This window comes from Pseudomonas sp. C6002, assembly GCF_013385805.1.
Lineage (GTDB): Bacteria > Pseudomonadota > Gammaproteobacteria > Pseudomonadales > Pseudomonadaceae > Aquipseudomonas.
Map to the genome: position 1 here is coordinate 1 of NZ_JACAPH010000045.1, position 57671 is coordinate 57671.

Sequence of the window (57671 nt, forward strand, 5' to 3'; positions counted from 1 at the left end):
GAACGCAGGTATTGCGGAGCGGCGGCCCGCGGAGCAGTGCCGTTTGGTGGACTTTGCCGCTTTTGCAAAGTGACTCGCTGTAAGAGCGAAACCATACGCCGCCGTTACCCAAATAACGGATATGTACCCAATCACTGAGCTGGCTTGCAGGCCATGGCATCAGGTTTTTGCAGCCAACTCCCGCAGCACCTTGAGCAATGTGGTCTCACCCTTAACCACGTCCGCCTGCTCAAAGCAGATCCAACCTTCGTTAAACCCATCAATCATGCGCATGCGCGGCATTGGATTCTGCGCGCCTTGCTCACGAAACATCGGCTCCCACGCATCGCGAGGCACCACCTGTGCTGTCACACCACGACCAAGCACTTCGGTCAACGTGCGAGCGATGTCGTTCGGGCTGACCCATTGGCCTTTCAGCTCAACTACCCGACGCCCACTCCAGTGCTGCTGCAACAATTGCGCAGCGAGGCGGCCGACGTCGGCGGTGGCGATCATCGGTACGGTCTTATCCAGCGGTTGCAGGAAGCTGTGGATCACTCCGTGTTCACGGGCCGTGATTACGTCGTAGGCGGTATTTTCCATGAACCAGCCCGGACGCAAAAAGGTCACCGGCACGTTCAACGCGCTCAGCGCCTGTTCCATCAAGGTGCGTTGGGTCAGCAGGTTCAGGTGCTCGGCCTGGGCGCCGATGGTCGACAGGCAAACAACTTTCTGCGGGGCCGCAGCTTCAATGGCCTGAGCGACGGCGGCAATCACCTTGCGCGCCTCGGGAAAACCCGGCTCCGGGTCGAAATCCGAAGGCGGCAGGATGAACACGCCGGTGGCACCCTTGAATGCTTCAGTGAGGGCCGCAGCGTCGTCCATATTGGCGATGGCGACCTCGCAACCAAGGGCGGCCCATACGGCGCCTTTGCTGGCATCGCGAATGACTGCGCGCACGGGTTGACGATCATTGAGCAGAAAACGCGCGAGGGCGCCGCCGACTTTGCCTGTGATTCCGGTGATGACATACATGGTGTTTACGCCTGTTGTTCCAATGTGTGGATCAAGCATAAACACCGCCCTGGATTGACAGAATAGCGATCCCGTCACTGCATCAGTGACTCAGAATCATGAATCACTCAGTGGTGGCAATCGGCGTTTTACCGGGGTTTTCTTGACGATGGCGGTGTTGGTTTCGGCGTAAGCGTTGAGCTTATCCAGCAGTGTGTCGAGTTGGTCCATGGTGCGCACATGCAGGCGTGCGATGAAGCAGTCATCGCCGGTCACCTTGTCGCACTCGGTGAACTCGGGGATCGCCTGGATCTGGCGCTCCACCTCCTGCAGTTTCCCGGGCAAAGGGCGAATGCGCACGATGGCTTGCAGCAGATAGCCAAAATGCTTGGGGTCAATGTCCACGGTGTAGTTCTTCAAGACGCCACGCTCTTCCAGGCGCCGCAGCCGCTCGCCGACGCTGGGGGAGGACAGGCCGGTGATACCCGCCAAGGCCTTGAGGGACAGGCGCGAATCGTCCATCAGCGCGGCGATCAGTTGCTGGTCAATGCTGTCAATCATGGTCGCTCCGAAAGCGATTGCTCAGGTTTGCCTAATAAGAATAGGCGAAATTCAAGGTTCGCCTTATTTAGAATATGGAGTCGCTACAGGCCAGATTGCCATAATTGAGCCTCACTTGAGGAGCTCAATCATGGACAAATCCATACGTCGCGGTTCATGGGAAATGGTCGCCGCCATGCTCATATCCGGCACCATCGGCTGGTTCGTGCTGGTGTCGGGAGTGCCGGTGGTCGAAGTGGTGTTCTGGCGCTGCGTAATCGGCGCGCTGACGTTGCTGGTGGTGTGCTGGCTGCTCGGCTATCTGCGCCTGGACTTGCTGGACTACCGCAAACTCGGGCTGGCGATGCTCAGCGGCGTGGCGATCGTGGGCAATTGGTTGCTGCTGTTCGAGTCCTACGCCAGGGCATCCATTTCCATCAGTACAGCGGTGTATAACGTGCAGCCGTTCATGCTGGTGATGCTGGCGGCAGTGTTCCTGGGCGAGAAAATCACCGTGCAGAAGCTCGCCTGGCTGAGCGTGGCGTTCGTGGGAATGCTGGCGATTGTCACTGCCCATGGCGATCAGTCAAATACCGGGGACGACTATCTGGTGGGCGTGGCATTGGCGCTGGGCGCGGCGCTTTTGTACGCGATTGCCGCCCTGATCATCAAGCGCTTGAAAGAGGTGCCGCCGCATTTGATGGCGTTGATCCAGGTGACCACGGGCGCCTTGCTGCTGGCACCGCTGATGCAGTGGCACAGCCTTTCGGCGTCGATGGATGCCTGGGTCGCATTGCTGACCCTGGGCGTGGTGCATACCGGCTTGATGTACGTGTTGCTGTATGGCGCGATCCAGAAGCTGCCGACGGCAATTACCGGGGCGCTGTCATTTGTCTACCCGATCGCAGCAATCTTCGTCGACTGGATTGCCTTTGGGCATCGGCTGGGCTGGATGCAATGGCTGGGCGTGGCGGCCATTCTGCTGGCGGCGGCGGGATTGCAGCGGGGTTGGTGGTGGCGTTCGAAAACAGTGATGAGCGTCACGCCGTAGCATGACGCTCACCGGCGACTCAATGTGCGCCGCGCGGGATGGTCTTGAGCAGGTCATCCGGGCTGATATAACCCACCACGCTGCCCGGTTGCGGCAGGCCGAGGATGTGGCCCTTGATCTTGCCGATCACGTGCATCTCGCAAGGCTTGCAGTCGAACTTCAGCGTCAGCACTTCGTCGCCGTGGATCAACTGCATCGGCGCAACCTTGGTCTTCACCCCCGTCACACCCTTGGCCTGTTTGGGGCACAGGTTGAACGAGAACCGCAGGCAGTGCTTGGTGATCATCACCGGCACTTCGCCGGTTTCTTCGTGGGCTTCATACGCCGCATCGATCAGTTGCACACCGTGACGGTGATAGAAGTCGCGAGCCTTCTGGTTGTAGACGTTGGCCAGGAACGACAGGTGCGATTCCGGATACACCGGCGGCGGCGTGGTTTCTGCCTTGCGGCCGCCCCGTGGATGAGCCTGGATACGCGCCTCGGTCAGCGCCTCGATCACTTCACGGCGCAGGGCCTTGAGCTGCGAATTCGGGATGAAGAACGCCTGCGGCGCATCCAGCTCGATCGCGGTGGCGTGGTACTGCGTGGTGCCCAGTTGGCCCAGCAGGTCGCGCAGGGTTTCCAGGGCCTGTTCCGGCTTGTTGGCCACGCCAAACGGGCCGGGCAGGGCAACGCTGGCGCTGATGCCTTCTTCGCTGGTGACGGTCAGTTCCAGGCGATCTTCCTGCAGGCGAGCCGCCCATGACACGCCGATCCGGCGTTCGGCGGAAGTCTTGAGCAGCGCCTGTTGCCAGTTATGGTCCAGGTTGCGGTTCAACGGATGGTTCGGCCGCAGTTGGTGCAAGCCGGCCGGCATCTCGTTGGGCTCGACGCGGTAGCGATAGCGCTTCTCGCCGTCCTCTTCGAACTCGCCTTTTGGCTCGGCAATGTTGGCGCGGAAACCCACCACTTCACGCTTGATCAGCACGTTGAGGCCGTCGCCATTGGACAGCGGCTCATGGGTGACCACTTGCAAGTCACGCTTGCCGGCTTTTTCCACCACACCCACCGGCAGGCCGGTAAAGGTTGGGGTGTCGAAGGCGCCGATGTCGACCTTGCGGTCGGTGACGAAGTAGTCGGTGCTGCCACGATGGAAGGTCTTTTCCGGGTCCGGCAGGAAGAAATGCGCGGTGCGGCCGCTGGAAGCGCGGGCCAGGTCCGGGCGGTCTTCAAGAATCTCGTCCAGGCGCTGGCGGTAATAGGCGGTGATGTTCTTCACATAGCCCATGTCCTTGTAGCGGCCTTCGATCTTGAACGAACGCACGCCGGCATCCACCAGGGCGCGCAGGTTGGCGCTCTGGTTGTTGTCTTTCATCGACAACAGGTGCTTTTCAAAGGCAACCACACGGCCCTGGTCATCCTTGAGGGTGTAGGGCAGGCGGCAGGCCTGGGAGCAATCGCCACGGTTGGCGCTGCGGCCATTCTGGGCGTGGGAGATGTTGCACTGGCCGGAGAAGGCCACGCACAAGGCACCGTGGATGAAGAACTCGATAGCGGCATCGGTTTCATCGGCAATCGCACGGATTTCCTGCAGGTTCAGCTCACGGGCCAATACCAACTGCGAAAAACCGGCCTGGTCGAGGAACTTGGCCCGGCCCAGGGTGCGGATGTCGGTCTGGGTGCTGGCATGCAGTTCGATGGGCGGGATATCCAGCTCCATCACCCCCAGGTCCTGGACGATCAGCGCGTCGACGCCGGCATCGTAGAGCTGGTGGATCAGCTTGCGCGCCGGCTCCAGCTCGTTGTCGTGCAGGATCGTGTTGATGGTGGTGAACACCCGCGCGTGGTAGCGCCGGGCGAACTCCACCAACTGCGCGATATCGCTCACGTCGTTGCAGGCGTTATGGCGCGCGCCGAAACTCGGGCCGCCGATGTACACGGCGTCGGCGCCATGCAAGATGGCCTCGCGGGCGATGGCAACATCGCGCGCAGGGCTGAGCAATTCCAGGTGATGCTTGGGCAAGGACATAGTTTTTTTAGTCAGGCTTGTCACGGAGGCGGGCATTGTAGCTGCGAAATGCGCTATCGACATCTATCAAGCCCCAGGTGTGCTCCCAAATTGGAATGCACTCAACGGTGGGAGCCGGGCTTGCCCGCGATGCAGACACCGCGGTGTCAGTGACACCGCGGCGATCCCATCGCAGCCTCGCTGGGGCTCGACAGCTCCCACATCTGATCATCGTTGGTTGATATAGAGCGTTTGGCTCAGCCCTTGGCGGCCATCGCAGTGACTTCAACCCGCATGCCTTCGACGGCCAGGGCGGCAACACCAACCGCCGCACGCACCGGCCAGGGCTTGGCGAAGTAGCGCTTGTAGACTTCATTGAAAGCGGCGCGGTCGGCCATGTCGGTCAGGTAGATGGTCAGGTGCATGACCCGGTCAATCGAACTGCCGGCACGTTCCAGGGCCACCTTGAGGGCTTGCAGGGTGCATTCGCTTTGCAGGGTGATGTCGCCAAGCTCCAGGCTGCCGTCGGCGCGGGTAGGGATTTGCGTGGAGACGAGGATGCCGTTGAAGCCGATAACGTCGGAAGAGATGGAGTCCGGGTCGAGATCGGGGGTGAAGGCGAGGTCGTGGTTGGCCATGGGATTCCCTTGGGTGACATCAGAAAGAAGGCCGATATGGTCCCCGAAAAAAAGGCCCGGGGCAAACCCGGGCCTTTTCGGCGAAGCAGCAAGGTAAAACGAAAGTCCACGATCAACCGTGTTTGTTTAACTAGCCTGTTGTTTCGTGGATAGTTTAATTGCCAATAGTTGCGTGCGCAGGTGCACTGCCGATTAAACTCGATTAATTAAAATTCACTGTGCATATGCGCACGCTGCTGTAGTTTTAACCCTGTCTTAGCCGCTCTGCTTCGACAACATCCTTTGGTTTGCCGCCGCAGTCTCTGCGGCGGATTTTTTATGGGCGCTGATGTATATATATTTAACTTACTTATAAAGTGGCACTTTGATAGTTGGTTGAATCCAACTATCAGTACACCAAGAGAGGCTTGTGCCTGCCCCATTTCGCACAACTGCTGTGCAAGATGAGGGATTAATCCACCGCCGCTGAATGCCTATAGTTCTTTCACCGCCGCAGCGCCCCACGGGGCATGCGAAATCCAGTCGTAGATTGAGGTGATCATAATGAATAGCGAATTCAAGCCTGACGTGGCCGATACCCAACCGCAGCACCTGCTCGATGCCGAATACTTTGAATACAGCAAGGCCGCCAATCCCATCAGCGCCAACCTGATCACGCGCATTCCCTATCACAGCTTCCCGGCCTCGCTGTACGACAGTGGGCCCTCTCGGGTAGTGCCGCTGGACCTCAGCGATGCCTTGGGTTGCGAAGGTCCGGCCACCGGTCCGGGGCTGTGTGCGAACTTCATTCGCCTGAACGCCGGCGATACGCTGGAACTGCACCCCAACGCCACCTCACAGGTGTTTTATGTCATCGCCGGGCAGGGCAGTGTGGTTCAGGGCGCGCACCGCATCGACTGGACCAAAGGCTGCTTCATTGCGCTGCCAGGTCTGCAGCAAGCGCGGTTCAGCGCATCAGAGGATGCGCGCCTGTATTACGTCCACGATGAGCCGCTGTTGCGTTACCTGGGCGTGATCCGCAGTGCCGATCGCTTCGTGCCGACGCTGTATCCCGCGGAGCTGGCCAACGCAAAACTGCGGGAAGCGGCCGATGATGCCCGCGCCCAGGACCGTAGCCGTATCAGCATCCTGCTGGGCAATCGCAACTTCCCGCAGACCCGTACCGTGACCCATGTGCTGTGGGCGATGTACGGCATCCTGCCGCCGGGGTCGATTCAGAAGCCCCACCGACACCAGTCGATTGCGCTGGATTTCATCATTGATTGCCCCAAGGGCTGCTATTCGCTGGTGGGCACCGAACTGGACGCCGATGGGCAGATCCGCAACCCGGTGCGGGTCGACTGGTCGCCGGGCCTGGCGTTCGTCACCCCGCCAGGTTACTGGCATGCCCACTTCAATGAGTCCGACACGGAAGCCTTCCTGATTCCGATCCAGGATGCGGGGCTGCAAACCTATCTGCGGTCGCTGGATATCCGCTTCAGCTGAGACGTTTCCAGTGCGGTGTTTCGCCCAGTTGCTCGACGATAAAGTCGATGAAGCACCGCACTTTGGAAGACACGATGCGCTTGGGTGGATACACGAACCACACCGCCGATTCACGGCCTGCGATGCGGATATCCCACTCAGGCAACCACACCAGCAACTCGCCGGTTTCAATGGGTTTGGCTACCAGCCATTCGGGCAGCAAGGCAAATCCCAGCCCTTGTTGTGCGGCGATCAATTGTGCGTCCAGGTCGTTGATCCGGATGCTGTCTTTATGCACCAGCGGTGACACCTCACGCCCGTTGGCAAATGCACTGTCAGCCGCCCCCAGAATCGCCGGCATGGCAGCCAGGTCGGCAGGGTTGACCGGCGCCGGATACTCCCGGCAAAACGCCGGGCTGGCCACCAGCCGGTAGCGCTCATCGCAGATCTTGCGTGCCTTCAACGTGGAATCCGCCAGGGTGCCAATGCGGATCGCCAGGTCCGCGCCGGCATGAATCAGGTTGACGTGGCTGTCGTCCAGCACCAGTTCCAGCTTGATCTGCGGGTAGCGGGCCAGGAAGGCATTCAAGGTGGGAAGGATATGGTGACGGGCAAAGGCGGGCGGCAGGTTGAGCTTGAGCACGCCCCGTGGTTGTTCGTTCAGCGCGGAGGTGGCCGCCTTGGCTTGTTCCAGCTCGTCCAGCACCCGGCGTGCGTGCGTCAGGAATGTCTGGCCACCCTCGGTCAGGTGCAGCGTACGGGTAGAGCGGTTGAACAAGGCGATGCCGAGGTCCTGTTCAAGGTCCTTTACGTAGCGTGAAACCGTGGAAGCCTTGATGCCAAGCCGGTCGGCGGCACGGGAGAAGTTATTGCCCTCGGCGGCTTCGACAAAGGCGGTTAACGCAGCGAAGTAGTCCAAGGGCGGCCTCGACTTGACGGTGGGTTGCCTGGCGCTACAGCGGCGTCAGCACGTTCATCACGGTGTCCAGCGCCACCCGGGTATCGTCCAGTTGCACCAGGGAGGCATGCCGCGCGCCGAGGGCGTCACGGTTCTTGATCGCGGTGAGGATCGCTTTGTGCCGGGGCAGGCTGAGGCCCTGGATGTCGGGGCGACGGTTGGTGATGTTGATGGACTCGCGAAGTGGCAGCGACAGCATATTGCACATGTAGGCCAGCAAGTCGTTGCGGGTCGCATCGGCAATCGCCCGGTGGAAGTCCAGGTCGGCCTGCAGCAACGTTTCGTGGGTATTGGCGGTTTCCATGCCGAGGTAGGCTTTTTCGATGGTAGCAATGTCGTCGTCGGTGGCGGTGGTCGCAGCCATCGCGGCGATTTCCGGCTCAAGGATCCGGCGCACACCGGCCAGGGTGTTGAAAAACTCGCTGTGGGGTGTCGACTGCATCAGCCAGGTCAGCACGTCCGGGTCCAGCAAGTGCCACTGCACCCGTGGGCGCACCACGGCGCCAACCTTGGGCTTGGAAATCACCAGGCCCTTGGCGCTAAGCACCCGGGTCGCCTCACGCAATACCGAGCGGCTGACCTTGTACTCCTCGCACAAGGTGGCCTCCATGGGCAACCGTTCTTCCGGCTTGAAGCGCCCGGAAACGATGTGCATGCCCAAGTCCTGAACGATTTGGGCGTGCATGCTCTTGCGCGGCTTGGTCGGCTGCTGATCCATAACAGGGAGGCTACTCTGGCGAAATACGCGGCATCATAGCATTGCTCCCGTCCCAATTAGTGGGAATGACGCGGCACTTCGGCGCCACGGCAGCCCACCAGGAAGTCGAAGTCGCAGCCCTGGTCTGCCTGTAATACGTGGTCGATGTATAGCTGCCGGTAACCCCCGACAATCAGTTGCTCGGGCGGCGCAAGGTCGGCCATGCGGGCCGCCAGTTCGGCGTCCGGGATGTCCAGGTGCAGGCGGCCATTGGCGCAATCGAGTTCGATCCAGTCGCCTTCCTTGACCGTCGCCAATGGACCGCCGGCCGCCGCTTCCGGCGCCACGTGCAACACCACGGTGCCGTAGGCCGTGCCGCTCATGCGCGCATCGGAAATCCGCACCATGTCGGTCACGCCCTGGGCCAGCAGTTTGGCCGGCAAGCCCATGTTGCCGACTTCCGCCATGCCCGGATAACCCTTGGGCCCGCAGTTTTTCATCACCAGGATCGAGTTGGCATCCACGTCCAGTTCCGGGTCGTTGATCCGTGCCTTGTACATGTCGAAGTTCTCGAACACCACGGCACGCCCGCGATGCTGCATCAGCTCGGGACTGGCAGCCGAGGGCTTGAGGACTGCACCCAGTGGCGCGAGGTTGCCCCGCAGCACACAAATGCCGCCGTCGGCGCGGATCGGGTTGTCGAGGGTGCGGATCACTTCGTCCTGGCCGTAGATCGGCGCTTCCCGTGTGTTTTCGCCGAGGGACTTGCCGTTGACGGTCAAGGCATTCGGGTGCGGGATCAGGTTGGCCTCACCGAGGCGGCGCAGCACCGCCGGCAGGCCGCCAGCGTAGTAGAACTCCTCCATCAGGAAGCGCCCGGACGGCTGCAGGTCGACGATGGTCGGCATGCCACGGCCCATGCGGGTCCAGTCGTCCAGGTCGAGCTCGACGCCGATGCGCCCGGCGATGGCTTTCAGGTGAATCACCGCGTTGGTCGAGCCGCCGATGGCTGCGTTCACACGAATCGCGTTTTCGAAAGCCTCCTTGGTCAGGATCTTCGACAGCTTCAGGTCTTCACGCACCATCTCCACCGCACGCATGCCGGACATGTGCGCCAGTACATAACGCCGCGCATCCACCGCGGGAATCGCCGCGTTGTGGGGCAGGGAAGTGCCGAGTGCTTCGGCCATGCAGGCCATGGTCGAGGCGGTGCCCATGGTGTTGCAGGTGCCCGCCGAGCGGGACATGCCGCCTTCGGCCGCGAGGAAATCGTCGAGGGTAATGGTGCCCGCCTTGACCTGTTCGCTGAGCTGCCACACCACGGTGCCCGAGCCGATGTCCTGGCCCTTGTGCTTGCCATTGAGCATCGGCCCGCCGGTGACGACGATCGCCGGCACGTCGCAACTGGCGGCGCCCATCAGCAGCGCCGGGGTGGTCTTGTCACAGCCGGTCAGCAGCACCACGCCGTCGATGGGGTTGCCGCGAATGGCTTCCTCCACGTCCATGCTGGCCAGGTTACGGGTGAGCATCGCGGTGGGGCGCAGGTTCGATTCGCCGTTGGAGAACACCGGAAATTCCACTGGAAAGCCACCGGCTTCGATCACGCCGCGTTTCACATGCTCGGCAATCTGGCGGAAGTGCGCGTTGCAGGGCGTCAGCTCCGACCAGGTATTGCAGATCCCGATGATCGGTTTGCCGTGGAACTGATGATCGGCAATCCCCTGGTTTTTCATCCAGCTGCGGTACATGAAGCCGTTTTTATCGGCGGTACCAAACCAGCTGGCGGAGCGCAGGACGGGCTTTTTCTCGGACATGGCTGACTCTCTTATTGTAAGACTATATTGATCCATTCTCGGCTTAACATAGGCGTAAATTCGGGTGTTTGGAAGTGTTGTTGATTAAATAGTATTACTATATAGTCCGATTCAACGAGGCCTGGCCCTGGCGGTTTTCCGCGAGAGGCGACCCGAAACGCTCTATAAAAATAACAATCGGAGACCGCTCACATGAGCCAGGAACAGCGGCTGATACGTCGCATCACGCTGAAACTGATTCCCTTCCTGATCTTGCTGTACCTGATTGCCTACGTGGATCGCTCGGCCGTGGGCTTCGCCAAATTGCACATGGGCGCGGATGTCGGCATCGGCGATGCGGCGTATGGACTGGGAGCAGGGCTGTTCTTTATTGGCTACTTCCTGCTGGAAATCCCCAGCAACCTGATGCTCGACCGTTTCGGCGCGCGGCGCTGGTTCGCACGAATCATGGTGACCTGGGGCGCGATTACCATCGGCATGGCATTCGTCCAGGGTCCCCACAGTTTCTATGTGATGCGCTTTCTGCTGGGCGCCGCCGAAGCCGGGTTCTTCCCGGGTGTCCTCTACTACATCACCCAATGGTTCCCGGTGAGGCACCGCGGCAAGATCCTCGGGCTGTTCATCCTGTCCCAACCCATCGCGATGATGATCACCGGCCCCGTGGCGGGCGGCTTGCTCGGCATGGACGGGATACTCGGCCTGCACGGCTGGCAGTGGTTGTTCATCGTCATTGGCACCCCGGCAATCCTGCTGACCTGGCCGGTGCTGCGCTACCTGCCGGATGGGCCGCAACAGGTGAAATGGATGGACCAGGCGGAGAAGGCCTGGCTCACCGGCGAGCTGGCCAAAGACCTGCAAGCCTACGGCCAGACCCGGCACGGCAACCCGCTGCATGCGCTGAAGGACAAACGCGTGCTGCTGCTGGCGCTGTTCTACCTGCCGGTGACCTTGAGCATTTATGGCCTGGGCCTCTGGCTGCCGACCTTGATCAAGCAGTTTGGCGGCAGCGACCTGACCACCGGGTTTGTGTCGGCAGTGCCCTACATCTTCGGGATCATCGGTTTGCTGATCGTCCCGCGCAGTTCCGATCGCCTGAATGATCGCTACGGTCATCTCGCCGTGCTCTACGTGTTGGGCGCCATCGGCCTGTTCCTCAGCGCCTGGCTGACAGTGCCGCTGTGGCAACTGGCAGCGCTGTGCCTGGTGGCGTTTGCGCTGTTTTCTTGCACGGCGGTGTTCTGGACCTTGCCGGGACGTTTCTTTGCCGGCGCGAGTGCAGCGGCGGGGATCGCCTTGATCAACTCGGTGGGCAACCTCGGCGGCTACATCGGGCCGTTCGTGATCGGCGCCCTCAAGGAGTACACCGGAAACCTTGCGTCGGGCTTGTACTTCCTGGCGTGCGTGATGCTGTTCGGGGTGGTGTTGACCGGGGTGGTCTATCGGTTGCTGGAGCGCAGGCACGTGCTGCCGCCCGACCAGTTCGCCGCCAGCGCCCGTGGCGCCACGCGTACTTAATTGGCAATCAGGAGAACACTCATGGGGTTAGTGCAGTTTGAATTGAACAACGGCGAACGCCGAGTGGGCGTGGTCGACGGCGATCAGGTACGCGAGGTGCGGGCCGCCCGCACGGTACGCGACCTGGCACTCGCCGCCATCGAGGCTGGCGTCACCTTGCAACAGCACATAGACCACCTCGGCCTGGCCGAGAGCCACGACTACGCCAGACTGCTGGCCGCGCAGAAGATCTTGCCACCGCTGGATCACCCGGACCCGGCCCACACGCTGGTCAGCGGTACCGGCCTGACCCACCTGGGCAGTGCGTCGGCGCGGGACAAGATGCACCAGAACGCCAGTGACGAAAGCGCGATGACCGACAGCATGCGCATCTTCAAATGGGGCGTGGAGGGCGGCAAACCGGCTTCTGGCCAGGCCGGTGTGCAGCCGGAATGGTTCTACAAGGGCGACGGCAGCATCGTGGTGCGCCCGGGCCAGCCATTCCCGTGGCCGGCGTTTGCCGAAGACGCCGGCGAAGAGCCGGAAATCGCCGGGCTGTATGTGATTGGTCACGACGGCAAGCCGTATCGCCTGGGCTACGCGGTGGGCAACGAGTTTTCCGACCACGTGATGGAGCGCAAGAATTACCTGTACCTGGCCCACTCCAAGCTGCGCAGTTGCAGCTACGGTCCCGAGTTGCGCCTGGGTGAACTGCCCCGGCACCTGGCGGGCACCAGCCGTATCGTGCGCAATGGCGAGGTGCTGTGGCAGCACGAATTCCTCAGTGGCGAAGCCAACATGTGCCACAGCCTCGAAAACCTTGAATACCACCATTTCAAATACACCCAGTTCCTGCGCCCAGGTGACGTGCATATCCATTTCTTCGGCACCGCCACCTTGTCGTTTGCCGACGGCATTCGTACCCAGCCAGGCGATGTGTTTGAAATCAGCCAGGCCGAATTCGGCGCGCCATTGATCAACGGCATTGCCGTGGCCAACAGCGGCGTGGCACCTGGCGGCATAGGCACCCTTTGAAGGAGACAGGCATGACCCGGATTTGTGGCCACAACTACATCGGCGGCCAGCGCAGCGCTGCCGGCAGCATCACCCTGCAGAGCATCGACGCCACCAGTGGCGAGGCATTGCCCTTTGATTTCTACCAGGCCACCGTGCAGGAGGTCGACGCCGCGGCCAACGCCGCCGCTCAGGCTTACCCGGCTTATCGCAGCCTGAGCGCGCAGCATCGTGCGTCGTTCCTGGAGGCGATAGCCGATGAACTGGACGCCCTGGGCGATGACTTTGTCGCCCTGGTCTGCCGCGAAACGGCGTTGCCCGCCGGGCGTATCCAGGGTGAGCGCGGTCGTACCAGCGGCCAGATGCGGTTGTTCGCCAAGGTACTGCGGCGCGGTGATTTCTACGGCGCGCGGATCGACCAGGCGCTGCCGGATCGTCAGCCCTTGCCGCGCCCGGATCTGCGCCAATACCGCATCGGCCTGGGGCCGGTCGCGGTGTTTGGGGCGAGCAATTTCCCCCTGGCCTTTTCCACTGCCGGTGGCGACACCGCCGCCGCGCTGGCGGCCGGTTGCCCGGTGGTGTTCAAGGCCCACAGCGGCCACATGGCCACCGCCGAGCGGGTCGCCGATGCGATCATGCGGGCGGCCGAGCGCACAGGTATGCCCGGCGGCGTGTTCAACATGATCTTCGGCGGCGGTGTGGGGGAAGCGCTGGTCAAGCACCCAGCGATCCAGGCCGTGGGTTTCACCGGCTCGCTCAAGGGCGGCCGGGCGTTGTGCGATATCGCGGCGGCACGCCCGCAACCGATCCCGGTGTTCGCCGAGATGTCCAGCATCAACCCGGTGATCGTCTTGCCCCAGGCCCTGCAAACCCGGGCAGACACCATCGCCCGCGACCTGGTCGCCTCGGTGGTGCAGGGGTGCGGCCAGTTCTGCACGAACCCGGGGCTGGTGATCGGGATTGCCTCGCCAGCGTTCACAGGCTTCACCCAACAGGTCGCCCAACTGATCGGCGGCCAGCCCGCGCAAACCATGCTCAATGCCGGCACCTTGAACAGCTACGGCAAAGGCCTGCACACGCTGCTGGCCCATCCTCGCATCGAGCACCTGGCGGGCCAGACGCAAACCGGCAATCAGGCGCAGCCACAGCTGTTCAAAGCGGACGCCAGCCTGCTGATCAACGGCGATGAAGTGCTGCAGGAGGAAGTGTTCGGCCCCACCACGGTGTTCGTGGAAGTCGCCGACCAGGCCCAACTCGCTGCGGCGTTGCACGGCCTGCACGGCCAATTGACCGCGACGATCATCGGCGAGCCGGCGGATTTCACCCAGTTCGGCGAGTTGACGCCGCTGCTGGAGCAAAAGGTTGGCCGCATCCTGCTCAACGGCTACCCCACGGGCGTCGAGGTGTGTGACGCGATGGTCCATGGCGGGCCGTATCCGGCGACTTCGGATGCCCGTGGCACTTCCGTGGGCACCCTGGCGATCGAGCGTTTCCTGCGACCTGTGTGCTTTCAGAATTACCCTGATAGCCTGCTCCCCGACGCGCTGAAGAATGCCAACCCGTTGCGCATTCAGCGTCTGGTAGATGGGCAGCCGTCGCGCGACGCGCTGTAACCGGTACCACCTGAAAACAACAAGAAAGCAGGAGGTTTCATGTCGTGGACCGCAGTCACACCGCACCGGGCTCGGCTGGGCGAAGGGCCGTTCTGGGATGTACCGGGCCAGGCCTTGTATTGGGTGGACATCATCGGCCAGCAGGCCTTGCGCCTGCAGGGCGGGCAATTGCACACCTGGCAATTGCCTGAGCCGGTCTCGGCGTTTATTCCGTGCGCCAGCGGCGATGCACTGGTGACCCTGAGCAGCGGCGTGTATCGCCTCGACCTCGATTCGACGCCGAGCGATCCGCGCCTGACCTTGCTTTGCGTCGCCGATCCGCAAGCGGGCAACCGTGCCAACGAAGCCCGCTGCGACGCCCAGGGCCGGCTGTGGCTGGGCACCATGCAGAACAACATCGGCGAGCACGGTGAAGACTTGCCGGTGCTGCGACGTTCCGGCGGCCTGTTCCGGGTCGATACCGACGGGCAGGTCACGCCGTTGCTGCAAGGCTTGGGCATTCCCAACACCTTGCTGTGGAACGACGCCGCCACCCACGTGCATTTCGGCGACAGCCTGGACGGCACGCTCTATCAATATCCGATTAATGAACAGGGCCAGCTCGCACCCGCGCAGGTCTGGTTTGGGCCTCACTCCCGGGGTGGCCCGGACGGCTCGGCCATGGACGCCGAAGGCTATATCTGGAACGCCCGCTGGGACGGCAGCTGCCTGCTGCGGCTGACGCCGGACGGTGAAGTTGACCGGGTCATCGAATTGCCGGTCAGCCGTCCCACCAGTTGCGTGTTCGCAGGCCCCGACCTCAAGACCTTGTACATCACCAGTGCCGCCAGCCCGCTGGATCACCCGCTGGACGGTGCGGTGCTGGCGATCGAGGTCGATGTGCCGGGGAAAATCTGCCACCGCTTTGCAGGATAACCAACAGGCTGTTTAACGCATTCAAAAACAACAACAAGGAGTCACCCTATGAATCGTCGTCGTGGTATCCGTTCCCTGTGCTGCGCCGCTGTGGCGGTGTCCGCCGTCGGCCTGAGCAGCCTGTTGCTGGCGGCCGAGCCGGTGAAGATCGGCTTTCTGGTCAAGCAGGCGGAGGAGCCCTGGTTCCAGACCGAATGGGCCTTCGCCGAAAAGGCCGGCAAGGACAAGGGCTTCGAGGTGATCAAGATCGCCGTGCCCGACGGCGAAAAAACCCTCTCGGCCATCGACAGCCTGGCCGCTAATGGTGCCAAGGGTTTTGTGATTTGCCCGCCGGACGTGTCCCTCGGCCCGGCGATCATGGCCAAGGCCAAAGCCAACGGCTTGAAAGTGATCGCCGTGGATGACCGTTTTGTGGACGCCAAGGGCAACTTCATGGAAGACGTGCCTTACCTGGGCATGGCCGCGTTTGAAGTGGGCGAGAAGCAGGGCAGTGCCATGGCCACTGAAGCGAAAAAACGTGGCTGGGACTGGAAGGACACCTATGCGGTGATCAACACCTACAACGAACTCGATACCGGCAAAAAGCGCACTGATGGCTCGGTCAAATCCCTGAAGGCCGCGGGCATTCCGGATGACCACATCCTGTACGCAGCCCTCAAGACCCTCGACGTCCCCGGCAGCATGGACGCCACCAACTCGGCGCTGGTCAAGCTGCCCGGCGGCGCGAAAAACCTGATCATCGGCGGCATGAATGACAACACCGTGCTTGGCGGCGTGCGCGCCACCGAAAGCGCCGGGTTTGCGGCGGCGAATGTCATCGGCATCGGCATCAACGGCACCGATGCCATTGGCGAATTGAAGAAAGCCAACAGCGGCTTCTTCGGCTCGATGCTGCCCAGCCCGCACATCGAGGGCTACAACACCGCGAGCATGATGTTCGAGTGGGTCACTACGGGTAAGGAGCCGCCGAAGTACACGGCCATGGATGAGGTGACGCTGATCACCCGCGAGAACTTCAAGCAGGAGCTGGAAAAGATCGGTTTGTGGAACTGATGGCCGCTGACGTTTCCCGGCAGCCCTGCTAACGCCGGTACTGTGGGATCTGTCGAGCTTTGGCGAGGCTGCGATAGCGGTGGGTCAGGCACCTTGGATATTGATAGTGCCTTGGATATTGATAGTGCCGACGTCATCGCAGCCTCGCCAAAGCTCGACAGCTCCCACAGGTTTAGTCAGCAGAGAATTTCAGCACGGTATTCTGCGTGTAGGTCTGGCCAGGATCGAGACGGGTAGAGGGGAAGCTCGGCTGGTTGGGGCCGTCGGGAAAATGCTGGGTTTCCAGGGTGAACGCACTCCAGTGGGCGTAAGGCTTGCCACCCTTGCCCTTGATCGTCCCGTCGAGGAAGTTGCCGGTATAGAACTGCACGCCAGGCTCGCTGGTATACAGCTGCAAGCGGCGACCGGACTGCGGGTCACGAACGTCGGCGGCCAGTTTGCCGATATCACCCTTGGCATCCAGCACCCAGTTGAAGTCAAAACCGCCTTGTTTAGGTTCGGCGAATTTCAGCTGGGGATGATCGTCCTTGATGTGCTGGCCGATGGCAGTGGGCTTGAGAAAGTCCATCGGCGTGCCGGCGACCGGGGCCAGTTCGCCGGTGGGAATCAGGGTGCTGTTGACCGGGGTGTAATGGCTGGCATGCAGGGTGGCGACCTGCTTGAGCACATCACCGCTGCCGGCGCCGGCGAGGTTGAAGTAACTGTGGTTGGTGAGGTTGAGCACCGTGGGTTTGTCGGTGGTGGCCTTGTAGTCGATGTGCAGTTCGTTCTTGTCGTTGAGGCTATAGGTGACATCGACTTTCAGGTTGCCGGGGAAACCCATCTCGCCGTCCTTGGACAGGTAGCTCAGGGTCACGCCCACCGAATCGTCCTGCTTGACCGGCTGGGCTTTCCACACATGCTTGTCGAAACCTTGCGGGCCGCCGTGCAGCGAGTTCGGCCCGTCGTTGAGGGGCACTTGATAGCGTTTGCCGTCCAGTTCAAAGCTGCCCTTGTCCAGGCGGTTGCCAAAACGGCCGATGGTCGCGCCGAAGAACGCGGTACCGGCCTGGTAGCCCTGGACGTCATCGAACCCCAGCACCACGTCGGCGAACTGGCCGTGTTTGTCGGGTACTTTCAGCGACTGCAAGACCGCGCCATAGGTGATGACCGTGGCTTGTACGCCATGACTGTTACGCAACACATACTGCTCGACGGCGGTGCCGTCATTGGTTTTGCCGAAGGGTTTGTGTTCGCTGGACAAGCCAGCCGCCTGAGCGCCCAGGCTGGCCACCGCCAGGGAGAGGCCAAGGCCGGTAAGCAGGAATCGGGATTGCCGCATGACTGAGCTACCTTTATTGTTGTTAATTAAATAGTTCTACTATTTATTCGGCTGCAGGGCTGATTTATAGCCAATATCGCAAAACATGCAATATAAAATAAGACTAAATACAGCGGAGTGACTGCCCCATGAACACTGAAAAACAGCCCGGCGCGCAGGCGATGTACCCGGACCTGCGGGATAAAACCGTGCTGATCTCCGGCGGTGCTTCCGGGATAGGCGAGGCCATGGTGCGTGCCTTCGCACGCCAGGGGGCCAAGGTAGCCTTCGTGGACCGGGCGCAAGGGCAGGGCGACCGATTGGCGGCGATATTGTCGGCCGAGGGCCATGCCGTCGAATTCGCCCATTGCGATATCACCGACGAGATCGCGTACAAGGCCGCGATAGCGTGCCTGGCGCAGAGCCTCGGGCCGATCGACGTGCTGGTGAACAATGCCGCCAATGATGTTCGGCACACCCTGGATGAAATTGACTCGGAGCGGTTCGACCAACTGATTTCGGTCAACCTGAAGCACGGTTTTTTCGCGGCCCGGGCCGTGGTGCCGATGATGAAGGCCGCAGGCGGCGGGTCGATCATCAACCTGGGTTCCATCGGCTGGATGATGGCTTCCAGCGGCTACCCGGTATATGCCGCCAGCAAAGCCGCCGCCCACGGCATGACCCGGGCCCTGGCGCGGGAGCTTGGGCCCAGCCGTATCAGGGTCAATACGCTGGTGCCGGGCTGGGTGATGACCGAGAAACAACTGGCGATGTGGGTGGATGACGCGGCCCGGGAGTTGATCGCCCGCAGCCAGTGCCTGCCGGGCAGTGTGGAGCCGGAACATATCGCCAATATGGCGCTGTTCCTGGCCTCTGATGTATCGGCGATGTGTACCGCACAGAACTTCATTGTGGACGGCGGCTGGGTCTAGGCCGGGGAAGGGTCGCCATCCCGGATGCAACGAATCGCCGCCCGGGGCCTCATACAGTAACGAACGGTGGTTCATATGCAGCCACCGCAACCGACTACTTCATGGGTGCAGGTGATTGATTTATGACGGACGCCGATAAGAAACATGTGGCCTGGCTGGTGGAACAATCGATGCTGCATGCCGCCAAGCAGCGCGCCAGGCTTTATTCGGGGCAAGGCCGGTTGTGGCAACAGCCATATGCCCATACACGGCCCCGTGATGCTTCAGCCCTGGCATCGGTGTGGTTCACGGCCTATCCGGCGTCCATCGTCACCCGCGAGAACGGCAGCGTACTGGAGGCCCTGGGCGATGAAACCTTGTGGCACGCGCTGTCAAAAATCGGCATCCAGGGCATTCACAACGGTCCATTGAAACGCTCGGGCGGTCTTTCCGGCACCGAGCACACCCCCACCATTGACGGCAATTTTGACCGCATCAGCTTCGACATCGACCCGCAACTGGGCACCGAAGCCCAGCTTCAGGCGCTGGCCCGCATGGCCGCCGCGCACAACGCAGTGATCATCGACGATGTGATCCCGTCCCACACCGGCAAGGGCGCGGACTTCCGCCTGGCCGAGATGGCCTACGAAGACTATCCCGGGCTCTACCACATGGTGGAGATCCGCGAAGAAGACTGGCCGCTGCTGCCCGACATCAGCGAGGGCCGCGATGCGCAGAACCTCAGCCCGCAGCAGGTCGACGTGCTCAGGGACAAGCACTACATCGTCGGCCAGTTGCAACGGGTGATCTTCTTCGAACCCGGGGTCAAGGAAACCGACTGGAGCGCGACTGATGTGGTCATCGGCGTGGACGGCAAGCCCCGCCGCTGGGTGTACCTGCATTACTTCAAGGAAGGGCAACCATCGCTGAACTGGCTGGACCCGACCTTCGCCGCGCAGCAGATGGTTATCGGCGACGCCCTGCACGCCATCGACGTGATGGGCGCAAAGATCCTGCGCCTGGATGCCAACGGTTTCCTCGGCGTGGAACGAAAACTGGAAGGTAACGCCTGGTCTGAAAGCCATCCACTGTCCATCACCGGCAACCAGATCCTGGGCGGCGCGATTCGCAAGGCGGGCGGTTTCAGCTTCCAGGAACTGAACCTGACGGTGGACGACATCGCCGCCATGTCCCACGGCGGCGCAGACCTGTCCTACGACTTCATCACGCGCCCGGCTTACCAGCACGCGTTATTGATGGGCGACACCGAATTCCTGCGCCTGATGCTGCGGGAGATGCACACCCTGGGCATCGACCCCGGCTCGCTGATCCACGCCTTGCAGAACCATGACGAGCTGACCCTGGAACTGGTGCACTTCTGGACGTTGCACGCCCATGACACCTACCTCTATCAGGGGCAGACCTTTCCCGGCGGCATCCTGCGGGAGCATATCCGTGAGCAGATGTACGAACGCCTGGCTGGCGAACACGCGCCGTATAACCTGAAGTTCGTGACCAACGGCGTGTCCTGCACCACCGCCAGCATCATTACGGCGGCGCTGGGCATTCGCGACCTTGAGGCGATTACCCCGGCGGATATCCAGCAGATCCGCCAGATTCACCTGCTGCTGGTGATGTACAACGCGATGCAACCGGGGGTGTTTGCATTGTCCGGCTGGGACCTGGTGGGCGCATTGCCGTTACCGGCGCAGGAGGTGGCCCACTTGATGCTGGATGGCGACACACGCTGGATCCATCGCGGCGCCTATGACCTGGTGGACCTGAATCCGGATGCGGAGCAATCCGCCGGGCAGATGCCGCGCCCGAAAACCTTGTATGGCAGCCTGATCAGCCAACTGGCCGACCCGGATTCATTTGCCTCGCAACTGCAAAGAATCCTCGCGGTGCGCCGAGCCTACGACATCGCCGCCAGCCGCCAGATCCTGGTGCCGGATGTGCAGCACCCGGGGCTGTTGATCATGGTGCACGAGCTGCCGGCGGGCAAAGGTACCCAGATCACGGCGCTGAACTTCGGCTCGACGCCGATTACTGAAACCCTGCACCTGCCCGATATTGCGCCCGGGCCGGTGGTGGACATCATCAATGAGCGGGTGGAGGGCGATCTGACACCCGAGGGTGATTTCACCATCACCCTGGATGCGTATGAAGGCTTGGCGCTGCGGGTAGTGATCTGACCCACTGATCCACTGCAGGAGCGAGCAAGCTCGCTCCTACACGGGGACCGGCTGTTCCGCCTCCTGATGGTGCGTGGAGCCAATGAACATATACATCGCCGGCACCATGAACAGCGTCAGCACGGTACCGATCGACAACCCGGCAAAGATCACCAGGCCCATGTCATGCCGTCCCGCAGCCCCGGCACCGGAGGCCCACACCAGCGGCACCACGCCCAGCACCATGGCGGCGGTGGTCATCAGGATCGGCCGCAGACGCACGCCGGCGGCTTCTTCTATGGCCTCGCGCTTGCTGTGACCGGCGCGCTGCAACTCGTTGGCAAACTGCACGATCAGGATCCCGTGCTTGGTGATCAACCCCAGCAACGTCACCAGGCCCACCTGGGTGTACACGTTGATCGAGGCAAACCCCATGGTGATAAACGCCAGCGCGCCGAAGAGTGCAGGGGGCACCGAGAACAGGATCACCACCGGGTCGCGGAAACTCTCGAACTGAAACGCCAGGGCCAGGTACACGATCAGGATCGAGAACATCAGCAGGCCGAAGAACCCGCCGGATTCCTGCATGAACTGGCGTGATTCGCCGGAGAAGTCCGAGGTGTAACCCGACGGCGCAATATTGGTCAGAATGGTGTTCAGTTTCGCCAGCAGTTCGCCCTGGGCCACGCCGCTGACGCCCGACAGGGTCGCCGAGTTGAGTTGCTGGAAGTGGTTGATGGATTCCGGCTGGGTCGAGGTTTCGATATGCGCCACGGTCCGCGCCTGGATCATGCTGCCGGATGGGGTGCGGATGTAGTAATCGAGAATCTGGTCCGGGTTGAGGCGATCAACCTGCAACACCTGGGGAATGACTTTGTACGAGCGCCCGGCAGTGGAGAAGTAGTTCACGTAGTTGCCGCCCAGTGCCGCGGACAGCGCCGCACCGACGTCGGCCTGGGTCATGCCCAGTGCGGCGATTTTTTCCCGGTCCACCACCAGCTTGGCTTGTGGCTTGTCGAGTTTCAGGTCCATGTCGGAGAAATAGAACAGCTGTTGTTTTTGGGCCTCGGCCACCACGGCCTGGGCGACTTCGTTGAGGTTTTCCACCGAGTCGGTGGTGGTGATCACGAACTGCACCGGCAAGCCCTGGGCGCCCGGCAGCGATGGCAGCGGGAAGGCCGCAATGGTGGCGCCCGGCACCTGGTTCCATTTCTGCTGGAGTTCCAATATCAGTTGGGCCTGGGAGCGCGAGCGGTCGCCCCAGTTTTTCAGCAGTACACCGCCCAGGCCTTGGTTGAGGATAGGCAACCCGGTCAGCTGGAACATCTGCGCGTATTCCGGCTCTTTATTAGCGATCTGGAAGGCCTGGTCGGCGATGCGCTCCATCTGCTGCGGCGAGGCGGTGGGCGGGCCCTTGATCTGCATGAACACCAGCCCCTGGTCCTCGGTGGGCGACAGTTCGCCTTTGGCGGTCATGCCGCTGGCGGCCACCAGCAGGAACAGCACAAAACCAAACGTCACCAGCACCGGCCATACGTTCAGGCCACCCGAGAGTACGCGGTGGTAACGGCCCCGCAACCAGTCAAAGTACTGATCGAGCTTGCGGGCAAACCGGCCTTCTTCCTGCCCGGACTTGAACAGCCGGGAGGTCATCATCGGCGAGAGTGTCAACGCCACCACGGCCGACACGGTCACGGCACCCGCCAGTGAGAAGCAGAACTCCTTGAACAGCGCACCGGTAAGGCCGCTGCGCAGCCCGATGGGCACGTAGGCGGCGATCAGCACCACGGTCATCGCGATGATCGGCCCACCCAGTTCCCGGGCGGCAACCAGCGCAGCTTCCAGCAAGCCTTTGCCTTCCTCCTTGATATGCCGGTCGACGTTTTCCACCACGATAATCGCGTCATCCACCACCAGGCCGATCGCCAATACCAGGGCGAGCAGGGTCAGCAGGTTAATCGAGTACCCCAGCAGGTACATGATGAAGAAGGTCCCGACCAGCGACAGCGGGATCGCCACCAGCGGCACGATCACTGCGCGGAACGAGCCGAGGAACAGGTAGATCACCACCGACACAATGATCATCGCCTCGACCAGGGTCTTCACCACCTCATAGATCGAGGTGTTGATGAACTCCGTGGAGTCATACACGATCTCGCCGCGTACCCCGGTGGGCAACTGGGATTGCAGCTCGGGGAAGGCCTCGCGCACGCTGTCGGCCACCGTCAGGATATTGGCAGTCGGCGCCGTCTTGATGCCGATGAACACCGAGCGCTTGCCGGAAAACGCCACGCTGCTGTCGTAGCTTTCGGCGCCGAGGGTGACGGTGGCCACGTCCTCCAGGTACACCAGGGCATCGCCTTTCTGCTTGACCACCAGCCGCTTGAATTCATCCACCGTGTGCAAGTCGGTCCCGGCCGTCAGGTCGACCGTCACCGTTTGCCCGCGGGTGGAACCGACGGCAGACAGGTAGTTGTTGTTGGCCAGGGCGGTGGACACGTCCTGGGCGGTCACGTTATGCGCCGCCAGTTTGTTCGGGTCCATCCAGGCGCGCAGGGCGAACTGGCGCCCGCCGAGGATTTCTGCGGTTTGCACCCCCTGGATCGAGTCCAGCTTGGGCTTGACCACCCGCACCAGGTAGTCGGTGATGTTGTTGGTGGGCAGGGTGTCGCTGTAGAAACCCAGGTACATGGCGTCGGTGGTCTGCCCGACCGCCACCGTCAGCACCGGCTCCTGGGACTGCGCCGGCAGTTGGTTCTTGACCGAGTTGACCTGGGTGTTGATCTCGGTGAGGGCCTTGCTCGCGTCGTAATTCAGCCGCAGCGTGGCGGTAATCGTCGAGACACCGGTGATGCTCGTTGAAGACAGGTAGTCAATGCCCTGGGCCTGGGCGATGGCCGATTCAAGCGGCTGGGTAATAAAGCCGGCAACGGTGGAGGCGTCCGCGCCGTAGTAGGCGGTGGTGATGGTGACCACGGTATTTTCGGTGCGTGGCCATTGGTTCACCGGCAATTCGAAGATCGAGCGCAGCCCCAGGATCAGGATGAACAGCGAGACGACAATCGCCCAGACCGGCCGCTGAATAAAGGTATCGGTAAGCTTCATGGGACACCTTTAGTGTTCTTGGGGAGTCGGCGCAGGATCGTTCAGCGGCGCGGCGCTGTTATCGACCTTCACCGGCGAGCCATTCTTGAGCTTCATCTGGCCGCTGGTGATCAGCAGGTCGCCTTCCTTCACGCCCGACAGGATCGCCACCTGATCGCCCCGGGTCGGTCCGGTCTTGATAAAGGTCTGTTGCGCGGTGAGGACTTCCTCACCCTTGTCGTTCTTGCTCGATGTGGCAATGAATACCGTGGTGCCGTAAGGGTTGTAGGTCACCGATGTCTGCGGGACGGTGAGGTAGCGCTGCGTCGCACCGGAGTTGACCACGGCGCGGGCAAACATCCCGGGCACCAGGTTCTGTTTGGGGTTGTCGACGGTGGCTTCCACGGTGACATTGCGCGTGGTGGCGTCGAACTGGGTGTCGATCGTGCTGATCTTGCCGGTGAAGGTTTGATTCGACAGGCCGTCGGCCGTTACCGAAACCCCTTGGCCGATGGCAATGGCCTCCATTTGAGTCTGGGGCACCGTGAAGTCGATGTAGATCGGATCGAAGGTTTGCAGCGTGGCGATCTTGTCGCCGGGGTTGAGGTATTGGCCAGGGTTGACGCTGGTTATACCGATGCGCCCGGCAAACGGTGCGCGGATGGTTTTTTTCGCCACCAGCGCGCGCTGTTGTTCGGCGGCGGCGAGCTTGGCTTTGAGGTCGGCGGTGTCAGTGTCCACTTGTGCCTGGGAGATGGCGTTAACCGCCAGTTGCGCCTTGTCACGCTTGAGGACGATCACCGCCAGGTCGGCCGTGGCCTCAAGGGAATGCAGTTGCGCGATGTCCGAGTCGGCATTCAGCTGGACGAGCAGCGCCTGAGCCGCCACTTCTTGCCCGGGCGTGAAGCCGATGGTGCGCACGATGCCGCCCACTTCAGTGGTCACATCCACCCCCCTGACCGCTTTCATTGAGCCCACGGCGCTGACATTCGGTTGCCAGTCGCTGAACGGCACCTTCATGGCCGTGACCACGGAGGCGGGCAGGGGCATTTTCGACTGGGCGATCAGCGCCGAAATCTGCACGAACTTCACCCCGGCAATGATCGCCACAATCACCAGCACCACCACGATCATGATGATCATCGGCCGCCACAGTCGGCGCTTGCGCGGTGCGCCAGGCTCGGTGGGCAGGGGAGAGGCGGTTATGACGTCAGCCATGGATGTTCTCGCTGTTTCAAGAGTTCAGTTCAGTTGAACCGTGCCGAATCGGCAGGCGCTGCCTCGTTCCTGGCCGGCATGATCTCGTTCCACGAAGGCAGGCCGAACCGATCAGGCCGGCCCTTGGTGGCAGGGTCCACATCGGCACGGTTCCACCATCCGCCACCCAATGCCTGGAAGAGCGCGGTGGTGTCGCTGTAGCGGGAGGCCTGCGCCCTGACCCGGGCCAGCACGGTGTTCTGGTAGGTTTGCTGGGCCGTGAGCAGGTTGATGTACGCCACGGCACCGAGTTTGAACTGCGCCTGCACCAGGTCCAGGTTGGCTTGCGCAGAGCGCTCGGCCACCACCTGCTGGTTGAGTGCATCGGCATCCGCCTCCAGCGCCCGCAGTGCGTTGGCCACGTCCTGGAACGCGCCGATCACCGTGCCACGGTAGCGGGCTGCCGACTCGTCATAGGCGGCCACGGCAGCGCGTTTGCGATGTTCGAGTGCGCCGGCATCAAAGATCGGTTGGGTGATCGACCCGGCGAGGCTCCAGACCCCACTGCCCGCCGAAAATAATTTGGTCCCGCTGGCCACCGTGGAGCCCACCGACCCGGTAATGCTGAACTGCGGCAACTGATTGGCGACGGCCACGCCGATATTGGCACTGGCCTGATGCAGTTGCGCCTGCGCGGAACGCACATCGGGCCGCTGGACAACGATGGCCGAAGGCAGGCTGAGCGGCAGTTCTTCGGGCAGGTGCAGGGAGGCGAGGTTGAAGCGCTCGTCCCGGTCCTGGTTGGGAAACCGGCCGAGGTAGGCCATCAACTGGTTGCGGGTCTGGGCGAACTGCTTTTGCAGGGGCGGCAAGGTGGCACGGGTTTGCGCCAGCGCGGTCTGCTGTGTGAGCACGTCGGTGTCGCCGATCGCACCCAGCCGGCGCTGCGCCTGCAGGACGTCGAGCTGATCACTCTGTAGCCGAATGATGGTTTCGGTGGCGGCGATCTGGTCGCGTATAGAGGCCAGGCTGACTGCGGTGTTCACCACATTGGAGGTCAAGGTGAGGTAGGTCGCCTCCAACTGGAAGCGCTCGTACTCGGCCTGGGCAGAGGTGGATTCAATTTGCCGGCGCGTGCCGCCGAATACATCCGGGGCATAGGACACGCTCAGCGACGCCGAGCTCACCGTGAGAATCGGCGACTCCGGCAGGCCCGAGGTGACGCCCGATACTTTCTCGCGGGCCTTCTGCACGTTGCCGCTCACCGAGGGAAACAGCGACGCCTGGTCGGCATAGACCAGCTCGTTGGCCTGGCGCAATGCCGCCTGCGCGGCGGTGACATCCGGGTTGGCGCGCAAGGCTTCCTCCACCAGCGCGTTCAGTTCCGGTGAGCGGAACAGCGTCCACCATTGCCCGGGAATATCCATCCCGGCGATCAACCGCTGCGCCGCACCGCCGGTGTCGATATCGGCCTTGGCGGTGGAGGTGAGTTTTTCTCGTGAATAATCGGCGTTCGCCGGCACCTCAGGACGCGCGAAATCGGGCCCGACGGTGCACCCGGCGAGGGCGATGCACAGCAGGCTCAAGGGAGCCAGTAGGTGGGGTGGTCGAAAAAGGGCGCGGCTGTGCGCCACTGGTTGCGGTGCCGATGCAAGCTGCCGAGGCTGCTCTTTCATATTTACTCTGATTAATCAGTTGGTTAACTGCTTTATTTGTTGAGCAATGAGTGCGCGGGCATCGGGCCATACGGCTGAAAAAATGGCGCGAGAGTCGCCGAATTCAAATCAGTGTAGGTGGTGCAGGCGGGTACGCAATGTCCGTGCGCGCCGACCACCCCCAAAAATGCATTTAACGCATTAATATCGAATTAGGTTATGCGTTATAGGTATTTTACATGCAGCCGTCAGCCCCTCATCGTAGCCCTCCCTACGAACACTGCCGAGACCGCACGCGCGGATCGACTTTCAATGCTTGAGAAGGCATCTGGAGACGAACGTGCGTTACCTGACAAAACTGGCGGCCGGGTTGGCCGCCACGCTGCTGTGCCTGACCGCGAACGCGCAAACGCTGGTGGTCGGAGACCAAAGCTACAACGCCCAGGCCGTGATGGAAGCGGCGGGGGTGCTGGATGATCTGCCCTACACCCTTGAATGGAAGCAATTCACCGCCGGGTCTCCGGTGGCGGAAGCCCTCAATACCAACAGCCTCGACATCGGCCTGCTCGGCGATGCGCCCGTGCTGTTCCTCGGTGCACTCGGCGCACCGATCAAGGTGATTGCCATCAGCCGGCAAAACCTCGAGGGCGTGGCCATCCTGGTGAAAAAGGATTCCTCGATCCACAGCCTTGCGGACCTCAAAGGCAAGCGCGCCGCCATCTGGAAAGGCTCCTGGAGCCAGCAACTCCTGCTGACCGCACTGGATAAGGCGGGCGTGCCGAAAGACGCCCTGGAGTTGCGTTACCTCAGTGCACTGGATGCTTCCCACGCACTGGAAGGCGGTTCGGTCGACGTCATCGCCACCTGGGAACCCTACGTCACCCAACAGGAACGCCAGGGCGCACGGGTATTGGCGACCGCAGACGGGCTGATCCCGGCCCAGAGTTTCGTCGCCGCCAGCACCAGGGCCGTCGATAACAAGCGTGCGCAAATCAGCGATTTTCTCCAACGCCTGAAGAAAGCCCGTGACTGGACACGCCAAAGCCCGGCCAACGCCGACGCGTATGCAGATGTGTGGGCCAAGCGCACCCGCGCAGATGCCGACATTGCCCGCGCCTGGTTTGCCCGGGCACGCACGACGGTCGAACCGGTGACAGCCCAGTCGCCTGTAGAAGCACAAAAGACCGTGGACTTTTTCGCAAGCCAGGGACTGGTCAAGTCTTACCCGGCAGCCAAGCTGTTCGACGACTCCTTCGCGGCGTCCTTGCAACCAGCCGTCGCCAGAACCCAGCCCTGAACGTTTCCAGGAATACGTTGGACATGACTAAAAGACAGCTCAAACTCGGCACCCTGACCATGGGCTGCGGCGGGCCCGGCCGCCACAATCTGTGGCTCGACCCGCAATTGCCGGCCGATGCCAGCGTCAACGTCGACTGGTACATCGACATTGCACGCCAGGCCGAGGCGGCATTGTTCGACTTGATGTTCATCGTCGACAGCCAATTCATCACACCGGGTTCGCCATCCCACTACCTGAACCGGCTGGAGCCGCTGACGCTGTTATCGGCACTTGCCGTAAGCACCCGGCACCTGGGCCTGGTCGGTACGCTGACGACCTCTTACAACTCGCCCTATAACGTCGCGCGGCGCCTGGCCTCACTCGACCTGATCAGCAAAGGCCGCGCCGGCTGGAACGTGGTCACCAGCGGCGACGCCGGTACCGCCGGCAACTACAGCCGCGACGAACATTATGACTACGACACCCGCTATGGCCGGGCGGCCGAACACGTCCAGGTCGTGCAGGGCCTGTGGAACTCCTATGAGGAAGATGCCTTCGTACGTGACCGCGCCACCGGCCGGTTTCTCGACCCCGCTAAACTCCACAGCCTGAATCACAAGGGCGAGCACTTTTCCGTGGTCGGGCCGCTGAATATCCAGCGCTCACCCCAGGGCCAACCGGTGATTTTCCAGGCTGGCGATTCGGAACAAGGCCGCGACCTCGGCGCGGCCACGGCCGATGTGATCTTTACCCATGCGGCCAGCATCGAGCAGGGCCAGGCTTTTTATCGGGATATCAAGAGCAGGGCGCTGCAACATGGCCGTGACCCGGAGCAATTGCTGGTGATGCCCGGCGCCGAGATTTATGTAGGCGATACCGATGAACAGGCGCGTGAAATCGAGCGGCACTACCATCAGGCCGACCACAGTTTCGAGCTGGCGCTGAAGGAGTTCGGACGCAATTTCGGCTGGCATGATTTCAGCCAGTACGACCTTGATGCGCCGTTCCCGCAGGAGAGCCTGGAGGCGGCACGCAGCAGCTTTTTTACCGCGGCCAAACGCATTGCCGATCAGGCACGGGAGAAAGGTTTTACATTGCGCCAGGCGGTGGAGTTCGGGCGGCAACTGCGCCCGGGGGCGTTTGTCGGATCGGCGGATACCGTCGCTCGGAAAATGGCTGACTGGCTTGAAGCCCGCGCGGTGGATGGTTTCAACATCTACATCGGCCATCCGGAGCAGTTCAAGCGCTTCACGCACGAGGTCATCCCGTTGTTGCAGGAGCGCGGCGTGTATCGCACGGCTTATGAAGGTACGACCTTGCGGGAAAGCCTGGGATTGAAGATTCCACGGTTTGCGCGCAACGGCGGCGGTTGACTCAAAACAACTGTCCAGATGAATAAATTGGTGAGCCGGGGATTTTTTTAGACATACTGAGGGTTCAAGCCACTCATTTGTCCCGAGACTTTCCTGATGCCATCCCATCCTGCGCAAGGGCCTTTCAATCAGGACGACCGGTATCGACTGCTCGTCGACGCAGTGGTCGACTATGCCATCTATATGCTTGATACGAACGGCTTGATTCGCAGTTGGAACTCCGGGGCGAGAAAGATCAAGCAGTACGAACAGAGTGAAGTGCTGGGCAGGCATTTTTCGCTGTTCTACACCCCGGAAGACCTGGCCTCGGACTTGCCGGGCCGGGCACTCAAGAGCGCCGAGCAGTCAGGGCGCTTCGAGGGCGAAGGTTGGCGCATCCGCAAGGATGGGACTCGTCTCTGGGCACTGGTGATCATCGACCCGATACGCGCCGACGACGGCACGTTGATTGGCTTCGCCAAGGTCACACGGGACCTGACCGAGCGTAAGGCCGCGGAGCAGGCGCTGCGCCAGAGCGAGCAGCAATTCAGCCTGCTGGTGCAAGGCGTCACCGACTACGCGCTGTATATGCTGGACCCCAACGGCGTGATCACCACCTGGAACGCCGGCGCCCAGCGCATCAAGGGTTACCGGCCGGCAGAAGTCATCGGCAGGCATTACTCCATGTTCTTCCAGCGTGAGGACGTAGACCACAACGTCCCCCAGCGCGCCCTTGAAACGGTGGTCAGGGAAGGTCGTTACGAAGGGCAGGGCTGGCGCCTGCGCAAGGACGGCACGGGATTCCTCGCCCATGTGGTTATCGACCCGATCAAGAATGAACTGGGTGAGCTGGTGGGGTTTGCGAAGATCACCCGGGACGTTACCGAAAGCGTCCAGGCTCAACAGGAGATCAAGGAAACCCGAGAGGCGTTATTCCAATCCCAGAAAATGGAGTCCCTGGGCCAGCTCACCGGCGGCATCGCCCATGACTTCAACAACCTCTTGATGGTGATTCTGGGGAGTCTTGAACTCGCCAAGAAGCGTGTCCCGCAGGACTCGAGAACCTGCGCCTTACTGAATAATGCCATCGCGGGCGCCCAGCGGGGTGCAACGCTGACTCAGCGCATGCTGGCCTTTGCCCGTCGCCAGGAGCTTGACCCTCAGCCTGTGGATGTGGGCGATCTGATCCGCAACATGTCAGACCTGCTGTCCCGCATGTTGGGCGCAGGCATCAACGTCGACACACAGTTCCCATTGATCCTGCGGCCGGTATTGGTCGACATGAGCCAACTGGAAATGGCTGTGATGAACCTGGTGATCAACGCTCGGGACGCAATGGAAGGTCGGGGCAGGATCCTGATTTCAGCGCGGGAGGATTCGTTTCCCGGCGGGGCGAATGACTCGCAAAGGCTGATTTGCATCTCTGTCACCGACACCGGCCCCGGGATGAATGACGCGACCTTGCAACGGGCCATGGAGCCGTTCTTCACCACCAAGGGAGCGGGAAAAGGCACCGGGCTTGGGCTTTCGATGGTGCATGGCCTGGCGGCACAGTCACAGGGCCACTTTGTGCTGAAGAGCCGGGTAGGAGAGGGCACAACCGCAGAGCTCTGGTTACCGGTGGCGGTGACCGACACCACACAGTCTGCGGCGCTGGCATCAACGGCAGATACACCCGATGCAGCCCATCAGCAATGCCTCGAGATTCTGCTGGTAGATGACGACCCGCTGGTGCTGATCAGCACCGGGGCGATGCTTGAAGACCTGGGCCATCATGTTGTGTCGGCAGGAGACGGCCATGCTGCGTTGGCGTTCCTGGCGCAAGGCGCGTGCTTTGACCTGGTCGTGACAGACATGGCAATGCCGGACATGACCGGGATCGAGCTTGCCGGCAACATCGAGTCGTTGTATCCCAACCTTCCCATCATTCTTTCCTCAGGCTTTGCGGAGATCTCCCTGGACCTCAAGACCACATTGACGCGCTTACCCAAGCCATTCGATCAATCTGCACTGGCCAGGGTGATTGCCGAAACCATGCGCAGCCGGACCGACAAGCCGTGTTGAGCCAGGCGGCTGGCCGTCCGTTGTTTGTTTCCATGGATGGCCCCAAGGGTACTGGCAAAACCACATTGCTGGAGGCCGTAACAAAAGCGCTTAGGGCTGACAACAGAATGGTGATCCGGCTTTGCGAGAGAAAAAGCGATCCCTTCAGAAGTGAAACAATGACCCTCGTTAACAGACTCGCCAGGCATCCCGGCCTGGATCTGGAGTGGGAGGTTTGTGAACGCTTCGCTGATAGCCGCGCGTGGATTTCCCGGCACGTGCTGGCTAGACAGCCTCCAGGCAGCATCGTCCTGATCGACCGCTGGTACCCGTCTGATGCCGCGTTTCGCCGGGAAGTCCCGCTGGCAGAAATCCTGCAGTTGAACATTGATCGAAACGTGCAAGTGCCGGACCTGCATATCGGGGTCGTCACCGACCCTGATATTTCATGGGCACGGGCCGCGGCACGCCGACGTGGGCTGAGCAGTACCGTGATCCACACGCTGGCAGAACATGTCGCCTGTACCCAGGCGTTCGAGCGAGCGGTTGCGGATCACGGCTGGGTGTTATGCCGGAATGAAGGAACCATTGAGGGCGCAACACGGCAGGTGGTTGCCGAAATTTATAACGTCCTTGAGTCCTTCCAGTGTGATTGACCCGAGCCCTGTTCAGGCACTTGCCCCGTTGAACATGCTGACCAGGCTATAGGGTGCATCGTCACCAAACAGCAACTCGTGCAGTTCATTCCCCTCGGCAGCCATTTGCGCGCTGCGCGGGAACATGGCCTGTTCGTATTCGCCCAGGGCGGCTTCGACGTCATCAGGGTATGAGGCGATGGCCTTGCCGAGTTCGGCACCATCGTACATGGCCAGGTTGGCACCTTCGCCATTCGGGGCCGCAAGGTGTGCGGCATCACCGATCAGCGTTACGCCCGGCACCCGGTCCCAGCGGTGCTCAACCGGCAGCATAAAGAGCGGGCGCCATACCAGTTCGGTGTCACTGTCGGTGATCAGCGCCGTGAGGGCAGGGGACCAGCCTGCGAATTCCTGCGCGATCCGTGCCGCCGCCGTTGGCGTGTCGGTGAAATCGATGGCGGCAAACCAGCTTTGGGATTCGGTGAGCACTACGTAGGTGTGCAGCGTGGCGCTCGTCTCACGGTGCGCCTGGATCCCTTTTCCCGGTTGAAGTGCAAACATCGCACCGCCACCTACCGCCCTGGAGGTGGCCGGGTGCCGGGCGTCGCTGTCATACAGGTAGGTTTCGATCAACGAGCGGCCCATGTACTCGGGGGCAGCGTCGCTGAGCAGCGGCCGGACCTTTGACCAGGCTCCGTCCGCGCCAACCAGCAGGTGGGTGGCAACGCAAGTACCGTCGGCGAAGGTCACTTCGTGGCGACCCTCGCCGAGGGCGCGCACGCTCTTGACCTTGTGGCCCCAACGCACAGTACCGGCGGGCAGTGAATCGAGGAGCATCTTGCGCAGCTCGCCACGCATGACCTCGGGACGGCCGCCTGTGCCGTCGTCGGGTTGATCCAACAGAGTGGCACCCTGCCAATCAAGCACCCGAGTCGCCTCGCGACCTTTCAGGATAAGCGCGCGGAACTCGTCCGTCAGGCCCGCTGCCTGCAAGGCCAGTTGGCCGTTGTAGTCGTGGATATCAAGCATCCCGCCTTGGGCGCGTGCGGTTGCCGACGGCTCTGCTTCATAGACGGTGGCGGCAATACCGTGGACGTACAGCACGCGGGCCAGGATGAGACCGCCCAGGCCAGCACCGATGATTGTGACGGGGGTGTGCATAGGGTACCTGTTGAATGTGAGAAATCTTCCGGACTGTTTTTACGCTATTTTGTGGAAAAAATGGCCTGGTTCAAGGGCTTTACTTTCCGCAGGCGATTGAATATAAAGTTTGCTTCGGCGCACAACCGTTGTTGCGCCCCATGATGTTGACAGGAGGAAGCTATGTCACCGTTAAACGTGATGAAGTTCTAAACGATCAAACCGTCACCCCCTCGCTTGAAAACCTCGAAACACGCTGGTCTCAGCATTGGCAGCTCGAAGGCACGTATGCCTTTGACCACAGCGCCCAACGCGACGCTGTATTCTCCATCGACACGCCGCCACCGACAGCCTCAGGTTCGTTGCATGTTGGCCATGTCTTCAGCTACACCCACACCGATATCATCGCCCGGTTCCAGCGGATGCGCGGCAAGGCTGTGTTCTACCCCATGGGTTGGGACGACAATGGCTTGCCGACCGAACGCAGGGTCGAGAATTTCTACGGCGTACGTTGCGACTCGTTGGCCGCTTACCAGCCTGGCTTCAAACCCTCCGAGTCAATTCCATTAAAACGGGCTGACTTTGCCGTCATCAGTCGGCGCAACTTTATCGAGTTGTGCCATGAGCTGACGGCCATCGATGAGCAAGCGTTCCGTGCACTGTTCGTGCAACTGGGCTTGTCCGTTGATTGGAGTCTTTCATACGCCACCATTGATGAACGCTCCCAACGAGCCAGTCAGCGCGCGTTACTGCGTAACTACCAGCGTGGCGAACTGTATAGCCAGGAGGCTCCGTGTCTCTGGGATGTGACGTTCCAGACGGCCGTAGCCCAGGCAGAGCTTGAGGAGCGCGAGGTTGCGGGTGCGTATCACAAACTCGGCTTCGACGCGGCTGATGGTGCCGAACTGAAGATTGCTACGACTCGACCTGAGTTGCTGATGGCATGCGTGGCGCTGGTGGCTCACCCGGACGACGCTCGTTATCAGGCGAGGTTCGGGCAGACCGTGCGCGCGCCGATTTTTGACCTGGACGTTCCGCTGCTGGCCCACCCTTTGGGTGACCCCGGCAAGGGCACCGGGTTGGCGATGGTCTGCACCTTTGGCGATCTAACCGATGTGATTTGGTGGCGGGAGTTGCAGCTGCCCACACGGTCAGTCCTGGGAAAGGATGGGCGCCTGTTACTTGAGACGCCCTCCTGGTTGACGACTCCGCGCAGCCAACAGGCCTACGCAGGCCTGGCCGGCCGTACCCTGTCCCAGGTTCGTACGCAGCTCGTTTCGATGTTGCGTGACTGCGGCGCCATGCGAGATGAACCACGACCGATTAACCACGCGGTAAAGTTCTTCGAGAAAGGCGACCGGCCTTTGGAAATTCTCGCGACGCGGCAATGGTACTTGCGCAATGGCGGACGCGACGCGAGCCTGAGGGACGTGTTGCTCGACGCTGGCCAGGCGTTGGACTGGCATCCGCCGCACATGCTCAGGCGTTACGAGCATTGGGTAGGGGGGTTGAATGGAGACTGGCTAATCAGTCGCCAACGTACGTTCGGCGTGCCGATTCCGTTCTGGTATCGCCTGGACGCACAAGGCGAAGCCGAGCATGGCGCTCCGATTATCGCCAGTGAGGCAAGCCTGCCTGTTGATCCGGGCCTGGATACACCGCCTGGGTATCGACCCGAGCAGCGTGGTCAACCCAACGGGTTTATCGGTGAACAAGACATCATGGACACCTGGGCCACCAGTTCCCTGACGCCTCAGATTGCCGGCGGCTGGGGAGAGGACGATGGGTTGTTTGCCAAAATATACCCGATGGACCTCAGGCCCCAAGGTCACGACATAATCCGAACCTGGCTGTTCTCGACACTGGTACGCAGCCATTTTGAACACGGTTGCGCGCCATGGCGCAACGTCGCGCTTTCCGGGTGGATCCTTGATCCTGATCGCAAGAAAATGTCCAAGTCCAAGGGGAATGTGGTCACCCCTCAAGCCTTGCTCGACCAGTATGGAAGTGACGGCGTGCGCTATTGGGCTGCCTCGGCGCGGCTCGGCAGTGACACAGCCTTTGAAGAGCAGCAGATGAAAATCGGCCGCCGCCTGGCCGTCAAGCTGTTCAATCTTTCGAGGTTGGTTCAAGGCTTTGCGAAGGATGACACCGGGGATATCGACCAGCCGCTGGATCAAGCCATGCTTGAACGCTTGGGTGGCGTAGTCCAGGACGCTACCGCCGCGCTGGAGGCCTATGACTACAGCGGGGCGTTGTCGCGTATCGAAGGATTCTTCTGGTGGTTTTGCGATGACTACGTCGAATTGGTCAAACGTCGTGCCTATCGACCCGACGGCTACTCGGCGCGTAATGCATTGGCACATGCGCTGAGCGTGCAGCAGCGACTGTTTGCGCCATTTCTGCCCTTTGTGTGTGAGGAGGTCTGGCAATCCTGGAATTGCAGCTCAGTGCACAAGGCGCCCTGGCCGCAAGGGGGCGCTTGCCCTGACGCGGCTGTTGAACAGTTATTGATGAGCCTGAGCAGCGTGCTGTCTGCAATTCGCAAAGCAAAGTCTGACGCCAGCCAATCCATGAAGGCTCCGGTAGCACGTGTTGAGCTGGTCGACAGCGCCGCGCAACTTGAACGGATAAAAGGCGTCAGCCAAGACCTGATAGAAGCGGGGCAGGTCGAGGCCTTGGTGTTTATAGAGGGCGCGGAGCGGCAGGTCGATGTCTGGCTGACGTAACGTGGAGTGGTGCCGACCGCCTCAGTGACACCCACTGGGGCGGGCCGGACCACGCATCAGCCTGCGCCAATCGAGCCACACCGGGACAATTGAGAGTACGAGCAGAAGCGAATAGGAATAGGCAAGCCTCATAGATGATCCGGCATAGGTCGCCAGCGGTGGCTTGGCTACCATTAGCACTCAATAACCGAGAGGAATTTCCATGAGCACTCGCAAAACCCTGTTCATCACCGGCATCAGCAGCGGCTTTGGCAAGGCCCTCGCGACCGAGGCGCTGGCTGCAGGCCACCGTGTCATTGGTACCGTTCGCAACGAAGCCGCGCTGCAAACGTACGAGGCATTATCAGCGGAGCGTGCTCATGGCGTGATCCTGGATGTCACCGACTTTGAGCGGATCGACAGCGTCGTTGCCGAGATCGAGACCCGCTACGGCCCGGTGGATGTCCTGGTGAACAACGCAGGTTACGGCCATGAGGGCATTTTCGAAGAGTCGCCGCTGGAAGAAATGCGTCGTCAGTTCGACGTCAACGTGTTCGGCGCCGTTGCCGTGACCAAGGCGTTTGTGCCGTACTTCCGCCAGCGCCGCAGCGGGCACATCATCAACATCACGTCCATGGGCGGCACCATCACGATGCCGGGTATCGCCTACTACTGCGCCAGCAAGTTCGCGCTGGAAGGCATCTCCGACACCCTGAGCAAAGAACTCAAGCCATTCAACATTTTTGTCACCGCTGTGGCGCCAGGCTCATTTCGCACCGATTGGGCCGGCCGCTCGATGCAGCGTACGCCCCGCAGCATCGCCGACTACGATGCCAGCTTTGATCCGGTACGCCAGGCGCGCGAAGCGAAAAGCGGCCACCAGTTGGGGGACCCGCAAAAAGCTGCGCAAGCCATGCTGCAGTTGATCGCCAGCGACAACCCACCGGCCCACCTGCTGCTCGGCAGCGATGCGATAGGCTTTGTGCGCGAAAAGCTGACGCAATCCCTGCGTGACATCGACCAATGGGAAGCACTGACACGCTCTACGGATGGTCACGCTTCGTGAAACCGCAAGAGGGGCCTATGAATCATTTTGCCGCGCGAACCCGGCGCATGGTCCAACTGATGGAGCAGTTGGCCCCCCTGGAGGGCTACAACCTGAGCGCACTGGAAGACATACGCTTTCTGCGCTCCAATCGCCCGCTGACCCGCACGCCAGTGCTCTACGAGCCTGGCATCGTCATCCTGTGCCAGGGGCGCAAGCTCGGCTATCTGGGCGACGAGGTCTACCTTTACGACGCCCAGCACTACCTGGTGGTGTCTGTGCCAGTGCCTTTCACCATGGAAACCGACGCCAGCGAAGAGGAACCGATGCTGGCGGTATACATGCGCCTGGATTTCAAACTCGCTGGCGAACTGATCCTGGAAATTGACGAAAAATCCGGTCCGACCCACGAACGTCCCAAAGGCATGTATTCCTCGCCGATGGACGAGATGTTGCGCGAGTCCACACTGCGCTTTCTCGAAGCGATGAGCCATCCGGTCGACGGGCCGATCCTCGGCCCGTCGCTGGTGCGCGAGATTTACTACCGGATCATCGCAGGTGAACAAGGAGGGTCCATGCGGGCGGCCCTTGGCAAGCAAGGCCATTTCGCAAAGGTGACCCGCGCCATTCGCAAGATACACAGCTGTTACCAGGAGCGGCTGGACGTCGAGTGCCTGGCCCAGGAGGCAAGTATGAGCGTACCCAGCTTTCATCTGCACTTTCGAACAGTCACCGACTCCTCACCCATGCAGTACCTGAAATCGACTCGTCTGCACCAGGCAAGGTTGTTGATGCTCCGCGACGACATGTCGGCCTCATCTGCGGCTTTTAACGTGGGCTATGAAAGCGCATCGCAGTTCAGCCGAGAGTTCAAGCGCTACTTCGGCCGCACACCCCATGCTGAAGTCGAATGGATGAAAGCAACCTATTCGCTGCCCGCGCCGGCGCAGCCTTCTGTCTATGTGTCTTCGCACTGACCTGACAGCCAGGGCGCTGGCCCGTATCTGATTTTTCTGCATATGCCAATTTGACAGGCTGCTGTTATTTTTTATTCTTTCCTAACCTATGCTCCCCTCATGCAAAGTCCGCCTCCAGCGATGGCTTTCCATTGCTCATCAACCGCCAGGCTGAATGGCCTTTATTCGCATGGAGCATGCAATGGGTGTAAATCAGAACCCACATTTCGGTCTGATTGGGCAGATGTTCAAAAGTGACTACAGTTGGCTTTGCACGCGGGTAAGCCGGGCCATGGGGTGCGCCCATGGGGCTCAGGACATTGCATCGGAGACCTTCCTGCGGGTACTGGCATTGCCCGACCCTTCGCAAATCCGCGAGCCGCGGGCGTTGCTGACCACCATCGCGCGGCGCCTGATGTATGAGGGCTGGCGTCGCCAGGACCTGGAACGTGCCTACCTGGAAGCATTGGCCCAGGCGCCGATGATGGTGCACCCGTCGCCCGAGGAGCGTTTGCTGTTGATCGAGACGCTACTGGAAGTCGACCGCTTGCTCGACGGTTTGTCGGCCAAGGCCAAGGCGGCGTTTTTGTATCACCAGCTGGACGGTTTGACCTATGCGCAGATTGCCGAGCGCCTGCAGGTCTCGGTCAGCCGGGTTCAGCAATACATGGCCGATGCGTTCAAGCGCTGTTACCTGGCGATGACACAGCCATGAGCCACAGCGCGCCGGATGAGGCGATCATCGACGAGGCAGCACAGTGGATGGCGTTGCTGCAATCCGGGCACGCCAGTGCTCAGGAGCACCAGGCGTTCCGTCGCTGGAGTGAGGGCGACCCACGGCGTGCCGAAATCTTCAACATGATGGGCGGCGTTCCGGCCGTGCTGAACAATGACGAACTGCGCCGCATGCCCCGCGACAGCCTGTTGCACACCCTCAACGCACCGTCGGGCCGCCGGCGCTTCTTGCGCAATACCCTGGCGCTGGTTGGCGTTGTGTCGTTTGGAAGTCTGATCACGCGGCTGTCCGACAGCTGGTTGCCGTTGGGCGCTTTGCGCACCGGTACGGGCGAGCGCCTGAACCTCACGCTGGAGGATGGCAGTGCATTGACCCTGGATGCGCGCAGCAAGGTGCTGACGCATTTCGATGCTCGGCAACGGCTGTTGCAGTTGCTCGACGGCAAGCTGCTGGTGGACGTTTTCAAGGACAGTCTCAGACCGTTTATCGTCGAGACCGAACACGGCCGCATGCGCGCGTTGGGTACGCGGTTTCTGGTACAGCAGGGCGAGGATCGAACCCAAATCACGATGCTGCATTCCCAAGTGGAAATCACCACGCGCGACGGCGCTGTGCAGGTGATCAGTGCCGGCCAGAAAGCCACGTTCAATGCCCATGGCATCCTCGACCTGGAAACCGCCAGCGGCGGCGAGGCCTCGTGGACCCAAGGCTTGCTGGAAGTGCGTGACCGCTCATTGGGTGAAGTGGTGCAAGCCCTGCGTGACTACCGGCGCGGCATCATCCGCGTCAGCCCCGAGGCGGCGAGCCTGAGGCTGAGCGGGATTTTCCCGCTGGACGACAGCCAGGGCGCCCTGCAATTGCTGGCCAAATCCTTGCCGGTGCAGATCGATTATCACAGCCCTTATTGGGTCAGTATCGAGCGCCGATAAAAATAATTGTCCCAGCCCTATAAAACCCCCGCCACTGTTGCACAACCCAATACAGGCCAGGGTGTATCTGCCTGGGAGTGTTGTTTCGGGCCGTTATAAACCCATGCTTTTTTAGCCTAACGGCCGCCTATAAAAAACCCCGATCTGTTGTTCAACCCATCAACGGCATATCAATGATGGGAACCTCAACCATGCAACGCAAACCTCTCAGTCGCGCATCTCTGGCGGCACTGTCTCTGACGATTGGCCTGACTTTGGCGGGACATGGCACGGCGGTGCTGGCACAGCCGCTGTCCGCGATATCGACCGCCCAGACTTTTGATTTTGATATCGCCAGCGGCCCCCTCGACCAAGCGCTGTTGACCCTGTCGCGCAGCAGCGGGCAGATCATTTCCTTCCAGCAAGACCTTGTGCAAGGCCTGACCAGCGCGCCGGTGCGGGGCACCTTCACCACCGAGCAAGCGCTGCGACAGGCACTACACGGTGCAGCCCTCGACGCCGTGCCCAGTGGCGACGGCGGTTGGACCCTGCGCCGGGCGGCCAAGCCACCTGCAGCGGCGGTCAAGGCGGCGCCCACGGCGGCGAAAGTCCCGGGCGATGTAGCGTTGGAAAAGGTCGTGGTCACGGGGTCACGCATTGCCCGTGCCCAGGTTGAAGGTCCGTCGCCGGTCACGGTCATCACCGCTGACGAAGTCACCCGCAGGGGCTACAAAAACGTCTACGACGCCATCGCTTCGCAAACCCAGAACACCGGCATGACCCAGGGCGAAGACTACGGCAACACCTTCCAACCGGCCGCCAGTGCCCTCAACCTGCGAGGGCTGGGGCCGAACCACACGCTGGTGCTGATCAACGGCAGGCGCGTGGCCGACTACCCCACGGCGTACGACGGCGCGGTCAACTTCACCAACCTTGCGAACATCCCGGCGGTGATGATCGAGCGTATCGAGATCCTCAGCAGCGGCGCCTCGGCGGTGTATGGCTCCGACGCGATTGCCGGGGTGGTGAACATCATCCTCAAAGACAAAATCAGCGGCGTGGACGTCAATCTGCGTGGTGGCGCCGCCGAGCGTGGCGGCGGAGACAACCAGCGCCTGCAGATCAGCGGCGGCGACACCTGGGGCGATTTTGACGGGGTATTCGGCCTGGAGCTGACCCAGCGCCAACCGATCTGGGCCAACCAGCGCGGCTTTATGAGCGACGGCCCGGCCAAGGATGTGGGCTACCGCCGTAACCTCGACAGCGGCGCCTACCTCGGCCCCGGCTGCGGTGCCTACGGCGGTATCTACAACGGCAAGCTCGGTGGCAGCAGCACCCGCTGCACCACCAACCAGTACTACAACGATTACTGGACCTTGCAGGCGCAAAAGGAAAACTATGATGGCTACACGCGCGGCACCTGGCATTTCAGCGACACCGGCAAAGTGTTTGCCGACTTGATGTTTGGCTTTGATCACACGCAGAACAACACGCGCGGCCCAAGCTTCACCTCGCCGGACTTTATCAACCGCAACACCGGCAACCTGGAGCGCTGGTCACGCAACTTTTCCAGCGAGGAAATCGGTGGCAAGACCAGCAACAACAGCAAATGGCGCGAAGTGTCCTGGACCGGCACCCTGGGCCTGGAAGACAAGTTCACCAACAGTGATTGGGGTTATCAGATTGCGGCGAACCGCTCCGAGTACACCAGCGACCGCACCACCCGCTACACGCCTTTGAGCGGCATCCGCGATTACTACCTCGGGCCGCAACTGGGCACACAGGACGGGCACCCGGTCTTCGCGCCAGACCCTTCGCGGCTGGACCAGCCGCTGACTCCGGAGCAGTGGGATCAGTTTCGCGGCAACCTGGTGCAGAAGAGTAAATCGGTTTCCCAAACCTTCAGCGCCAACATCAACGGCGACCTGTTCGAGCTGCCCGCCGGGCCGGTGGGCTTTGCCGGTGTGACCGAAGTGGGGCGGCAATCCTACAGCGTCGATGTCGACGACCAACTCAATGACGGCACGTTTTACAACACCACGCCGGCCTCCAATTCAGGCGGTTCGCGTGACCGCTACGCCGCGGGTGGCGAGCTGAGCATTCCCGTTACCGACACCTTGCTCGCCTCGGCGGCCGGGCGCTGGGACCAATACAAATTCAGTGGCCGCACCGAGCAACAAAAAACCTACAACCTGGGCCTGGAATGGCGCCCGGTGACCAGCCTGCTGTTTCGTGGCAGCTACGGCACCAGCTTTCGCGCACCCGACCTCAACTACCTCTACCAGGCCGCGACCAATGGCTACACGCCTGACCAGATCGACTATTACGGTTGCAGCAAGGGCGTAGAAGGGGCGTGTGACCGGGGCCGCGTGGATTACACCCAGACCGGTAATTCGGACCTCGCCTCCGAGCGTGGCAAGTCCTGGACGTATGGCTTTGTCTGGTCGCCCTCGCATCAGTTTGATTTCTCCGCCGACTTCTGGCGCGTCGAAATCAAGGACCTGTTGACCACCGTCGACATCAACCGCTTGCTGCAACAGGAAAACCAGTGCCGCAACGGCCAGCTTGATGCGACCACTTGCGCCGACGTCCTGGCACGCATCCAGCGCAATGCCAGCACGGCGGCAGTGGACCCGAACGTGCTGCAACGGGTGCAGGTCAATGCGATCAACGCCGCCAGCGAGCGGGTCAGCGGCCTGGACCTCAAGAGTAATATTCGCTGGGGCGCAGGCCAGTACGGCGCGTTCAGTTCGGCGATTGGCTACAGCCTGGTGCTGTCCCACTACCTCAAGGAATCGGACGATGCGCAAACCCAGAACCTGCGCTCCAGCACCGACAACCACGACTGGCGCAGCAAGGTCAACGCGAGCCTGACCTGGGACTACCAGCACCTCACCACCACGCTGACCGGCATTCGCTACGGCAGCGTGACCAATGGCGCCGGCGATGGGCGCCTGTCGCCCTGGACCACCTTCAACGCCAGCGCCCGTTACCAGGTGAACGAGCAGGCGAGTGTCGGCCTGACCGTCAACAACCTGCTCAATCAGGTCAAGCACGATGACTCCGCCGGCTGGCCGTATTACCCCAGCGGCAACTACGACCCCTATGGCCGCCAGGTCTGGCTGGACGTGAGTTACCACTTCGGCAAGTAGCGCATAAGCACATGCGCTAACGGTCTAACCGGTGCTCTATAAAAACCCTGGCGTCGACGCACAACCCTGCATAAGTGAGCCTTCAGTGTTTTTGGAAAAGGAGTTGAGTTTGTGAGCCTGTTTCGCTTCATGGTGTGGGCGCTGCTGGCGGGGCTTTGGGCCCCGTCACTGCTCGCTCAACCGACGCACGCTTTGACGGTATACGGCGAAGCGCCCAAGTACCCGGCCAACTTCAAACACCTGGATTACGTCAACCCGAACGCGCCCAAGGGCGGCAGTTTTCGTCGTTCGTCGATGGAAGGCGGGGCGTTTGATCACCTGATCCCGTATGTCGACAAAGGCACCGGCATCACCCAGATCCAGGGTTGGCTCTACAGCCCGTTGGCGTACCGTTCGCAGGATGAGCCGTACACCGTGTACGGGCTGGTCGCGCAAGGCATGGAGCTGGCAGATGACCATTCATGGCTGCGTTTCTACCTCAATCCCAAGGCGCGGTTTGCCGATGGCACGCCCATCACCGCGCAGGACGTGGCCTACACCTTCAAGCTGTTCACCACCGAAGGCAGCCTGGCGTATCGCCAAAGCTTTGCCGATGTGGACCAGGTGCTGGTGGAATCGCCGACCCAAGTGCGGTTCACCTTCAAAAGCGCCGACAATCGCACCTTGCCCCTGGACCTCGCTTCACTGCCGGTGCTGCCGGAACATTGGTGGCAGGGACGCAATTTCGCCAGCGGCGGCGGCTTTGAACCGCCGGTGGGCAGCGGCCCGTACCGTATCAGCAGCGTGGACAACGGCCGCAGTGTCACCTTCGAACGGGTCAAGGATTGGTGGGGGCGAGACCTGCCGGTGACGCAGGGGCAGTACAACTTCGACACCCTGCGGCTTGAGTTTTTTGCCGACGGCGACGTGTCGCGCCAGATCCTGCAAGCCCAGGGTTACGACTTCAATCGCGAATTTTCCGCCACCAGTTATTCGGTGGGCTACGACGGCGAGGCTTTGCGCGACGGTCGTCTGCAACGTGAACAACTGGCACCGAATGCCGTGCAGGGCACCCAGGGCTTTGTGTTCAACCTGCAAAAACCGCAGTTCCAGGACCGCCGCGTGCGCGAGGCGCTGAGCCTGTTGTGGGATTTCGACTGGAGCAACCGGCAGATGATGCACAGCCTGTACCTGCGCCAGCGCAGCTTCTTTTCCCGCAGCGCATTGGCGGCCACCCAGCTGCCGGATGCCCAGGAGCTGGCCATTCTGGAACCCTGGCGCGGGCAAGTGCCGGAGGAGGTGTTCACCCAGGTCTACCAGCCGCCGCGCACCGATGGCAGCGGGCGCATTCGGCCGCAGCAGGCGCAAGCGCTGAAGTTACTGGCCGAGGCGGGCTGGACCCCGCGCGGCGACCAGTTGGTTAACGCCGAGGGCACGCCGTTGCAGTTCACCTTCCTGAATGCCCAGAAAGGCTTCGAACGTTTGCTGCTGCCCTACAAACGCAACCTGGCGCAGATCGGCATCGGCTTCACGATCCGCATGATCGACTCGGCCCAATACGCCAACCGCGTGCGCGCACGGGACTACGACATGATCGTCAACGGCTACCCGGTCAGCCCATCGCCGGGCCGCGAGCTGACCAACTACTTCGGTTCCGAGAGTGCCGATGACCCTGGCTCCAACAATTACATGGCACTGCGCAACCCGGCGGTGGACGCCTTGATCGATGGCCTTGTCCGCGCCAACGACCGCCCGACCATGGTGCGCTACGCCCATGCCCTCGACCGCGTGTTGCAGTGGGGCTTCTACTGGATTCCCAACTATTACCCGCCGGGCTCGTCCTCGCTGTGGTGGAACCGTTTTGGTCGGCCCCGCACAGCGCCGCTCAATGACGTGGGCATCGACACCTGGTGGGAAGTGAGCCCGACACCGCTGACCACCGCACAGATGCGTCAACTGACTGAGGCTTCCCAACATGCTGGCCTATAGCGCGCGCCGTTTATTGCTGATCGTACCAACGCTGGTGTGCATCCTGCTGGTCAACTTTTTTATCGTGCAAGCCGCCCCGGGTGGCCCGGTTGAGCAAGCCATCGCGCGCTTGCAAGGCATCGGCAGCCAAGCGTCGGTGGCCGGCACACGGGTGGAAACCGGCAGCAATGAATCGCGCACAACTCGTGGCCTGGACCCCGCGCTGGTGGCCGATATCGAGCGCCAATACGGCTTCGACAAGCCCCTTGGCGCGCGGCTGTGGTTGATGCTCAGCAGCTACGCGCGGCTGGATTTTGGCGATAGCTTCTTCCGCGGCGCCAAGGTCACCGACCTGATCCTGCAAAAACTGCCGGTGACTTTGTCCCTGGGCTTCTGGGCCACGCTGATCAGTTACCTGGTGTCGATCCCGCTGGGCATCCGCAAGGCCGTGCGCCATGGCAGCCGCTTCGATGTGTGGAGCAGTGCGGCGGTCATTATCGGCCACGCCATGCCGGCGTTCCTGTTCGCCTTGCTGCTGATCGTGGTATTCGGCGGCGGTAGCCTGTTGAACTGGTTTCCGGTGCGCGGCCTGGTCTCGGAGAACTTTGCCAGCCTGTCATGGGCGGGCAAGGTCGTGGACTACTTCTGGCACCTTGTCTTGCCGGTATCGGCGCTGGTGATTGGCGGCTTTGCCACACTGACCATCCTCACCAAAAACAGCTTCCTCGACGAGATCAGCCGCCAGTACGTAGTGACCGCGCGGGCCAAGGGCTTCAGCGAAAAACAGGTGCTGTACAAACACGTGTTTCGCAACGCCATGCTGCTGATCGTGGTTGGCCTGCCCCAGGCGCTCACCGCGATGTTGTTCGGCGGCTCGTTGCTGATTGAAGTGATTTTCTCCCTCGACGGCCTCGGTCGCCTGAGCTACGAAGCGGCAGTGGCACGGGACTATCCCGTGGTCTTCGGCACGCTGTTTATCTTTACCCTGGTCGGGTTGGTCATCAAGTTGCTGGGCGACCTGTGCTACCGCCTGCTGGACCCCCGGCTGGATTTTTCCGCGAGGTCGCATTGATGCCGGTTTTTACTCCGATTACCCGTCGCCGCTGGCTGCACTTCAAGCGCAATCGCCGCGGCTGGTGGTCGCTGTGGATGTTCCTGGCGCTGTTCGCCGTATGCCTGGGTGCCGAACTGCTGGCCAACGACAAGCCTCTGGTGATGGCGTACCAGGGCTCACTGTATTTCCCGGCCTTCGAGCGCTACACCGAGCAGGATTTCGGCGGCACGTTGGCGTTTCAGCCGGATTACCGTGACCCTTACGTGCATGAACTGATTGAAGGGCAGGGCGGCTGGATGCTGTTTGCGCCTATTCCGTTCAGCTACGACACGGTCAACTACGACCTCACGACCCCTTCGCCGGCGCCGCCCAGCGCGAGCAACTGGCTCGGCACCGATGATCAAGCCCGGGATGTATTGGCGCGGGTGATTTTCGGCACCCGGATATCGCTGTTATTTGCCTTGGCACTGACCGTGGTGAGCACTTTGATCGGGGTCGCCGCCGGCGCGCTGCAAGGCTATTACGCCGGTTGGGTCGACCTGTTGGGGCAGCGCCTGATCGAGATCTGGTCGGGGCTACCGGTCCTGTACTTGCTGATCATCTTGTCCGGGTTTGTCGAACCGGGTTTCTGGTGGCTGCTGGGGATCATGGCGCTGTTTTCCTGGCTGACCCTGGTGGATGTGGTGCGCGCCGAGTTCCTGCGCGGGCGCAACCTGGAGTACGTGAAGGCCGCGCGAGCCCTGGGTGTGGGCGATGTTCAGGTGATGTTGCGGCACATTCTGCCCAACGCGCTGACTGCCACCTTGACCTACTTGCCGTTCATTTTGACCGGGGCCATTTCGACCCTCACCGCCCTGGATTTTCTTGGCTTCGGCATGCCCACGGGCAGTGCGTCCCTGGGTGAGTTGATCGGCCAGGGAAAAAACAACCTGCAAGCCCCGTGGCTGGCGCTGACCGCGTTTTTTACGTTGGCGTTGATCCTGTCCCTGTTGGTGTTTATCGGCGAAGCCTGCCGCGACGCCTTCGACCCCCGATCCTGATAAGCGAGCTGTGCCGTGACTGACGCGTTGATTGAAATTCGTAACCTGAAAGTGGCGTTCGACGGGCACAAAGCGGTGCGTGGCATCGACCTGGATATTCACCCGGGCGAGTGCCTGGCGCTGGTGGGCGAGTCGGGCTCCGGCAAATCGGTGACCGCCCACTCGATCCTGCAATTGCTGCCGCCCCACACCACGCGTACCCAGGGCAGTATTCGCTACCAGGGCGAAGAGCTGCTCGGCGCGCGGCCGGAGCGTTTAAGGCAGATTCGCGGCGATCGCATCGCGATGATCTTTCAGGAGCCGATGACCTCGCTCAACCCGCTGTACAGCGTCGAACGGCAGTTGTCCGAAACCCTGCTGCTGCACAAAGGCCTGGGCGGTGCGGCGGCGCGTGAGCGCGTGTTGGAGTTGCTCGAACTGGTGGGCATCCAGCACCCGCGCCAGCGCCTGGCAGCGTACCCGCATCAGCTCTCCGGCGGGCAGCGCCAGCGGGTGATGATCGCCATGGCCCTGGCTTGCGAACCGCTGCTGTTGATCGCCGACGAGCCCACCACGGCCCTGGACGTGACCGTGCAGCGACGCATTCTTGCGCTGCTCAAAGACCTGCAGCAACGCCTGGGCATGGCGCTGCTGTTGATCAGCCACGACCTCAACGTGGTGCGCAGCATCGCCCAGCGCGTGGCGGTGATGCGCGCCGGCCAGATCGTCGAACAGGCCGACTGCCAGGCACTGTTTGCCGCGCCGCAGCACGCCTACAGCCGGCAGTTGCTCGAGGCCGAGCCCGAGGGCAGGGCGGTGGTGCGTGAGACGGCGGACAACCTGCTGGAAGTGGACAACCTCAAGGTCTGGTTCCCGCAAGGCGGCCTGCTGCGGCGCAAACCGCCGATCAAGGCGGTGGACGGCATCGACCTGCGCCTGCAACGTGGCAAAACCTTGGGCATTGTTGGCGAATCCGGCTCGGGCAAATCCACCCTTGGCCAGGCGATCCTGCGGTTGATCGACGCCCAAGGCAGCATTCGCTTCCAGGGCCAGGCCCTCGACGCGCTCAAAGGCAAGGCCCTGCGTCCCTGGCGGCGCAAACTACAGGTGGTGTTTCAAGACCCGTTCGGCAGCCTCAGTCCGCGCATGAGCGTGCAGCAAATCATCGAAGAAGGCCTGCGCGTACACACGGACCTCAATGCTTGCGCGCGCGAAGCTCAAGTGATTGCCGTGTTGCGCGACGTCGGACTCGACCCCGATACGCGCCATCGCTTCCCCCACGAATTCTCCGGCGGCCAGCGCCAACGCATCGCGATCGCCCGCGCACTGGTGATCAAGCCGGATTTGATATTGCTCGACGAACCCACCTCAGCCCTCGACCGCACCGTGCAAAAGCAGGTGGTGAGCTTGCTGCGCAGGTTGCAGGAGGAGCATGGGCTGACCTACTTGTTTATCAGCCACGACCTGGCGGTGGTAAGGGCGTTGGCTCACGACTTGATCGTGGTGAAGGATGGCGTGGTGGTGGAGGCGGGGAGTACCGAGCAATTGTTCGACGCGCCGGAGCATGCCTATACGCGGGATTTGCTGGTAGCGTCGTCGTTGAGGAATCGCGAGTAGTACAGCCTAGTGGGTGCTGATCTCACGCTTTACCGTCTGCAGTGCTTCTGCCAACAACCAGTCCCGGAACCTCGTCAGTTTGGGCAGGCTGGCGCACTCAGGCCGATAAATGACGTAGTAGGCCAGCTCCGATGGAACACTGATCTCTGGGAACAGCCTCACCAAGCGTCCGCTTGCCAGATCGTCGTGCGCCATGACGCTGCGGGCTAGCGCAACACCATGCCCCTCAACCGCAGCTTGCAACACGGCGGCAGAATTGTTGATTTGCATGCCTCGCAGGGAGAGGGAGTCCTTCGATCCGGCTTTCTGCATCCAGGTTTCCCAGCTCGGAAAGCCGGTATGGCTATCCATCGACAGGTCGTGAATCAACGTCTCCTGTGCCAGGTCACTGGTTTTTTGCAAACGCGAATGCTCGCGCAACAGTTGTGGCGAGCACACCGGATACACCTCTTCGTCCATCAGCTTCTCGGCGGTCAGCCCCGGCCAACGCCCCGTGCCATAACGCACGCCGATATCGATCCGCTGGGCGACGAAATCCACCGGCTTGAGGTTGGTATCCAGACGCACGTCTGTTTCGGGGCACACCGCCTGAAAGCGGTCGATACGAGGCAAAAGCCATTTGGCGGCAAAAGCCGGGCTGACGGCCACGGTCAGTACGCCGCTGATCGAGCCTTCGCTAAGTCGTTCCATCCCCAGCGCCAGCCTGTCGAAACCTGCCCGGATGTCTGGCAATGCACGCTCAGCCGCCTCAGTAGGTACAAGGCGTGCCCGACCGCTGCTACCGCGCACAAACAGCGGGCTACCCAGCCAGTCTTCCAGCGTACGGACCAACTGACCGACAGCGGCGGGTGTGACATTGAGTTCGACCGCCGCCGAAGAAAAGCTCTGATGGCGGGCGCTGGCCTCGAAAGCACGCAGGGCGTTGAGATGGACGGGCGATTTCATATCGATAAAGTTTTTCTTTCTGGGGCTGACACTTTATCTCGTTTGTCTGCGGGCCGGAAGAGGAGAAAAATCGCCTCCATGCCGACTGTTGATCTGTTTGATGGGTGAGCGCATAGGCATGAGAGTGCCGTTGGAAACAATAGTTTTTCTTCCATTCAAGTCCTGCCTGGCGGCGGGCGCACAGAGAGATTTTCAAGATGAGCAATCAATTCAAGGGCAAGAAGCTGTTGGTCGTCGGTGGCACCAGCGGCATGGGCCTGCAGACGGCGCGCACCGTACTGGCCGAAGGCGGCAGCGTAGTCATCGTGGGCAACCGCCCGGAAAAAACCGAAGCAGCCCGCCGGGAATTGGCTGAACTGGGCCAGGTATGGGCACTGACCGCCGACCTGGCCAACGACGCCGCCGTCGCTTCGCTGATCAAAACCCTGGACGAACAGCATTCGGATATCGACCTGCTGGTCAACGCCGCTGGCGTGTTCTTCCCCAAGCCATTCCTGGAGCATTCGGAAGCCGATTACGCCCAGTACATGTCGATCAACAAAGCGACCTTCTTCATCACGCAAAAGGTTGCCGCCAACCTGGTCGCCAAGAACCGCCCGGGCGCGATCGTGAACATTGGTTCGATGTGGGGCAAGCAGGCGATCGCGGCCACACCGTCGTCGGCCTACTCGATGGCCAAGGCGGGTCTGCACTCGCTGACCCAGCACCTGGCGATGGAACTGGGCAGCAAGAACATCCGTGTTAACGCGGTGTCGCCTGCCGTGGTGCAGACCCCTATCTACGAAGGCTTCATTCCAAAAGCCGAAGTACACAGTGCGCTGCAAGGCTTCAACAGCTTCCACCCGATTGGCCGTGTGGGCACGCCTCAGGATGTCGCCGAAGTGGTTGCCTTCCTCCTCTCGGACAAGGCGGGCTGGGTTACTGGCGCCGTCTGGGACGTCGATGGCGGTGTCATGGCTGGCCGTAACTGACCTGCGCCGCTGACGCACTGAGTTCTTTGCCAGGCGTGCCCCCACACAAGGCTTCAATCTGTTTTTGGAGAAAGACCATGATGCAAGACTGGAATGGCTACCGCGACGCCCTGATGGAGCGCGTGGGCGACTACGCCAAACAAAACCCCGACGTAATGCGCGGCCTGATGATGATCGACAATTCGGCGGTCAAGACGGGGCATCTGGAACCGAAGATCCACGAGCTGATCGCATTGGCGGTGGCTGTGACCACGCGCTGCGACGGGTGTATTTCCGTTCACACCAAGAAGGCGGTGGAGCACGGTGCCACGCTTGAAGAAATCACCGAAGCCCTCGGTGTGGCGATTGCCCTGAACGCGGGTGCTGCGCTGACGTACTCGGCACGCGTCGTCGAGGCCTATCAACAGCTGCCCAGTCAGTAAGCCCTATCAATAAGCACCGACCACCCACGGACGGGTTGGCCGGTGTCTTTGTCCCCGCTTGGATAACCCTCATGCTGATCAATGCCGATTTCACTCGCCGCGCCATCGTGGCGTCCCAGCAGTGTCAATGGGTGGCTTCGCCCCAGGATGGCGTCGAGCGCGTGATGCTGGACCGCGTGGGCGCGGAACAAGCCCGTGCCACCAGCCTTGTGCGGTATGCCCCTGACTCCCGTTTCCCTCGCCACCCCCATCCCGGGGGAGAGGAGATTCTCGTGTTGTCGGGGACCTTCTCCGACGGAAGTGGGGACTACCCGGCGGGTTGGTATTTGCGCAATCCCCCCGGGTCCAGCCATCAACCCTCCAGCGCCGGGGGCGCCGTCATTTTCGTCAAGCTTCAGCAGATGCAGGGACGCGAGCAGCGCCATGTGCGCATTGATACCCGTGACCCTGCCGCGTGGCGTCGGGAGGGCCGGCGCGAGGTTTGCACGCTGTTCCGTGATGAAACGGAGCAGGTCTGTCTGCAACGTCTGGCACCGCATGACGCGATTTTCGAGACGCTGCCTGATGGCGCTGAACTGCTGGTGCTGGCGGGCAACGTGACGCTGGATGGAAAGGCATACGAGTGCGGCAGTTGGGTGCGCCTGCCTGCTGGTGAGTCTGCGAATCTCTACGCTGGCGACCAAGGCGCCACCCTGTACCTCAAAACGGGCCACCTGGCCGATGTGGCGGCAGAGGAATGAGCAAGCACACGGTACGCATTGCTATCGTTGGTGCCGGTTTGAGCGGCCTGTACGCCGCCTACCTGCTGGAACGCCAGGGCATAACCGATTATGTGTTGCTGGAGGGGAGGGAAGCCCTCGGCGGCCGTATTGCGTCCATCGACGCCACCGGCCAGGCCGTTACCCACATTGGCGCGAACACCGACGGCATCGACCGCTTCGACCTGGGCCCTACCTGGTTCTGGCCTGGCTACCAACACGAGCTTGGCCGGCTGGTGGAGGCCTTGGGCCTGGAGCAGTTTGAGCAGTTCGAGGAGGGCGACATGATGGTGGAGCGCTCACCCGAGGAGCCTGCTGTGCGCATGCATGGCTACGTGAACTCGCCCGCGTCCATGCGCCTGGCCGGTGGCATGGGGCGCTTGACCGAAGCCCTGCGAGATAAGCTCGCCCCGGCAAACATCATCACCGGCCACACGGTGCGCCGACTTCGCAAACACCACGGCTGTATCGAGCTTGAGAGCGAAAACGCCGCAGGCCATGTCAGTGCCTGGCAGGCCGAGCATGTCTTGCTGGCGCTGCCGCCTCGACTGGTCGAAAGCACCATCGCATTCGAACCGGCCTTGCCTGCATCGCTGGCCCTGCAGTGGCGTGAAACGGCGACGTGGATGGCACCTCAAGCCAAGTACGTCGCCATCTATGACACACCGTTCTGGCGGGAGCAGGGGTTGTCCGGTGAAGGCCGCAGTGCACGTGGGCCACTGGGTGAAATCCATGACGCCTCCATGCTGGGTGGCAGCGCAGCGCTGTTTGGCTTCCTGGGCGTGCCGGCGCGTGTACGCAGCACGGTCTCCGACGAGGTATTGCGCACGCACTGCCGTGCGCAACTGGTCCGGATGTTTGGCCCTCTGGCGGCGACGCTCAAGGCCGAAGCCATCAAGGACTGGGCGCAAGACCCGCTTACGGCCACTGCAGTCGATATAAATGCCGCGGCCCAGCATGCCCGAGCGCCCTCGGCCAAGGCAACTTCGGGACCCTGGCAAGGATGCCTGACAGGCATCGCCAGTGAGTGGTCGCCGCAGTTTTCCGGCTATTTGGCCGGGGCCGTCGAGGCCGCCGGCCTGGGCGTGAAGGCGTTGACTGAACATGCCAGTGCGGCTGCGTTGAATCCATCGAAGCGTTGACCTGAGATCGCAAGGCAAGACGGCACTCGTTGTTGTTTCGGCCTGACACTTCTCCGTTTTTTATCTTTTCAGGAGCCGAGGGCTATGAACGCTACATACCGTGCCATGCAAGTCACCCGACCGGGTTTTCTGGAGCTGGTTAACCGTCCAACAACTGCCCCTGGTAGTGGGCAGGTGCTGATTGCCGTGGAGGCCTGCGGCATCTGTGGTGCCGATATTGGCGACATCGAAGGGGCGGACCCTGCACTGCAGCCGCCGCGTGTGCCGGGTCATGAAGTGGTCGGCCGCATCGCCGCGCTGGGCGAGCACGTTCCATCGCTCTGGAAAGTCGGCCAGCGTGTGGGCGTGGGCCGCCTGGGCGGGCCTTGCGGCGAATGTGTACCGTGTCGCCAGGGGCACTTTCAGCTGTGCCAACACCAGCCCTTTGTCGGCGCTACTTGCGACGGTGGTTATGCCGAAATGATGCTGGCGCGAGCCTCCGGGTTGGTATCGATTCCTGACGAACTCCTTGCCGAGGAAGCCGCGCCGTTGCTTTGCGCCGGCATCGCCACGTTCAATGCGTTGAAGAAGTGCGGCGCGCAGGCGGGCGATACGGTTGCCATCTTTGGTATTGGCGGCCTGGGGCATATGGCCCTGCAGTATGCGCGCCGGATGGGGTTTCGCGTGGTTGCCATCGGGCGCGGCACTGATATCGCCGACGACGCATGGAACCTGGGAGCCCATGTCTACATCGACACCCATGAAGAAGACGCGGCGACGAAGCTCAAGGAAATGGGCGGCGCTCAGGCCATCGTGAGTACTATCAGCGCCCCTGCTACCGTATCGGCGCTCATGGCCGGGCTCGCACCACAAGGCCGTCTTGTTCTGCTTGGAGCGGGCAAAGATCCGTTGCCGGTGTCGACCGGCCACCTGGTCGTGGGTGAGCGCAGCCTGCTGGGTTCGATCACCGGCTCGCCCTACGAAAACGAAAGGACCCTGGATTTCAGCGTGCTGGCTGACGTACGCCCGAGGATCGAAGTGATGCCCTTCGAACAGGCCAATGAAGCCTACCAACGGATGAAGTCCGGCGACGTCAAATTCCGCATGGTATTGAGCATCGCAGGTGAGCACGCCGCTGCGCGCATTGACCCGTGATGACGACCTTGCTGTCGGTACTCGACACCCATGAAGAACCATGATCTCAACACTGCCCCAACAGACTGCCGATGCCGACGGCTGAAGAGCTTGGAGGAGGGTGTCCGCTCGGAATTGGCCATGCACCTCTGCAGGCATTAGCAATGCCTCGGCCAATCTGGGACTGCAATTCGACGGGTCGCTGATCCTGCTGGGGCTTGGTGGGATTTTGGATTGCTGGGCGCGTCCGCACTGGTGCTGGAAATGCCATCGGCATGAAGAGAAAGCACGCGTTCAATCGCTCAACGATTTCATCGTGTTCGGCGTGATGGCGGTCGGGTCTTTTTCGTCGGGTGGGCTGCTGTCGGCTTATGGCTGGAATACAGTGCTGTGGGTTTCGCTTTTACCGCTGGTGTTGGCTGTCGTCGCGCTGGCACTGACTGTCCCCAAGTACATGGCCGGTCGGTTTGATCTGAAAGGGCAAGGTGCGTTAGCCACTCGAGCGCATTTCCTGCTCAAACAAATCCCGGGCGCTATACGTCATTTAACATAATATACATTATGCGCAATCATATGATCCGTTATCAGGGTCAGTGCCAGCCAGATTTCAACCAGTGCACCACGCTCCTCATCGACCAAACCCAGCCTGTCTCGATTTGGTCGATGAGCCTGGATCACACCTGAGCGAAACCGCCATCCACGAACATCTCGCTGCCCGTCATGAAGCTGCTCTCATCCGATGCCAGGAACAATGCCGCATTCGCCACTTCATCTGGCTGCCCCATACGACCCAGCGGTACACGCGTAACCATCGAATCGACAATCGCATCCTTCTGGCCGGTACCTGATAGCGCTCTGTCCAAACCTGGTGTCGTTGTCGGCCCAGGTGAAAGCACGTTCACGCGAATACCTGTGCCTTGCAGATCCAGCGCCCAGCTTCTCGCGAAGTTTCGCAGTGCGCCTTTCGACGCGCTGTAGACGCTGAACGCTGCGGTGCCCATCGAGGCCGTCGTCGAACCTGTCAGCACAATCGAGCCACCGGCGCTCATCAATGGCAACGCGTTCTGTACGGTGAACAACGTGCCTTTCACGTTCACGCCAAAGGTGCGATCAAACGATTCCTCCGTGATCGCACCAATGGGCTCCAGATCCCCAAGGCCCGCATTGGCGAACAACACATCAACACGACCTTTGTCAGCCTTGATCTGCGCGAATACCCGCTCAAGATCACGCAGGTTTGAAATGTCGCCCTGGATCGCGATCGCGTCATGCCCGATCAGGACCAAGGCTTTGTCCAGTTCATCCTGGCGGCGTCCCACGATAACGACCTGTGCACCTTCGGCCGCAAAGCGTATGGCGCTGGCCAAGCCGATCCCGCTGTTGCCACCGGTGACGATGGCGATTTTCCCGTTGAGCCTGTTCATGAGTGTTTCCCTCAAATGTTGAGGCCCAAGCGTAGATCTGCGCTATTTTTTTGAATAGTATGCACCTTTTGGTAAGTACCTCAGCCTGAGGGCAAAAACATGTCAAACAGCACCTTTAACTGCGGGCTCGACGCCGCCCTGGCGGTGATTGGCGGGAAATGGAAACCGTTGGTCCTGTATCACCTGGCCCATGAAGTTCACCGTTATGGCGAACTGCGGCGCGCCGTTGGCGGCGTGACGGACAAGGTGCTGATCCAGCAATTGAAGGAGCTGGAACGCGATGAGATCATCGCGCGCATCGACTACAAGGAGATACCGCCAAAGGTCGAATACTCCCTGACTCCCTTCGGACGCTCGCTGGCCCAGGCATTGGGGCCGCTTTGCCAATGGGGCACCGACCATATGCTGGCGGTTGAACGCATCAGTGAGCGCCGAACGACCGCCCTCGCCCAGCCTTAAATTCGCAAAATATCCAACTCGACTAAATGGATATTTAGTTGAGTTAAATCAGTATGTTACGTCTATCTCCCGTATCCATTGCCTATTCACGACACCCTGCCGCTGGTGACTCTGTAGCGAGTCTGTAAACACCGGCTTGTATGCGCCGAGGGCGATCACTAAGCTGGCCCCTCTTTTTTACCGCCGCCCGGAACCACCATGTCTCGAAGTATCGCCCACCTCGCCCTGCTGCTGGGGTTGATCACCGCCGTCGGCCCGTTTGCCATCGACAGCTACCTGCCGGCGTTGCCGACACTCGGCGCCAGCCTGCATGCCTCGCCTGCCGCGGTGCAGATGAGCCTGACGGTGTTCTTCATGATCATCGGTGTGTGCCAGCTGTTCTACGGCCCGATCAGCGATGTGTTCGGGCGCAAGCCGCCGATCTATGCCGGCCTGGCGATTTTCATCGTGGCCAGCATTGGTTGCGCCCTCGCCCCCTCCATCGAGGTGCTGATCGGCTTCCGGGCGTTGCAGGCCTTTGGCGCCTGCGCCGGGATGGTGATTCCACGGGCGATTGTGCGTGACTTGTACACCGGCCATGAAGCCGCGCGCCTGATGGCGTTGCTGATGCTGGTGGTGAGCATTTCACCGATTCTCGCACCGCTGGCCGGCAGCGTGATCATTGCAGTGTGGAGCTGGCGCGAAGTGTTTTGGGTACTGGGTGTGGCCGCAGTGCTGTGCCTGATCATGACCGCCGTGCAATTGCCGGAAACCCACCCCGCCGAACGCCGCCTGGGCAAGACCCTGGGCAATGCGTTCGGCAGCTACGGCGCGTTGCTGCGTGATCCGGTGTTTACCGGGTTGTCGGTAGTGGGCGGTTTTGGCCTGGCGACGTTCTTCGTGTTCATCGGCAGCGCGCCATTCGTTTACATCGAGTACTACGGGCTCACGCCAACGCAATTCAGCCTGTGCTTTGCCCTCAACGCGGCGTCGTTTTTTGCCCTGAGCCAGTTGACCGCGCGCTTGAGTGCACGCTTCGGCCTCGCGCCGTTGATTCGCTGGTCGGTGGCGGGCGTGGCGACCGTCATGACCTTGCTGGCACTTACCACACTGTGGGGCAACAGCCTGCCGTTAATGATGGCACTGCTGTTTATTGGCTTTGGCTTTCTCGGCTTGCTGTTGCCGGCGGCCGGCGTGTTGTCCCTGGAAGATCACGGTGCCGTGGCCGGTTCGGCCTCGGCGCTGTTGGGCGCGATCCAGATGATCACCGCCGCCGTAGCCATGTCCCTGGCCGGCCTGTTCGCAGACCACACACCGGCGCCGATGTTGATCGGCATCGCCCTCAGCGCCGTGGCAGCGATGCTGACGGTGTGGTGGACGCTGCGCCGCCTGCCGGCACACCTGCAACCTCAGTCGCGCACCTGACCAGCGGAGATTGGCGCCCCGGTCTGGAGCCCCATTGCCGCCAAATAAGCCCACGGGTAAATCCCCCGCTGGTGCCCATCGCTGAAAATCAACTGCACGCCATACCCCTGGGGATGGACCTCCAGCACCCGGACACGGTCCGACACCAGCGGCGGCATGCCTCTCAATCGGAAGGCCCGGCACTGCGAGCACGGGCATTCACGGCGCAGGCGAGCGTGGTCGATCCATTGCACGCCGTCGCGCCATTCCAGCCTCAAGCGCCCATCATCATCGCGGCCAATGCCGTTCGGTGCACAGTTCATTGCAGTTGTGCCAGGGCAATGCGCACCGCCTTGCGTACTTCCGGGTCGCCATCGTCGGCCGCATCACGCAGCGGGCCAAGGGCCTGTCGGTCGCCCAACTCGCCCAGCGCCAGGGCGGCTTCCTTGCGCAGGTTGCTGATGCTGTGGCCCAACGTCAGGAGCAGCGCCGACAACGCCGGTGCATACCGCAGGCGCCCAAGGCTGCGGGTAGCGCGCAGGCGGACTTGCCAGTAGTCATCGGCCAGCGCCGTGATCAAGGCGTCGCCCGCGCGGGTGCTACCGACTTTGCCCAAGGTGGTCGCGGCCTCTTCCCGTACTTGCCAGGTGGCGTCCTGCAACGCTTCATACAGCGCCGGCAGTACCCGCTCATCACTGGCCAGGCCGAGGGCGCCGGTGGCGGCACGCCGGACCTCGGTGTCCGGATCGCTGCTGGCCAACCTCGCCAGGGCGTCCAATGCCGGCAGGTGCTTGAGCCAGCCGAGCACACCGACCGCTTCGCGGCGCACCCCCGCATCGGTATCGCTCAGCGCCAGCATTGCCGACGGCGCCGCCGCTTCAAGGCGCAACTCGCGCAGGGCACGGAAGATT

Annotated in this window: 47 protein-coding genes (1 of these 47 running past the window's edge); 31 read left to right on the forward strand and 16 right to left on the reverse strand. The window is 61.6% G+C overall.

All coding sequences use genetic code 11. The features are described 5' to 3' along the window. Positions 1-159 precede the first annotated feature (159 nt). Positions 160-1014, reverse strand: coding sequence for an NmrA family NAD(P)-binding protein (locus tag HX817_RS28840; RefSeq protein WP_177041999.1), 855 nt, complete (start codon positions 1012-1014; stop codon positions 160-162). Positions 1015-1110: 96 nt separating this feature from the next. Continuing rightward, a complete protein-coding gene (locus HX817_RS28845) occupies positions 1111-1554 on the reverse strand; it encodes an Lrp/AsnC family transcriptional regulator (protein WP_003217805.1) in 444 nt (147 codons plus the stop codon). 130 nt (positions 1555-1684) lie between these two features. Between HX817_RS28845 and HX817_RS28850 the strand changes: the two genes are divergently transcribed. After that, the gene (locus HX817_RS28850) at positions 1685-2584 is read left to right on the forward strand and encodes a DMT family transporter (RefSeq protein ID WP_177042001.1); all 900 of its coding nucleotides are present in this window, start codon (positions 1685-1687) and stop codon (positions 2582-2584) included. 19 nt (positions 2585-2603) lie between these two features. Here HX817_RS28850 and HX817_RS28855 read toward each other — a convergent pair whose 3' ends face one another. After that, on the reverse strand, positions 2604-4592 hold the full coding sequence (locus HX817_RS28855) for a U32 family peptidase (RefSeq protein WP_102369094.1): 1989 nt from the start codon (positions 4590-4592) through the stop codon (positions 2604-2606). Positions 4593-4828: 236 nt separating this feature from the next. Further along, positions 4829-5209, reverse strand: a complete 381-nt coding sequence (locus tag HX817_RS28860; protein WP_003217799.1) for a RidA family protein — start codon at positions 5207-5209, stop codon at positions 4829-4831. 543 nt (positions 5210-5752) lie between these two features. Between HX817_RS28860 and HX817_RS28865 the strand changes: the two genes are divergently transcribed. Continuing rightward, on the forward strand, positions 5753-6694 hold the full coding sequence (locus HX817_RS28865) for a cupin (protein WP_177042003.1): 942 nt from the start codon (positions 5753-5755) through the stop codon (positions 6692-6694). On the opposite strand, the gene HX817_RS28870 is transcribed toward HX817_RS28865, so the two are convergent. Genes HX817_RS28870 through HX817_RS28880 form a run of 3 tightly spaced genes read right to left on the reverse strand, consistent with a single transcriptional unit; the run spans position 6687 to position 10142 of the window. After that, on the reverse strand, positions 6687-7592 hold the full coding sequence (locus tag HX817_RS28870; RefSeq protein WP_177042005.1) for a LysR family transcriptional regulator: 906 nt from the start codon (positions 7590-7592) through the stop codon (positions 6687-6689). The two genes, HX817_RS28865 and HX817_RS28870, sit on opposite strands and share 8 nt — an antisense overlap. 34 nt (positions 7593-7626) lie before the next feature. After that, positions 7627-8349 (reverse strand): FadR/GntR family transcriptional regulator, encoded by a 723-nt coding sequence (locus tag HX817_RS28875; protein ID WP_177021085.1) that lies wholly within the window; start codon positions 8347-8349, stop codon positions 7627-7629. A gap of 56 nt (positions 8350-8405) precedes the next feature. Next, entirely contained in the window at positions 8406-10142 is a 1737-nt protein-coding gene (locus HX817_RS28880) for an IlvD/Edd family dehydratase (protein WP_177009543.1), read from the reverse strand. 192 nt (positions 10143-10334) lie between these two features. Here HX817_RS28880 and HX817_RS28885 point away from each other — a divergent pair, with 192 nt between their 5' ends. The 5 genes from HX817_RS28885 to HX817_RS28905 are packed head-to-tail and all read left to right on the forward strand — an operon-like array spanning position 10335 to position 16231. After that, entirely contained in the window at positions 10335-11657 is a 1323-nt protein-coding gene (locus HX817_RS28885) for an MFS transporter (RefSeq protein ID WP_087693837.1), read from the forward strand. A gap of 21 nt (positions 11658-11678) precedes the next feature. Further along, the gene (gene araD1, locus HX817_RS28890) at positions 11679-12671 is read left to right on the forward strand and encodes an AraD1 family protein (protein ID WP_177022803.1); all 993 of its coding nucleotides are present in this window, start codon (positions 11679-11681) and stop codon (positions 12669-12671) included. An 11-nt stretch (positions 12672-12682) separates the two neighbouring features. Then, entirely contained in the window at positions 12683-14263 is a 1581-nt protein-coding gene (locus HX817_RS28895; RefSeq protein ID WP_177042007.1) for an aldehyde dehydrogenase (NADP(+)), read from the forward strand. A 39-nt stretch (positions 14264-14302) separates the two neighbouring features. Continuing rightward, positions 14303-15178, forward strand: a complete 876-nt coding sequence (locus HX817_RS28900; RefSeq protein WP_177042010.1) for an SMP-30/gluconolactonase/LRE family protein — start codon at positions 14303-14305, stop codon at positions 15176-15178. 48 nt (positions 15179-15226) lie between these two features. Next, positions 15227-16231: a substrate-binding domain-containing protein gene (locus tag HX817_RS28905; protein WP_003217769.1), complete on the forward strand. Its 1005-nt coding sequence runs from the start codon at positions 15227-15229 to the stop codon at positions 16229-16231. A 172-nt stretch (positions 16232-16403) separates the two neighbouring features. Here the strand turns inward: HX817_RS28905 and HX817_RS28910 are convergent, their stop codons facing one another. Further along, entirely contained in the window at positions 16404-17552 is a 1149-nt protein-coding gene (locus HX817_RS28910) for an aldose epimerase family protein (protein WP_102369085.1), read from the reverse strand. A 128-nt stretch (positions 17553-17680) separates the two neighbouring features. Between HX817_RS28910 and HX817_RS28915 the strand changes: the two genes are divergently transcribed. Both HX817_RS28915 and treS read left to right on the forward strand, forming a co-directional pair. Next, the gene (locus HX817_RS28915) at positions 17681-18463 is read left to right on the forward strand and encodes an SDR family NAD(P)-dependent oxidoreductase (RefSeq protein WP_003217767.1); all 783 of its coding nucleotides are present in this window, start codon (positions 17681-17683) and stop codon (positions 18461-18463) included. A 122-nt stretch (positions 18464-18585) separates the two neighbouring features. Continuing rightward, positions 18586-20637 (forward strand): maltose alpha-D-glucosyltransferase, encoded by a 2052-nt coding sequence (gene treS, locus HX817_RS28920; RefSeq protein WP_177042012.1) that lies wholly within the window; start codon positions 18586-18588, stop codon positions 20635-20637. Positions 20638-20673: 36 nt separating this feature from the next. On the opposite strand, the gene HX817_RS28925 is transcribed toward treS, so the two are convergent. The 3 genes from HX817_RS28925 to HX817_RS28935 form a co-directional block, all read right to left on the reverse strand. Then, the gene (locus tag HX817_RS28925; protein WP_177042015.1) at positions 20674-23721 is read right to left on the reverse strand and encodes an efflux RND transporter permease subunit; all 3048 of its coding nucleotides are present in this window, start codon (positions 23719-23721) and stop codon (positions 20674-20676) included. Positions 23722-23730: 9 nt separating this feature from the next. Further along, complete coding sequence (locus HX817_RS28930; RefSeq protein WP_008433355.1) at positions 23731-24843, reverse strand: efflux RND transporter periplasmic adaptor subunit; 1113 nt, start codon at positions 24841-24843, stop codon at positions 23731-23733. 104 nt (positions 24844-24947) lie between these two features. Next, positions 24948-26483, reverse strand: coding sequence for an efflux transporter outer membrane subunit (locus tag HX817_RS28935; RefSeq protein ID WP_256348842.1), 1536 nt, complete (start codon positions 26481-26483; stop codon positions 24948-24950). A 409-nt stretch (positions 26484-26892) separates the two neighbouring features. Here HX817_RS28935 and HX817_RS28940 point away from each other — a divergent pair, with 409 nt between their 5' ends. From HX817_RS28940 to HX817_RS28955, 4 genes are all read left to right on the forward strand, one after another. After that, the gene (locus HX817_RS28940; RefSeq protein ID WP_177042016.1) at positions 26893-27849 is read left to right on the forward strand and encodes an ABC transporter substrate-binding protein; all 957 of its coding nucleotides are present in this window, start codon (positions 26893-26895) and stop codon (positions 27847-27849) included. Between the two features lie 23 nt (positions 27850-27872). Continuing rightward, complete coding sequence (locus tag HX817_RS28945; protein WP_177042018.1) at positions 27873-29204, forward strand: LLM class flavin-dependent oxidoreductase; 1332 nt, start codon at positions 27873-27875, stop codon at positions 29202-29204. Between the two features lie 96 nt (positions 29205-29300). Then, a complete protein-coding gene (locus tag HX817_RS28950) occupies positions 29301-31247 on the forward strand; it encodes a PAS domain-containing sensor histidine kinase (RefSeq protein WP_177042020.1) in 1947 nt (648 codons plus the stop codon). A 32-nt stretch (positions 31248-31279) separates the two neighbouring features. Next, the gene (locus tag HX817_RS28955) at positions 31280-31882 is read left to right on the forward strand and encodes a dTMP kinase (RefSeq protein ID WP_177042145.1); all 603 of its coding nucleotides are present in this window, start codon (positions 31280-31282) and stop codon (positions 31880-31882) included. Positions 31883-31894: 12 nt separating this feature from the next. Here the strand turns inward: HX817_RS28955 and HX817_RS28960 are convergent, their stop codons facing one another. Continuing rightward, a complete protein-coding gene (locus tag HX817_RS28960) occupies positions 31895-33022 on the reverse strand; it encodes an NAD(P)/FAD-dependent oxidoreductase (RefSeq protein WP_177042022.1) in 1128 nt (375 codons plus the stop codon). Positions 33023-33162: 140 nt separating this feature from the next. On the opposite strand from HX817_RS28960, the gene valS reads away from it, so the two are divergent. The 10 genes from valS (at position 33163) to HX817_RS29010 (ending at position 48143) form a co-directional block, all read left to right on the forward strand. Next, entirely contained in the window at positions 33163-35730 is a 2568-nt protein-coding gene (gene valS / locus HX817_RS28965; protein WP_177042024.1) for a valine--tRNA ligase, read from the forward strand. Positions 35731-35932: 202 nt separating this feature from the next. After that, positions 35933-36775 carry an oxidoreductase gene (locus HX817_RS28970; RefSeq protein ID WP_177042026.1) on the forward strand — a complete coding sequence of 281 codons (843 nt, stop codon included), beginning with the start codon at positions 35933-35935 and terminating at the stop codon, positions 36773-36775. A 17-nt stretch (positions 36776-36792) separates the two neighbouring features. Beyond that, complete coding sequence (locus HX817_RS28975) at positions 36793-37731, forward strand: AraC family transcriptional regulator (RefSeq protein WP_003217685.1); 939 nt, start codon at positions 36793-36795, stop codon at positions 37729-37731. A 181-nt stretch (positions 37732-37912) separates the two neighbouring features. Next, positions 37913-38425 carry a sigma-70 family RNA polymerase sigma factor gene (locus HX817_RS28980; protein ID WP_003217684.1) on the forward strand — a complete coding sequence of 171 codons (513 nt, stop codon included), beginning with the start codon at positions 37913-37915 and terminating at the stop codon, positions 38423-38425. After that, a complete protein-coding gene (locus HX817_RS28985; protein ID WP_003217682.1) occupies positions 38422-39375 on the forward strand; it encodes a FecR domain-containing protein in 954 nt (317 codons plus the stop codon). Before HX817_RS28980 ends, HX817_RS28985 begins: the two co-directional genes overlap by 4 nt. 191 nt (positions 39376-39566) lie before the next feature. Beyond that, complete coding sequence (locus HX817_RS28990) at positions 39567-42506, forward strand: TonB-dependent receptor (protein WP_177042028.1); 2940 nt, start codon at positions 39567-39569, stop codon at positions 42504-42506. Between the two features lie 129 nt (positions 42507-42635). Then, a complete protein-coding gene (locus HX817_RS28995) occupies positions 42636-44474 on the forward strand; it encodes an extracellular solute-binding protein (protein WP_177042147.1) in 1839 nt (612 codons plus the stop codon). Beyond that, positions 44461-45525 (forward strand): microcin C ABC transporter permease YejB, encoded by a 1065-nt coding sequence (locus tag HX817_RS29000; protein WP_008433386.1) that lies wholly within the window; start codon positions 44461-44463, stop codon positions 45523-45525. Before HX817_RS28995 ends, HX817_RS29000 begins: the two co-directional genes overlap by 14 nt. After that, positions 45525-46547, forward strand: a complete 1023-nt coding sequence (locus HX817_RS29005; RefSeq protein WP_177042030.1) for an ABC transporter permease — start codon at positions 45525-45527, stop codon at positions 46545-46547. The genes HX817_RS29000 and HX817_RS29005 overlap by 1 nt, the downstream gene beginning before the upstream one ends. A 15-nt stretch (positions 46548-46562) precedes the next feature. After that, positions 46563-48143: an ABC transporter ATP-binding protein gene (locus HX817_RS29010; protein ID WP_177042032.1), complete on the forward strand. Its 1581-nt coding sequence runs from the start codon at positions 46563-46565 to the stop codon at positions 48141-48143. 6 nt (positions 48144-48149) lie between these two features. Here HX817_RS29010 and gcvA read toward each other — a convergent pair whose 3' ends face one another. Continuing rightward, complete coding sequence (gene gcvA / locus HX817_RS29015) at positions 48150-49088, reverse strand: transcriptional regulator GcvA (protein WP_177042034.1); 939 nt, start codon at positions 49086-49088, stop codon at positions 48150-48152. Positions 49089-49285: 197 nt separating this feature from the next. Here gcvA and HX817_RS29020 point away from each other — a divergent pair, with 197 nt between their 5' ends. The 6 genes from HX817_RS29020 to HX817_RS31455 all read left to right on the forward strand — a co-directional run bounded on the left by HX817_RS29020 (position 49286) and on the right by HX817_RS31455 (position 54047). Next, entirely contained in the window at positions 49286-50059 is a 774-nt protein-coding gene (locus HX817_RS29020) for an SDR family NAD(P)-dependent oxidoreductase (protein ID WP_177042036.1), read from the forward strand. Positions 50060-50139: 80 nt separating this feature from the next. Further along, positions 50140-50481, forward strand: coding sequence for a carboxymuconolactone decarboxylase family protein (locus tag HX817_RS29025; RefSeq protein WP_218172331.1), 342 nt, complete (start codon positions 50140-50142; stop codon positions 50479-50481). A 71-nt stretch (positions 50482-50552) separates the two neighbouring features. Next, positions 50553-51221, forward strand: coding sequence for a cupin domain-containing protein (locus tag HX817_RS29030; protein ID WP_177042040.1), 669 nt, complete (start codon positions 50553-50555; stop codon positions 51219-51221). After that, positions 51218-52381 carry an FAD-dependent oxidoreductase gene (locus HX817_RS29035; RefSeq protein WP_177042042.1) on the forward strand — a complete coding sequence of 388 codons (1164 nt, stop codon included), beginning with the start codon at positions 51218-51220 and terminating at the stop codon, positions 52379-52381. Before HX817_RS29030 ends, HX817_RS29035 begins: the two co-directional genes overlap by 4 nt. 84 nt (positions 52382-52465) lie before the next feature. Continuing rightward, a complete protein-coding gene (locus tag HX817_RS29040; RefSeq protein ID WP_177042044.1) occupies positions 52466-53515 on the forward strand; it encodes an alcohol dehydrogenase in 1050 nt (349 codons plus the stop codon). Positions 53516-53615: 100 nt separating this feature from the next. Next, positions 53616-54047 carry a hypothetical protein gene (locus HX817_RS31455; RefSeq protein ID WP_256348845.1) on the forward strand — a complete coding sequence of 144 codons (432 nt, stop codon included), beginning with the start codon at positions 53616-53618 and terminating at the stop codon, positions 54045-54047. Between the two features lie 121 nt (positions 54048-54168). Here the strand turns inward: HX817_RS31455 and HX817_RS29050 are convergent, their stop codons facing one another. Further along, the gene (locus tag HX817_RS29050; RefSeq protein WP_102369069.1) at positions 54169-54918 is read right to left on the reverse strand and encodes an SDR family NAD(P)-dependent oxidoreductase; all 750 of its coding nucleotides are present in this window, start codon (positions 54916-54918) and stop codon (positions 54169-54171) included. Between the two features lie 99 nt (positions 54919-55017). Between HX817_RS29050 and HX817_RS29055 the strand changes: the two genes are divergently transcribed. Both HX817_RS29055 and HX817_RS29060 read left to right on the forward strand, forming a co-directional pair. Beyond that, positions 55018-55377 (forward strand): helix-turn-helix domain-containing protein, encoded by a 360-nt coding sequence (locus tag HX817_RS29055; RefSeq protein ID WP_177021099.1) that lies wholly within the window; start codon positions 55018-55020, stop codon positions 55375-55377. A 198-nt stretch (positions 55378-55575) separates the two neighbouring features. Then, a complete protein-coding gene (locus HX817_RS29060) occupies positions 55576-56781 on the forward strand; it encodes a multidrug effflux MFS transporter (protein ID WP_008433402.1) in 1206 nt (401 codons plus the stop codon). On the opposite strand, the gene HX817_RS29065 is transcribed toward HX817_RS29060, so the two are convergent. Further along, positions 56766-57083 (reverse strand): DUF971 domain-containing protein, encoded by a 318-nt coding sequence (locus HX817_RS29065; RefSeq protein WP_177042046.1) that lies wholly within the window; start codon positions 57081-57083, stop codon positions 56766-56768. The genes HX817_RS29060 and HX817_RS29065 overlap by 16 nt on opposite strands. Continuing rightward, positions 57080-57671, reverse strand: partial view of a HEAT repeat domain-containing protein gene (locus tag HX817_RS29070; protein ID WP_177042048.1) — the 3' portion only. 362 nt of this gene lie beyond the right edge of the window; the window shows 592 of its 954 coding nt (coding positions 363-954); its start codon lies off the right edge, out of view; it ends in the stop codon at positions 57080-57082. The genes HX817_RS29065 and HX817_RS29070 overlap by 4 nt, the downstream gene beginning before the upstream one ends.

What these genes read in the sequence shown, in the direction of transcription:
- HX817_RS28860 (WP_003217799.1), bottom strand. Translation starts at nt 5,209, where the DNA reads ATGGCCAACCACGACCTCGCCTTCACCCCCGATCTCGACCCGGACTCC.
- HX817_RS28960 (WP_177042022.1), bottom strand. Translation starts at nt 33,022, where the DNA reads ATGCACACCCCCGTCACAATCATCGGTGCTGGCCTGGGCGGTCTCATC.
- HX817_RS28850 (WP_177042001.1), top strand. Translation starts at nt 1,685, where the DNA reads ATGGACAAATCCATACGTCGCGGTTCATGGGAAATGGTCGCCGCCATG.
- HX817_RS28910 (WP_102369085.1), bottom strand. Translation starts at nt 17,552, where the DNA reads ATGCGGCAATCCCGATTCCTGCTTACCGGCCTTGGCCTCTCCCTGGCG.
- araD1 (WP_177022803.1), top strand. Translation starts at nt 11,679, where the DNA reads ATGGGGTTAGTGCAGTTTGAATTGAACAACGGCGAACGCCGAGTGGGC.
- HX817_RS28950 (WP_177042020.1), top strand. Translation starts at nt 29,301, where the DNA reads ATGCCATCCCATCCTGCGCAAGGGCCTTTCAATCAGGACGACCGGTAT.
- HX817_RS29000 (WP_008433386.1), top strand. Translation starts at nt 44,461, where the DNA reads ATGCTGGCCTATAGCGCGCGCCGTTTATTGCTGATCGTACCAACGCTG.
- HX817_RS28970 (WP_177042026.1), top strand. Translation starts at nt 35,933, where the DNA reads ATGAGCACTCGCAAAACCCTGTTCATCACCGGCATCAGCAGCGGCTTT.
- HX817_RS28955 (WP_177042145.1), top strand. Translation starts at nt 31,280, where the DNA reads ATGGATGGCCCCAAGGGTACTGGCAAAACCACATTGCTGGAGGCCGTA.
- HX817_RS28975 (WP_003217685.1), top strand. Translation starts at nt 36,793, where the DNA reads ATGAATCATTTTGCCGCGCGAACCCGGCGCATGGTCCAACTGATGGAG.
- HX817_RS28880 (WP_177009543.1), bottom strand. Translation starts at nt 10,142, where the DNA reads ATGTCCGAGAAAAAGCCCGTCCTGCGCTCCGCCAGCTGGTTTGGTACC.
- HX817_RS28865 (WP_177042003.1), top strand. Translation starts at nt 5,753, where the DNA reads ATGAATAGCGAATTCAAGCCTGACGTGGCCGATACCCAACCGCAGCAC.
- treS (WP_177042012.1), top strand. Translation starts at nt 18,586, where the DNA reads ATGACGGACGCCGATAAGAAACATGTGGCCTGGCTGGTGGAACAATCG.
- HX817_RS28980 (WP_003217684.1), top strand. Translation starts at nt 37,913, where the DNA reads ATGGGTGTAAATCAGAACCCACATTTCGGTCTGATTGGGCAGATGTTC.
- HX817_RS28995 (WP_177042147.1), top strand. Translation starts at nt 42,636, where the DNA reads ATGGTGTGGGCGCTGCTGGCGGGGCTTTGGGCCCCGTCACTGCTCGCT.
- HX817_RS28905 (WP_003217769.1), top strand. Translation starts at nt 15,227, where the DNA reads ATGAATCGTCGTCGTGGTATCCGTTCCCTGTGCTGCGCCGCTGTGGCG.
- HX817_RS29065 (WP_177042046.1), bottom strand. Translation starts at nt 57,083, where the DNA reads ATGAACTGTGCACCGAACGGCATTGGCCGCGATGATGATGGGCGCTTG.
- HX817_RS29020 (WP_177042036.1), top strand. Translation starts at nt 49,286, where the DNA reads ATGAGCAATCAATTCAAGGGCAAGAAGCTGTTGGTCGTCGGTGGCACC.
- gcvA (WP_177042034.1), bottom strand. Translation starts at nt 49,088, where the DNA reads ATGAAATCGCCCGTCCATCTCAACGCCCTGCGTGCTTTCGAGGCCAGC.
- HX817_RS29025 (WP_218172331.1), top strand. Translation starts at nt 50,140, where the DNA reads ATGCAAGACTGGAATGGCTACCGCGACGCCCTGATGGAGCGCGTGGGC.
- HX817_RS28875 (WP_177021085.1), bottom strand. Translation starts at nt 8,349, where the DNA reads ATGGATCAGCAGCCGACCAAGCCGCGCAAGAGCATGCACGCCCAAATC.
- HX817_RS28900 (WP_177042010.1), top strand. Translation starts at nt 14,303, where the DNA reads ATGTCGTGGACCGCAGTCACACCGCACCGGGCTCGGCTGGGCGAAGGG.
- HX817_RS28985 (WP_003217682.1), top strand. Translation starts at nt 38,422, where the DNA reads ATGAGCCACAGCGCGCCGGATGAGGCGATCATCGACGAGGCAGCACAG.
- HX817_RS29035 (WP_177042042.1), top strand. Translation starts at nt 51,218, where the DNA reads ATGAGCAAGCACACGGTACGCATTGCTATCGTTGGTGCCGGTTTGAGC.
- HX817_RS28885 (WP_087693837.1), top strand. Translation starts at nt 10,335, where the DNA reads ATGAGCCAGGAACAGCGGCTGATACGTCGCATCACGCTGAAACTGATT.
- HX817_RS28840 (WP_177041999.1), bottom strand. Translation starts at nt 1,014, where the DNA reads ATGTATGTCATCACCGGAATCACAGGCAAAGTCGGCGGCGCCCTCGCG.
- HX817_RS28925 (WP_177042015.1), bottom strand. Translation starts at nt 23,721, where the DNA reads ATGAAGCTTACCGATACCTTTATTCAGCGGCCGGTCTGGGCGATTGTC.
- HX817_RS29005 (WP_177042030.1), top strand. Translation starts at nt 45,525, where the DNA reads ATGCCGGTTTTTACTCCGATTACCCGTCGCCGCTGGCTGCACTTCAAG.
- HX817_RS29050 (WP_102369069.1), bottom strand. Translation starts at nt 54,918, where the DNA reads ATGAACAGGCTCAACGGGAAAATCGCCATCGTCACCGGTGGCAACAGC.
- valS (WP_177042024.1), top strand. Translation starts at nt 33,163, where the DNA reads ATGATGTTGACAGGAGGAAGCTATGTCACCGTTAAACGTGATGAAGTT.
- HX817_RS28930 (WP_008433355.1), bottom strand. Translation starts at nt 24,843, where the DNA reads ATGATCATCATGATCGTGGTGGTGCTGGTGATTGTGGCGATCATTGCC.
- HX817_RS29060 (WP_008433402.1), top strand. Translation starts at nt 55,576, where the DNA reads ATGTCTCGAAGTATCGCCCACCTCGCCCTGCTGCTGGGGTTGATCACC.
- HX817_RS28845 (WP_003217805.1), bottom strand. Translation starts at nt 1,554, where the DNA reads ATGATTGACAGCATTGACCAGCAACTGATCGCCGCGCTGATGGACGAT.
- HX817_RS29055 (WP_177021099.1), top strand. Translation starts at nt 55,018, where the DNA reads ATGTCAAACAGCACCTTTAACTGCGGGCTCGACGCCGCCCTGGCGGTG.
- HX817_RS28990 (WP_177042028.1), top strand. Translation starts at nt 39,567, where the DNA reads ATGCAACGCAAACCTCTCAGTCGCGCATCTCTGGCGGCACTGTCTCTG.
- HX817_RS29030 (WP_177042040.1), top strand. Translation starts at nt 50,553, where the DNA reads ATGCTGATCAATGCCGATTTCACTCGCCGCGCCATCGTGGCGTCCCAG.
- HX817_RS28895 (WP_177042007.1), top strand. Translation starts at nt 12,683, where the DNA reads ATGACCCGGATTTGTGGCCACAACTACATCGGCGGCCAGCGCAGCGCT.
- HX817_RS29040 (WP_177042044.1), top strand. Translation starts at nt 52,466, where the DNA reads ATGAACGCTACATACCGTGCCATGCAAGTCACCCGACCGGGTTTTCTG.
- HX817_RS28915 (WP_003217767.1), top strand. Translation starts at nt 17,681, where the DNA reads ATGAACACTGAAAAACAGCCCGGCGCGCAGGCGATGTACCCGGACCTG.
- HX817_RS28945 (WP_177042018.1), top strand. Translation starts at nt 27,873, where the DNA reads ATGACTAAAAGACAGCTCAAACTCGGCACCCTGACCATGGGCTGCGGC.
- HX817_RS28855 (WP_102369094.1), bottom strand. Translation starts at nt 4,592, where the DNA reads ATGTCCTTGCCCAAGCATCACCTGGAATTGCTCAGCCCTGCGCGCGAT.